Below are 54,605 nucleotides of genomic sequence, written 5' to 3'. Positions count from 1 at the left end.
TGCTCGTCACCGGGCGCACGGTGAGGAACCCGGCGCTGCTCACCCGCATCGAGGCGCTGCTCATGCAGGCGCGGCCCTGACTGGCGCGGCCGCCTGCGCGATGCTCAGGTCGGCCGCTTCGGGATGTTGAGGCCGCGGCTGACCGCCGGGCGCGCGACGAAGGCCTTGACCGCGCGCTGCACATGCGGGAAGTCGTTGATGCCCACCAGGTCGCCGGCTTCATAAAAACCCACCAGGTTGTTCACCCACGGCCAGGTGGCAATGTCGGCGATGGTGTATTCGTCGCCCATCAGCCATTCGCGCCCGGCCAGGCGCTGGTTGAGCACGCCCAGCAGGCGCTTGCTTTCGGCCACGTAGCGGTCGCGCGGGCGCTTGTCCTCGTACTCCCGGCCGGCAAACTTGTGGAAGAAACCCAGCTGGCCGAACATCGGCCCGATGCCGCCCATCTGGAACATCAGCCACTGGATCGTCTCGTAGCGGGCCGAAGCCTTCTTCGGAATGAACTGCCCCGCCTTGTCGGCCAGGTAGATCAGGATGGCGCCTGACTCGAACAGCGTGAGCGGCTCACCGTCCGGCCCGTTGGGGTCGATGATGGCCGGGATCTTGTTGTTCGGGTTGAGCGACAGGAACTCCGGCGAGAGCTGGTCGTTGGTGTCGAAGCGCACCAGGTGCGGCTCATAGGGCAGCCCGGTCTCCTCCAGCAGGATGGACACCTTCACGCCGTTGGGCGTGGGCAGGGAATACAGCTGGATGCGGTCCGGGTGCTGGGCGGGCCACTTGCGGGTGATGGCGAAGTGCGAAAGGTCGGCCATGGGTTCTCCGTGCGTCGTTGCTGCGCGGCATTGTTGTGGCGCGCCCGCACTCATGCGGCCGCGCGACCATGAAGCCTTGAACGCTGTGGGGCAATGGGCCGCACCCGGCTCAACCGCCCGCGCGCTTGACGACCCGGCCGTCCTTCACAAGCAGCGCCATCACCGTGTCCACATGGTCGCCTTGCACCTCGATCACGCCGTCCTTCACCGTGCCGCCCGAGCCGCAGGCGGCCTTCAGGCGCTTGGCCAGCGCGGCCAGGCCCGCATCGTCGGCATCAACGCCACGCACCAAGGTCACCGCCTTGCCGCCGCGGCCCTTGGTCTCGCGGCTGACACGCACCACGCCGTCACCGGCAGGCCGCATGCGCTGCTGGCACACGCACTGCGCCAGCGGCCGCCGGCAGCTGGGGCACATGCGGCCGCCTTCGGTGGAATACACCAGGCCGCCTGACGTTGGTTTCGGCATGCAGCAAGCTCCTATCGTCGGGGTGTATCCAGCGGCGCCAGCAGGCCCTGCAGATCCTCCGCGCTGAACTTCACCGCGGCTTCCGCATCATGGCCCAGCACACCTTCGGCCAGCGCCGCCTTGCGCGCCTGCAAGGCCAGGATGCGCTCCTCGATGCTGCCCTCGACCACCAGCTTGTAGACGAACACCGGCTGGTCCTGGCCGATGCGGTGCGCGCGGTCGGTGGCCTGGCGTTCGACCGCCGGGTTCCACCACGGGTCGAGGTGGATCACGGTGTCGGCCGCGGTGAGGTTCAGGCCCACGCCGCCGGCCTTCAGGCTGAGCAGCAGCACCGGCACCTCCTGGGCCTGGAAGCGCTCGACGACGCGGCCGCGTTCGCCCACCGCCGTTTCGCCGGTGAGCACCAGGTGGGGCAGTTCGAGCGCAGTGAGCTCCTGCTGCACCAGGCCCAGCATCTCGGTGAACTGGCTGAACACCAGCACCCGGCGGCCTTCAGCCACCAGCTCGGGCAGCATGTCGTGCAGCCATTCCATCTTGGCGCGCTCGGTGCCCGGTGCGGTGGCCGGGCCTTTCACCAGGCGCGGGTCGCAGCACACCTGGCGCAGCTTGAGCAGGGCGTCCAGGATGGCGATCTGCGCGCCGGCAAAACTCTTGCGCTCCAGCACGCGCCGCACCTGCTCGTCCGCCGCCAGGCGCACGCTTTCGTACAGCGCACGCTGCTGCCCTTGCAGCTGCACCCGGCGCACCACCTCGGTCTTGGCGGGCAGCTCGGTGGCCACGTCTTCCTTGCGCCGGCGCAGGATGAAGGGCCGCACCCGCTGCGCGAGCAGCTGGGCCCTGAGCGTTTCGCCGTTGGTCTCGATCGGCTTGCGCCACTGGCGCGTGAAGCTGCGCGCATCACCGAGGAAACCGGGCATCAGCAGGTCGAAGTGGGCCCACAGCTCGCCGAGGTGGTTCTCCAGCGGCGTGCCGGTCACGCACAAGCGGTGCCGGGCCTGCAGCCGGCGCAGCGCACCGGCCGCGCGGCTGCCGGCGTTCTTGACCATCTGCGCTTCATCCAGGATCAACAGGTGCCAGGGCTGCTGCTGCAGCGCGTCGATGTCACGCCACAGCAGCGGGTAGGTGGTGAACACCACGTCGTGCTGCGCGATGCGATCGAACTGCTGCTGGCGCTTGCTGCCCTGCAGGGTGAGCACCCGCAGGCCCGGCGCGATGCGGGCAGCCTCGGCCTGCCAGTTGGCGATCAGCGAGCTGGGCAGCACCACCAGCGCCGGCTGGTCGAGCCGGCCGGCCTGCTGCTCCACCAGCAGATGGGCCAGCACCTGCGCCGTCTTGCCCAGGCCCATGTCGTCGGCCAGGATGCCGGCGAGGCGGTGCTCACGCAGGTACTGCAGCCAGGCCAGGCCTTGCAGCTGGTAGGGGCGAAGGCTCAGGCCCAGCCCCGTGGGCGGCGCCACCGGCGGCGGGCTGCCCGCTTCGCGCAGCCGGTGCGCCAGCGCTGCCAGGCCGGCCTCGCCTTGCAGCTGCCAGGCGCCATGTTCACCGGCGCGTTCGGCCTGGCTGTGGGCCAGCAGGCGCGCGCGCAGGCCGTCGATGCGCTCGGCCTCCCAGGTGGACAGCGGCAGCGGCCCGTCCTGGCGCTGCGGATCGGTGAGGAGGTCCACCATCGCGCCCACGATCGCCTTCAGCGGCGCGGCGCGCGCCTCGATCCGCCGCCCTCCCGGCGCACGCAGGCCGATGATGGCGTGGTCGGGGATCAGCGCGATCTCGCGGGCATTGAGCCAGCGTGCATCGCGCTTGAGCAGGTCGGCCAGCAGCGGCACCAGGTCCAGGGTTTCGCCTTCCACCTCCACCCCCAGGCTCAGCATCCAGGAGCCTTCGCGCGGCGGCTGGCGCAAGGCCGCGAGCGCCTGCACCTTGGCACCCAGCGGTTCGGCCGGTTCGCGGCCCCGCTCCTCGCCGGTCGCGGGGTCGATCACCAGGCGCCAGCGCTCCACCGGGACGCTCTGGTGCGCAAAGCCGGCCCGCACCACGACGGCCCAGCCGGCCGCCTGCAGCCTGGGCACCTGCTCGGCCCAGAAGTCGCCGAAGTGGTTTTCCTCCGCCAGGCTCCACAAGGGCGCATGGCCGTCGGCGGCTTCCGGGCGACGCCATTGCAGCGCCTCCGCCGGCAACGGGCGCAGGCCGGTCGCCCACAGCAGGTCGCGCGCATCGGCCTCGGCCACGCGGTCGCGCTGCAGCAGCACACGTTCGTTCCAGGCCCCGCGCAACAGCTCGGTGGGTTTGGGCTTGGTGTTCAGCAGGCGCGTGGGGGCAGGTGTCTCCCAGCGCAGGCCGGCCGCGGTGGCGTAGGTCCAATGCACCTCGGCCACGGTGACCTTGGCGCCGCGCGGGCCGAAGCCCGGCACCGCGCGCAGGCCCAGCACACCGTCGCCGCGGGTCAGCGTCTGCAGCGTCAGGCGCGGGCGGAAGTGGCCGGGGACCGGGATGTCGGCAGCAGGCGCGGGCATCGTGGCGTTCGCCGCTTTCAAGCGGCCGGGGGCAGCGGGTGCTGCTGGAAGAAGCGCAGCATCTCGGCGCTGGCGTCCGGGCCGCCGGCGTCGGTGTACGAGCCGCCCGCATGGCCACCCGACCAGGCGTGGCCGGCACCATGCACCAGCCAGTGCTCGGCCACCACCTGGCCATCGGCCCCACGGTAGACACGGCGGGTGTAGTGGCGCCCGTTGCGGCTGCGCGCACGTTCGCGTTCAAACGCCGCAGCCCCCGCGCTGGCGGCCACGGCCTGCTCGCCATTGATGCTGTGCACCGTGTGGTCCTGGTCGCCATGGAACACGATGGTGGGCGGGGCCCGGCCCGCGGCGGTGGACGCGGCGCCGCTTTTCATCGCCGCCAGCGCGGAGGGCAGGTCCTGCGCCGCACCGGCGGGCAGGCCCGAGTGCACCCCCACCGCGGCAAAGAGCTCGGGGTAGGTCTGGCCAAGGATGGCCGCCATCGCGCCGCCCGCCGACAGGCCGGCCACATAGACACGCCGGGGGTCGATGGCGTACTGCGCCATCACCGCGCGCGTCATGCCGGCCAGCAGCGCCGGCTCGCCGCGGCCACGACGCTGGTGGCTGTGTTTGAACCAGCTCCAGCAGCGCTGCGGATTGGCCTTCTGCGACTGGGCGGGGTAGAGCACGAAGCACTCCTGCGCCATCGCCAGGCGGTTCATGCCGGTGCCAGCCGCAAAGTCGTCCGGATGCTGGGTGCAGCCGTGCAGCATCACCACCAGCGGCAGCGGCTGGCCGCGATAGCCAGGCGGGATGAAGAGCTTGTAGTCGCGCGTGGCGGCGGCGTCGGTGTGCCGGCCGGTGATGAAGCGGCCTTCGGGCTGCAACGCCGGCGGGCTGGGTTCGCTCGGCTGGGTGGACGGGATCGGCGCGACGGGCTCCGCCACGGTGTCACCGGCCGGTGCGACGCCCGGGCTGTGGGCGCCCGCGAGGGGCGGCAGCGCAGGCAGCGGTTGAATTTCCCGCGCCTGCACGTCGAACACCTCCCCCGGGTCGTTGGCCGGCTCACCGTGCTGGCCGAGCGCGGCCTGGATGGCGGCGGTGGCCGCCTGCAGGTCACCCGACTGGGTGAGCCGGGTGGCTTCGGCCATCAGGCGTTGGAACGATGCATTCATGGAATTCCTTTGTGGGGGCCGTCAGCGAATGCGGCTGGCGAGCGCGGCCTTGACGGCGGGGCTGGCGTGCAAGGCACCCAGCACCACCACCGAGTCGATGGCGGACAAGGCGAGCTCGGGCGTGACCTCGTTGGCGATGGAGGCCAGGCCCAGCACGCGGATCTGCAGGGTCTGGCCGGCCGCCTTCACCGCGCGCAGGTCGTCGGCGCTGAAGTGCTGGATGCCCAGCACCAGGGTCTTGCGGGCCACCGATTGCTTCACCACCTCGGCATGGGTGGTGAGCTGGTTGCGGATGGCCGTGCGGATCAGGTCGGAACGGTTGGCATAGAAGCCCTCCTGCACCAGCAGGTCGATCTGGCCCAGGTCGACGTAACCGACATTGATGGTGATCTTTTCGTCCTGCGGTTTCGTAGCGACGGACGTGGTGCTTCGGGCTGGCATAGGCCATCCTAGCACCATCCAAGTGGATGGCGAGTAGGCTCCCGTGTATCGCAGCCGGGAGCAGGGATATTGCAGTGCACAATGCCCGTTTCCGGCGGCGACAAGGGCCAAGCGATGCGACACGTGGTGTTCAACCAGAAGGGCGGCGTGGGCAAGTCCACCATCACCTGCAACCTCGCGGCCATCAGCGCGCAGCAGGGCCAGCGCACGCTAGTGGTGGACCTGGACCCGCAAGGCAACTCCACCCGTTACCTGATGGGCGAAGCGGCCGACATCGAGCTCGACGGGGCGGCCGGCTTCTTCGAGCAAACGCTCAAGTTCATGGTGCGGCCCAAGGCCACCACCGACTTCATCAGCGACACCCCCTGGGACGGCCTGCACCTGATGCGCTCCAGCCCCGCGCTGGAGGAGCTGCACGGCAAGCTGGAGCAGCGCTACAAGATATACAAGCTGCGCGACGCGCTGGCCGAGCTGGACGGCACCTACGACCGCATCTTCATCGACACGCCGCCCGCGCTGAACTTCTACACCCGCTCCGCGCTGATCGCCGCGCAGCGCTGCCTGATCCCGTTCGACTGCGACGACTTCTCGCGCCGCGCGCTCTATGCGCTGCTGGAGAACGTGCAGGAGATCCAGGCCGACCACAACCCGGACCTGCAGGTCGAAGGCATCGTGGTGAACCAGTTCCAGCCCCGGGCCAACCTGCCGCAGCGGCTGGTGCAGGAGCTGATCGATGAAGGGCTGCCGGTGCTGCAGCCCTACCTCAGCGCGTCGGTGAAGGTGAAGGAATCACACGAGCTGTCGCGCCCGATGATCCACCTGGACGCGCGCCACAAGCTCACGCAGGAGTTCGTGGCGCTGCACGCGGCGCTGCAGGGCTGAAGCAAGGGCCACTGGCGTCAAGGCCGCGGGTCGTCGCGCCGGCGCGCGAAGCGGCGGCGTTCCTGCGTGCTGGCGCCGGCACCGTTGGCGATGCTGCCTTCGCCGGCCGGCTGGTGCGACAGCGTGCCGCCATGGTCTCTGTCGGTGGTGCCGCTGCCGCCGGCCTGGCCGCCTTGCTGCAGATGGTCTTCCTCGGCTCGGCGCTGGTTGGTGCTGCGCTGGGTGGGGCTGGTCATGGTCGACTCCTGTGCGGCGCGCCTCGGGGGTGGTGCGCGTGCAGAAGACCGGCAACCGAGGTGCCTGCGAGTGGCGGTCAGAACACCGTGCCGTCGCTCTGGATGCGCACCGGCGGGCTGCCGTCGCCACGCCGTTCCTGCGCAATCTGGCGGCCGGCAGCCCAGGTGCCGCCTTCGAGGATGCGCGCCAGCGGCATGCCATCGGCGCCGGCCTGAAGGCGCTCACGCACCAGAGGCGCCAGTTCGTCGAGCAGGGCCACGGTGAGCGCACGCCATTCGATCACCCATTCATCGCCCGGCTGGCGCGGCGCGGCGGCGAACCCGGCATCACGCGGCACGATCACGCCCGCATCGAGCAGCAGCCCGCCGTTGCGGTATTCCGGCAGGCCCGTCAGCGCATCGAGACCGCCCACCTGCACCCCCGCCCATTCGTAGGGCTCGATCAGCGAATAGGTGAGCCACTGGCTGAGCTTGTGGAAGGGCACCCACCCCGCGCTGGCGCCCTCGCCGCCGCCGGCCGGATGGCGCCACACGTCGCCCAGCGGCGTGCCGTCGGGCAGCTGCTGGCCGCTGGGCCAGATGGCGCTGAAGGCCTCCAGCAGCGTCTGCAGGATGCGGGCCGCGCTCACATGGTGCCGATAGGCCGTCGGGCGCGGATGGTGCAGGTTGGCATGTGGCAGGTGGTGCACATGCGAATGGTGGGTGAGCGCGTCGAACAGGTGGCCCGGCAGCCCTTCGGCGGTGAAGAGATCGGGCCGCGCGCGAAGGGCCTCGCCCAGGCGGCGCAACAGCGCGGCGCGACCGTCCAGGCCGACGATGGGGTTGTGCTCGCCCGCCTGGAAGATGTCGGCGAGCCAGCGGCCATCCACGCGCAGCAGCGCCTTGGCGTCGACCCGGCACCGGTCCCCCGGCTCCGACGAGAAGCGGCCTGCCAGGAAGGCATGGAAGCTGGCGACGCCCAGGCCTTCGGAGCGGCCCAGCTGCAGGCCGGTGCCCGGCTCGGTGTAGCGCCAGTCGGGCCCGGCACCCGCATCGAGCAGCACGCTGACGAGTGCGAGGTCGATGCGCGCCCGTGCCACGCCGACCGGGCTGCGCTCACGCACGCAGGCATCGAGTTGCGCCTTGCGATCCACGCCGCCGGCCTCGAAGTGGCGCCAGCGGCTGTGCAACGGGATGCGGCCATCGGGAAAGCGCTGCCTCGTGAGCGCCGCCACGCGCTCGGCCACGGCCGGCAGCTGCGACCGGGCCAACGTGAAGTGCGGCGATTCGCCGGCCGCCACGAAGGCAAGGATGTTGCCGCAGCGCTCCCGGATGGTGGCCGGCGTGCGCAGGACGGCTGCCGTCATCGAAGCACCCAGCTCAGCCAAGGCCGCGCCCCTTCACCTCCGCCAGGCGCTGCTCATCGGGCACGCTGCCATCGGTGAAATAGCCCGCGGCGATCTTGGCCTCGATCTCCACCCGCGCATCGGCGGGCACCAGCGCATCGGGGATCTTGATGCGCTCAAGCACCTCGATGCCGCTGCCGGTGATGGCGTCGTACTTCACGTTGCTCATGCTCACCAGGCGATGGATCTTGCGGATGCCCAGCCAGTGCAGCACGTCGGGCATCAGCTCCTGGAAGCGCATGTCCTGTACGCCGGCCACGCATTCGGTGCGCAGGAAGTACTTGTCGGCGCGGTCGCCGCCCTCCTGGCGCTTGCGCGCGTTGTAGACCAGGAACTTGGTGACCTCGCCGAGCGCGCGGCCTTCCTTGCGGCTGTAGGCCACGAGTCCCACACCGCCCTGCTGCGCGCCCTGGATGCACTCCTCGATCGCATGCGTGAGGTAGGGCCGGCAGGTGCAGATGTCGGAGCCGAACACGTCGGAGCCATTGCACTCGTCGTGCACCCGCGCGGTGAGCGTGACACTGGGGTCGCTCAGGTGGCGCGGGTTGCCGAAGATGTAGAGCGTCTGCCCGCCGATCGGCGGCAGGAACACTTCGAGGTCGCTGCGGGTCACCAGCTCGGGGTACATGCCGCCGGTCTCTTCAAAGAGCACCCGGCGCAATTCACCTTCGCTCACGCCGAAACGCCGCGCCACGCCGGGCAGCCACCACACCGGCTCGATCGCCACCTTGGTGACCACGGCCGAGCCGTTTTCCAGCAGCGCCCGGCCGTCGGGCAGCAGGCGCTGGAAGGCCATCGCATGGCGGATCTCCGGCAGGTCGATGTGGGCCTGGGTCACTGCGATCGTGGGCCGGATGTCGTAGCCGCGCTCGATGAAGCCGCGGAACACGTCGGCCACCGACGCGCCCCACGGGTCGATGGAGACGATGCGCTCGGCATCCGCCCATTGCGGATGCGGGCCGATCAGGTCGGTGGGCGCGGTGTTGGTCAGGTCCGCCTTGTGGCCCTTGGTCAGCGCGCCGGCCGCGATGGCGAGCGCACGGTAGACACCATAACTGCCGGAGTGGGTGCCGATCACATTGCGCTGCGCCCGGCTGGTGGTGGTGCCGACCACCGGCCCGCGCTCCAGCGGATCGGCCGCGCCCCAATGCAGGGGTGGCGCGCCGCTGCTGCCCTGGCCGGGGTGGCTGGTCAGGCGGATGTGGCGCGGCGCGGAGGACGGATCGGCGGTCATCGATGGACGCGTGATGCCTGTCGTCGGGGCAGCATATCGCGCAGCGCCGGGAAGTAAAGCCGCTTCGTGTGCTGCACCGCAGCGCCGAGCACCTACCATGCGCGGCCATGACCACCACGAGCTGCCCCGCCCTGTTGATCAGCGCGCCGGCATCAGGCCAAGGCAAGACCACCGCCACAGCCGCATTGGCGCGCTGGCACCGCCACCAGGGCCGGCGGGTGCGCGTCTTCAAAACCGGGCCCGATTTCATCGACCCGATGGTGCTGGAGCGCGCCTCTGGCGGGCCGGTGCACCAGCTGGACCTGTGGATGGGCGGCGAGCTGCATTGCCGCGAGCTGCTGTACCGCGCGGCCTGCGAGGCGGACCTGATCCTCGTCGAAGGGGTGATGGGCCTGCACGACGGCACACCCTCCAGCGCCGACTTGGCGCAGCGTTTCGGCCTGCCGGTGCTGGCCGTGATCGACGGCTCGGCGATGGCGCAGACCTTTGGCGCGCTGGCGCTGGGCCTGGCCACCTACCGTCCGGGGCTGCGCTTCGCCGGTGTGCTGGCCAACCAGGTGGGCAGCGAAGGCCATGCGCAGATGCTGCGCGAGAGCCTGCCCGAAGGCATGGCCTGGTTCGGCGCGTTACCGCGTGACGAAGCGTTCAGCCTGCCTTCACGCCACCTCGGCCTGGTGCAGGCGCAGGAGATCGCGGACATGGACGAGCGCATCAACCGCGCGGCCGATGCGCTGGGGCGCAGTGCTTCCGCGTTGCCACCTGCCGTCGAATTCGCCGCGGTGGAGGCGCGCCCGCTGCCACCCTTGCTCGCCGGCGTGCGCATCGCCGTCGCCCGCGACGCCGCCTTTTCCTTCCTCTACCGCGCCAACCTCGACACCTTGGCCGCACTGGGCGCGCAGCTGCTGTTCTTTTCGCCGCTGGCGCACGAGCCGCTGCCGCAGGCCGAGGCCTTGTACCTGCCCGGTGGGTATCCCGAGCTGCACGGTGATCGGCTGGCCAGCCACCCCAGCCTGCGCGAGGCGGTGCACGCGCACCATGCGCAAGGCCGCCCGATCGTGGCGGAATGCGGCGGGCTGCTCGCCCTGCTGGAATCGCTCACCGGCATCGACGGCCACAGCCTGCCCATGCTGGGCCTGCTGCCCGGGCAGGCGCGGATGCAGGAGCGCCTGGTGAACATCGGCCTGCACAGCGCCCACCTGCCCGAAGGCACGCTGCGCGGCCACAGCTTCCACCATGCGCGGGTGGAGACGCCGCTGCAGCCGGCGGGGCTTACCGAAGGCCAGCGCCACCACGGCCATGGCGAAGCGGTGTACCGCGTGGGCCGGCTGCATGCGTCCTTCCTGCACCTGTACTTCCCGTCCAACCCGCAGGCGGTGGCTGAGCTCTTCAAGCCCTGAGCTGCAACCCGCTCAAGGCTTCCACTGGCGCAAAAAGGCCATCACCACCTTGGCCGAGTTGTCGGCCGCGATCTGGAAGAAGGTGCCAATCTCGTTCTCGCCCTCGCCGCCACCGGCCAGGTCCGACAGGCTGCGGAAGGCGATGTAGGGCACACGGTTGGCATAGGCCACCTGGGCCACGGCCGAGGTTTCCATGTCCAGCACGTTGGCGCGGAAGGTGGCAAAGGTGTACTCGCGGAACTTCGCGTTGTCCACGAAGGCCTGGCCCGACACGCCGGTGCCGCCGAACACCAGCTGGGGCGCATGCGACAGGCACTGCTGCGGCTTGCCGCATTGCTGCAGCTGCACGCCGCCCAGCTGGCGGGCGGCCGCCAGCATCTGCGGATCCGCCTCGAACCAGAAGCGGGTCTCCAGCGTGTCGCTGCGCGCGCTGCGCACGCCCACCGGGCGCGGATGGACCATGCCGAAGTTGGGCAGCGTCGCGTCCTTCATCCAGCCGGGCGGCTGGAACTGGCCGGGTTTCACCTCGCGGGCGAACACCGCCTCCAGGTAGGAGCCCCAACGCTCGGGCACGGTCACGTCGCCGATGTGCAGCCCCGGGTTCACGCCACCGGCGATGCCGCTGAAGACGATGTGGCTCACCTTGAAGCGGTCCAGCGCTAGCTGGGTGTTCATGGCGGCGTTGGTCATGCTGATGCCGGACAGGAACAGCACCACCGGCCGGCCCTCGAGTTCGCCGGTGATGAACTCCACCCCGTTGATGCGCTGCACCGCCGGCTGGCGAACCTGCGCGCGCAGCAGTGCCAGCTCGGGATCGAAGGCCGAGATCACCGCAATGCGCGGCGTGGCATCGGCGGCCGGCGCGGGCGCGCTGGCGCAGCCGGCCAGGCCGACGGCCAGCAGGCCGGCAGCGCACCAGGACACGAGGCGTGAGGACATGGACACACTCCTTGATGACGTTGTTGGAAGCTGCCGATGATGCCGCCGCGCCGCCGGCCGGCCCACAACAGGCCTGCAGGGTCGCACGCTTGGCCCCGCGGGCGCAGGCGCACTTTTACAATGCGGGGCTCCCCCAGGGCGCCGCCATGCAGAGCGCCCGCCCCTCCCTCTTGCACCTCCGCCGTATGAACCTCTCCGCCCTCACTGCCTTGTCGCCGCTGGACGGCCGTTATGCCGCCAAGGTGGCGCCGCTGCGCCCGCTGCTGTCGGAGTTCGGCCTGATGCACCGCCGCGTGCAGGTGGAAGTGGAATGGTTCATCGCCTTGTCCGATGCGGGCTTCGCGGAGTTCAAGCCGCTGACGGAAGCCTCGCGCGGGCTGCTGCGTTCGCTGGTGGTGCGCTTCGGTGAAGCCGATGCGCAGGCGATCAAGGAGATCGAGAAAACCACCAACCACGACGTGAAGGCGGTGGAGTACTGGCTCAAGTCCCGCTTCGACAGCAACCCGGAGCTCAAGGCGGCCGGCGAGTTCGTGCACTTCGCCTGCACCAGCGAGGACATCAACAACACCAGCCATGCGCTGATGCTGCAGCGTGCGCGGACCGACTTGCTGCTGCCCACGGTGGACCGCATCCTGGACACGCTCACCAAGATGGCGATCCAGTTCGCCGACGTGCCCATGCTCAGCCGCACCCATGGCCAGACCGCCAGCCCCACCACCGTGGGCAAGGAGGTGGCCAACGTGGTGGCGCGCCTGCAGGCCGCACGCGAGCGCATCGCCAGCGTGCAGCTGCTGGCCAAGATGAACGGCGCGGTGGGCAACTACAACGCCCACCTGGCCGCCTACCCTGATTTCGACTGGGAGGCCTTCAGCCGCCGCGTGGTGGAGGGCCAGCTGGGCCTGACCTTCAACCCCTACACGATCCAGATCGAACCGCACGACTACATGGCCGAGCTGTTCGACGCGGTCACGCGCACCAACACCATCCTGATCGACTGGTCGCGCGATGTGTGGGGCTACATCAGCCTGGGCTACTTCAAGCAGCGCACCAAGGCGAGCGAGATCGGCTCGTCCACCATGCCGCACAAGGTGAACCCGATCGACTTCGAAAACGCCGAGGGCAACTTCGGCCTGGCCAATGCGGTGCTCACCCACCTGAGCCAGAAGCTGCCGATCAGCCGCTGGCAGCGCGACCTGACCGACAGCACGGTGCTGCGCAACATGGGCGTGGCGCTGGGTTATGCGGTGCTGGGCTACGAGTCGCTGCTGCGCGGGTTGGACAAGCTGGAGTTGAACGAAGCCGTGCTGGCCGCCGACCTGGACAGCGCCTGGGAAGTGCTGGCCGAGCCCATCCAGACGGTGATGCGCCGCTACGGCCTGCCCAACCCCTACGAGCGCCTGAAGGAGCTCACCCGCGGCAAGGCGATCACCCGCGAGGCGATCGCCGCCTTCATCGACACGCTGGAGCTGCCCGACGCCGAGCGCGCCCGCCTGAAGGCGATGACGCCGGGCAACTACACCGGCCAGGCGGCCAGCCTGGCCAGGCGCATCGGCTGATCTTTCAGAAGAAACCGAGCGCGTTGGGCGAGTAGCTCACCAGCAGGTTCTTGGTCTGCTGGTAGTGGTCCAGCATGGCCTTGTGGTTCTCGCGCCCGATACCCGATTCCTTGTAGCCGCCGAAGGCCGCATGCGCCGGATAGGCGTGGTAGCAGTTGGTCCACACGCGGCCGGCCTGGATGGCGCGGCCCATGCGGTAGGCGCGGCTGCCGTCGCGGCTCCACACACCGGCGCCCAGGCCATAGGGCGTGTCGTTCGCGATCTGCAGCGCCTCGGCTTCGTCCTTGAAGGTGGCCACCGCCAACACCGGGCCGAAGATCTCCTCGCGGAACACGCGCATGCCGTTGTGGCCCTTGAAGAGCGTGGGCTGGATGTAGTAACCACCCGCCAGCTCGCCACCCAGCTGCGCGCGGTCGCCACCGATCAGCACCTTGGCGCCTTCCTGCTTGCCCACTTCCAGGTACGACAGGATCTTGTCCATCTGCATCGCCGAGGCCTGCGCGCCCATCATGGTGCCGCTGTCCAGCGGGCTGCCCTGCTTGATGGCGGCCACCCGCTTGAGCGCACGCTCGATGAACCGGTCGTAGATCGACTCCTGGATCAGCGCGCGTGACGGGCAGGTGCAGACCTCGCCCTGGTTGAAGGCAAACAGCACCAGGCCCTCGATCGCCTTGTCGAGGAAGGCATCGTCGGCTGCCATCACGTCGTCGAAGAAGATGTTGGGGCTCTTGCCGCCCAGCTCCAGCGTGGCCGGGATCAGGTTGGCGGCGGCCGCGGCAGCGATCACGCGGCCGGTGGCGGTGGAGCCGGTGAAGGCGACCTTGCCGATGCGCTTGCTGGTGGCCAGCGGCATGCCGGCTTCGCGGCCGTAACCGTTCACGATGTTGAGCACGCCCGGCGGCAGCAGGTCGGCGATCAGCTCGGTCAGCACCAGGATGCTCACCGGCGTGGACTCCGCGGGCTTGAGCACCACGCAGTTGCCCGCGCCCAGTGCCGGCGCCAGCTTCCAGGCCGCCATCAGGATGGGGAAGTTCCACGGGATGATCTGGCCCACCACGCCCAGCGGCTCATGGAAGTGATAGGCGATGGTGTGGGCGTCGATCTCGCTCAAGGCACCTTCCTGGGCGCGCACGCAGCCGGCGAAATAGCGGAAGTGGTCCACCGCCAGCGGGATGTCGGCATTCAGCGTCTCGCGGATCGGCTTGCCGTTGTCCACCGTGTCCGCATAGGCCAGCAGCTCCAGGTTCTGCTCGATGCGGTCGGCGATCTTCAGCAGCAGGTTGGCGCGCTCGGCCGCCGGCGTGGCGGCCCATTTGGCGGCGGCGGCATGGGCGGCGTCCAGCGCCAGCTCGATGTCCTCGGCGGTGGAGCGGGCGGCGCGGGTGTACACCTTGCCGCTGATCGGCGTGACCACGTCGAAGTACTCGCCCTTCACCGGCGCCATGAAGCGGCCGTTGATGAAGTTGTCGTACTGGCGCTTGAACTCGACCTTGGCGCCGGGGGTGTGCGGGCTGGCGTAAAGCATGGTGTGTCTCCGTCGATGGTGGTGGGGTGACCGCCGTTGAACCGGAGCCCGGTGGCAGCCGGGTGGGCGCCATCGCATGCGCCGTGCCAGGCGCGGCTTGCACCGGCCCGGGCTGATTTCGCGCAAGAAAGCGGTCAGCCGGCGCCCGCACACTGTGGCGTCGCGCCGAAGCAGCACAGCCCTGTGCCAAAACGGAACAGGACCCCTGCCGCAGGGCGCTCAACCGCTTGCCGCGGCAGCGCCACCTGCTAGCGTGGCGCGCACAAGACAAGGAGACGCGCATGACGGCCCTGGCCCTGGCCCCCCGCACGCCCCCGCAGCGCCTGCGCGAGGCGCGCCGCGAGTTGCTGGAGACCGGCGCATTGCGCCCCGGCCTGCTGGACCGGACGCTGCACGACAGTTGGCAGCGCTGCCGCGGGTTCGGCCTGGTGCCCGACGGCCGCACGCCCGGCGCGCCGCATGCGTCTGCCGCCCAGCTGGCGCGGGCACTGGAGCAGCGGCGCGGCCTGGTGTCGCAGGCGCGGCCGGTGATGGAATTCCTGTGGGACCAGATCCGCGACACCGAGAGCATCGTGGTGCTGGCCGACCCGCAGGGCATGGTGCTGCACGCCCTGGGCGACGGCGGCTTTTCCGACAAGGCGGCGCGCGTTGCGCTGCGGCCCGGCGCCAACTGGCATGAACAATGGCGCGGCACCAATGCGGTGGGCACGGCCCTCGTCACCGGCAGCGCGGTGGTGGTGCATGGCAGCGAGCACTACCTGGAGCGCAACGCCTTCCTCACCTGTGCGGCCGCGCCCATCCTCGATGCCACCGGCCAGCTGCTGGGCGTGCTGGACATCTCGGGCGACCGGCGCGGCTATCACCGCCACACCCTGGGGCTGGTGCGCTCGGCCGTGCGCATGATCGAGCACCAGGCCTTCGAAGCCCGCCATGGCGGCGGGCTGCTGCTGCGCCTGCATGCGCAGCCGGAGGGCCTCGGCACGGTGGCCGAAGGCCTGCTGGCGGTGGCGGAGGACGGCTGGATCGTGGGCGCGAACGACACCGCACTCGTCCTGCTCGGCCTGGGGCGCAGCGCGATCGGCGCGGTGACGGTGGAAAGCGCCCTGGCGCTGGACATGGCCACGCTGTGCAGCGCACCGGGCAAGTCGGGCCGCGTGCTGCGGCCCTTGCAGCGCGAGGGCGGCGGCGTGCTGTGGCTGCAGGTGGACCGAGGCCGCAACGGCGTCCACGGCCCCCGCGCGGCACCACCGCCTGCGCCCGCCGATGCCCTGGCGGCGCTGGACACCGGCGACGGCGCCATGCAGGCCGTGATCGCGCGCGCCCGGCGGGTGATCGACAAACCGATCGCCCTGCTGCTGCAAGGCGAATCCGGCGTCGGCAAGGAGCTGTTCGCACGCGCCTGCCACCGCAGCGGCAGCCGGCGCGACGCCGCGTTCGTGGCATTGAACTGCGCCGCACTGCCGGAGACTCTGATCGAGGCCGAGCTGTTCGGCTACCGCCCCGGTGCCTTCACCGGCGCCGGACGTGACGGCGCGCCCGGGCGCTTTCGCGAAGCGCATGGCGGCACGCTGTTCCTTGACGAGATCGGCGACATGCCGTTGGCCTTGCAGGCGCGGCTGCTGCGTGTGCTGCAGGAACGCGAGGTGGTGCCGCTGGGCGGCGGCAAGCCGGTGGCGGTGGACTTCCAGCTGATCTGCGCCACGCACCGGCGGCTGGCCGATGAAGTGCAGGCCGGCCGTTTCCGCGAGGACCTGTTCTACCGCATCAACGGCCTGGCCCTGCAGCTGCCGCCGCTGCGCGAACGCAGCGACCTGGGTGCGCTGGCCGCCGCCATGCTGCGCGAGCTGGCGCCCGAACGGCCGCTGCAGCTGGCACCCGGCGTGGCCGCCGCCTTTGCGCGCTACCGCTGGCCGGGCAACCTCCGCCAGCTGAGCACGGTGCTGCGCACCGCCTGCGCGCTGGCACTGGACGACGACACCCTGATCGACTGGGTGCACCTGCCCGACGACATCGCCGAGGCGCTGAGCGGGCCGCCCGCGCCCCGCGCCGCCATGCCGGGCGACCATGGCCTGCGGGAGCAGGCGCAGCGCTGCGTGCGGGAGACGGTCAGCGCCTGCCACGGCAACCTCTCCGAAGCCGCACGCCGGCTGGGCATCAGCCGCAATACGCTCTACCGCAAGCTGCGCGGCTGAGCGCCCCCCGGCTCCTAGGGCGCCAGCTCGAAGCGGTTGCGCCCGTTGTGTTTGGCCGCGTACAGCGCGGCATCGGCGCGGGCCAGCAGCTCCTCGATGCTTTCGTCGGAGCGGAAGGTGGCCACGCCAGCGGACAGCGTGACCGCGTGCCCGGGCAGGATGGCGCTCCAGTCCTTGCCCTCGGCGGCGGCGCGGATGCGCTCAACCGCAACCGCGGCCGCCTCCGCCGGCGTGGTGGAGGGCATCAGCATCACGAACTCCTCGCCGCCATAACGCGCAAAGCGGTCGGTGCTGCGCAGGCTGGCCTGCACCAGGGCGCAAAAGGCCTTGAGCACCGCGTCGCCGGCTGCATGGCCGAAGCGGTCGTTCACAGTCTTGAAGTGGTCCAGGTCGAAGATGGCCACCGAAAACACCTGCCGCGTGCGATGCGCTCGCTCGCGCTCTTCCACCAGCATCTGCATGAAGCGGCGCCGGTTGAAGGCGCCGGTGAGTTCGTCGTGCGTGGCCAGCTCGTTGATGCGCTCCAGCGACTGGGTGAGCTGCAGGTTCTTCTCCGACAGCTGCGCCCGCAGCTTGCTGAACTGGCTGCCGATGGTGGCCAGGCGGCGCACGGCCAGCACGAAGAACAGCCACAGCACGGCCATGTTGAAGTCGCTGGGCGCCACGCTCGCAAAACGCGCACGGCCCAGCCACAGCGCCACGGCAGTGCACACACCGAAGGCCACCCAGCTCCAGAAGAACTGGCGCGGCGTGAAGGACATCATCGCGAAGTTGAAGGTGACCAGCAGGGACGCGAGGAACACCACGGCCAGCTGCGGCGCGATCGACAGGAAGGCCAGGCTGATGAGCACGTTGGCGCCCAGCTGCGCATAGAGCAGCCACGCGTCCGGGACCCGGAGGTTCCAGTGCAGCGCGACCGCCAGCGTGAAGATCAGCGAGCTGCCCAGGCTCACCGCGGAAAACGCCACCATCACCGGCCACGACACCGCGCCCGACCAGGCGTAGAGGCCGAGGATCAGGGCCTGCAGCAGGGTGTTGACCACCGTCAGGGAGGTCATGCGCAGTCGATGACGCTGGAGCTTGGCGGTTCTCTCGTCCATGGGCCCGCAGAAGTGGCAGTGGATGCACGCCCGCAACGCATGGGGGCTAGGCACCGCCATGCCGGTGGCAAACCGGGTGCCATCACCGGCCTTCCTACAATTGCCCCATGCCCTTCCTCGACCAGCTCCGCGCTGCCCAGCGCCTGCACGACTCGATGCTGTGCGTCGGGCTCGATCCGGAACCCAGCCGCTTTCCGGGCGCATGGAAGGGCGACCCGGCCCGCATCTACGACTTCTGTGCCGCCATCGTGGAGGCCACCAAGGACCTGGTGTGCGCCTTCAAGCCGCAGATCGCGTACTTCGCCGCCCACCGGGCCGAAGACCAGCTGGAGCGCCTGATGGCGCTGATGAAGCGGGTGGCGCCCCACGTGCCGGTGATCCTGGACGCCAAGCGAGGCGACATCGGCAGCACCGCCGAGCAGTACGCCCGGGAGGCTTTCGAGCGCTACCAGGCCGATGCGGTGACCCTGTCACCCTTCATGGGTTTCGATTCGATCGAGCCCTACCTGCAATACGCGGGCAAGGGCGTGATCCTGCTGTGCCGCACCTCCAACCCCGGCGGCAGCGACCTGCAGGGGCAGGCGCTGGCCGATGGCAGCCTGCTGTACGAACACCTGGCGCGGCTGGCCGCCGGCCCATGGAACCGCAACGGCCAGATCGGCCTGGTGGTGGGTGCCACCTTCCCGCAGGAGATTGCGCGTGTGCGCGCGCTGGCGCCCACCTTGCCGCTGCTGATCCCCGGCGTGGGGGCACAAGGTGGCGACGCGCAGGCCACCGTGCAGGCGGGCTGGCGCCCGGACGGGCCGATCATCGTGAACTCCTCGCGCGCCGTGCTGTATGCATCCGGGCGTGAAGATTTCGCGGTGGCCGCGCGCCGGGTGGCACAAACCACGCGCCAGGCCTTGAATCAGGCCCGCCCGGCCTCCTGATGCGGCACGGGCAGCCGATATGAAAGATCAGCCCGACCCCGCGGTGCACACGGCGTTCTGACCGGAACGGCCGCCGCACCACGGAACCTCCTACCGCACCGTGGCCGCCCGACCTTCCGCCGCATCACCTGCCGCTTCGCAGGACCCGCACCAGCAGGTGCGCGACCTGGTGGCGCGTTATTTCTTCGGCACCGTGGCCGTGGTGTCCATCGGTGCCGCGGTCGTGTTCGGCGTGCTGACACCCGGCTTGAGCGCGCTGCAGCGCGCTGCCCTGTTGCTCGCCGACCTGCTGCTGCTCGGCGCCAGCCTCGCCGCGATGCGTGTGCCGGCGCAGCACCTGAACCGCGCGCTGATCGGTGTGGCCCTGCTCGCGCTGGCCATGCTGGTGTTGGCCAGCAGCATCCTGCAGTGGGGCATCAACAGCCCGTCGATGGGCTTTTTCGCGCTCATCACCTGCCTGGTGGGCGCACTGGCCGGGCGCCGCGCCGCCGCCGGCGTGGCGGGAGCCTGCGCCGCCGCGCTGGTGGGCCTGGCGCTGGCCGAACACGCCGGCTGGCTGGCCGGCGCCAGCGCGACGCTGCGCATGCCCGTCGGCGTGCGGCTGGTCGGCCAAGGTTTCGTGCTCGCGGCCGGCCTGGCCGTGGGCGTGCTGCTGTCGCGGGTGATGGCGCGCCATACGGCAGCGGGCGCCGAGCGCGAACAGCGTTTCCTCGGCCTGCTGTGGGTGGCCGCGGACAGCTACTGGGAGATGGACGCTCACTTCAACATCGTGGCCATGTGGGAGCAGCGCCCGGGCTCGCGCGGCTTCGTGCCGGTGCGCGGTGCCCTGGGGGTGCCGCCATGGGAGCTGCCGCACGTGCAGTTCGACGAGGAGGCGCTGGACGCGCACCGCGCCGACCTGGAGGCACGCCGGCCGTTCCGTGACCTGCATGTGCGCTGGATCAGCCGCGACGGCGAGCTGCGCCACATGCTGGTGAGCGGGGAGCCGCGCTTCGACGCACGCGGCCTGTTCAGCGGCTACTGGGGCGTGTCGCGCGACGCCACCCAGGAAGTGCGGGCCCATGACGCGCTGGCGGCCACCGAGCGGCGCTACCGCGAGCTGGTCAGCCGCATACCCACCCCGCTGGTGCTGCACCGCGAGGGCCGGGTGATCGACGCCAACCCCGCCGCCGCCGAGCTCTTCGGCTACGTCGACGTGGCGGCCATGCACGGCGTGGACATCCTGCGGCTGTACGAGGCCGGCGACGACCGGGACCACGCGCGCGAGCGCCTGCACCGCCTGGAAGCGATGCCGGTGGGCAGCGGCCTGCCCGCCAAGGAGTCGCGCCTGCTGACACCCGACGGCCGGCGCCTGGTGGTGCGCGCCACCGGCGTGCGCGTGCAGGCCGAGGGCGGCCCGGCGTGCCTGTCGATGTTCCTCGACGACACCGAGCGCAAGACCGCCGAGGAGGCGGTGCGGCGCTCCGAGGCCCTGCTGTCGCACCTGGTGGCCACCAGCCCCGACGTGATCACGCTGACCGACCTGCAAAGCGGGCGTTATGCGATGGTCAACGACACCTTCTGCCGCCTGACCGGTTATGCCGCAGCCGAGGTGATCGGCCGCACGTCCAGCGAGCTCAACGTGTGGACCCATCCGGAGGAGCGCACGCGCCTGGTGGCCTTGCTGCGCGACAGCGGCACGGCGCAGAACATGCCGGCCACCTTCAACCGCAAGGACGGCAGCAGCCTGTCGCTGCTGGTGTCGGCAGCGCGCTTCGACATGGACGGGCGCGACTACCTGGTGATCAACGCCCGCGACGTGACCGAATCGGAGCGCACGCGCAAGGAGCACGAGGCCATCCTGCAGAACGCCTCCATCGGCATCGCGTTCACGCGCGACCGCCGCTTCGTGCAGGCCAACGCGGCCTGCGAGCAGATGTTCGGCTGGCCGCGCGGCGGGCTCATCGGCCAGCCCGGCAGCGTGGTGTGGCCCAGCCTGACGGACTACGAAGCGCTGGGGCGGGAACTCGGCCCGGTGCTGGCAGCGGGGCAACAAGCGGAGGCCGAGCGCCTGATGTGCCGGCGCGATGGCAGCACCTTCCTGTGCCGCATCCTGGCCAAGGCGGTGGACCCGGCGCAGCCGCGCGTGGGCGGCACCATCTGGATCCTGGACGACGTGACCGAGCAGCGCCTGACCGACCAGGCGCTGGCCAAGGCGCGCGACGATGCCGAGGCCGCCAGCCGCGCCAAGAGCGCATTCCTCGCCAACACCAGCCATGAACTGCGCACGCCGCTCAATGGCCTGGTGGGCCTGACCCGGCTGGCGCGCCAGCCCGACATCGACGAGGCCCAGCGCCGCCATTACCTGGAGCAGATCAGCGACAGCGCCGAAACGCTGTCGGCCATCATCAACGACATCCTGGACCTGTCCAAGATCGAGGCCGGCAAGCTGCATGTGGAGACGCTGGCCTTCGACCTGCACGGCCTGGTGCAGACGCTGCAGCGTGGCTATGCGATGCTGGCCGACGCGCGTGGCCTGCAGTTCTCCGCCGAGATCGGCCGCGACGTGCCGCGCCATGTGATGGGCGACCCGGTGCGGGTGCGCCAGATCGTGGGCAACTACCTGAGCAATGCGCTGAAGTTCACCGCCCAGGGGTCGGTGCGGCTGGTGCTGCGCCCGGTGGCCAATGGCCGGGTGCGCTTCGAGGTCTACGACACCGGCCCGGGCATCGAGCCGGCCGTGCAGGAGCGCCTGTTCCAGCCTTTCACGCAGGCCGACCAGTCCACCACCCGCCGCTTCGGCGGCACCGGCCTGGGCCTGTCGATCTGCCAGGAGCTGGCCTCGCTGATGGGTGGCGAGGTGGGCGTGCACAGCGCGCTGGGCAGCGGCAGCTGCTTCTGGGCCGAGCTGCCCCTGCCCGCCACCGACGCCCACGAGGTGCGCTCGGGTTTCGGGCTGCTGGACACCACCGGCCCGCTGGCCGGGGCGCGGGTGCTGCTGGTGGAGGACAACCCGGTCAACATGATGATCGGCGTGGCACTGCTCGAACAATGGGGCGTGAAGGTGACGCAGGCCACGCAGGGCCGCGACGCGATCGCCGCGGTGGAGGCGGCGGTGGCCAATCGCCAGCCTTTCGAAGCGGTGCTGATGGACGTGCAGATGCCCGAGATGAGCGGGCATGAAGCCACTCGTCTGCTGCGCAAGCGGCATGACGCCCGCGAGCTGCCGATCATCGCCCTGACCGCGGCCGCGCTGGTGTCGGAACGCGATGAAGCGCTGGCCGCGGGGATGAACGACTTCCTCACCAAGCCGATCGATGCGCAGCGCCTGCGCAGGACCCTGCTCAGCGTGTTGGCGCGCAAGGGTGTCTCGATGTGAGCTGAGCAGGGCTCAGCACTACGCGCGACGGATGGGCGCGCGCCACGGGCGGCGGGTGGCCCACTGCGCTCATGTCCCCCGGCGCGGGCTGCGCCCGCACCTCCTCCTTTACTTCGCTACGTGGGCCACCCACCACCCGCAGCGATTCACCGCTCATGGTCCTCAACCGTCGAACAGCCACAGTGGTGGAGGAGCGGGACGGCGGGGCGTTCTGCGGAGCGAAGTAAAGGAGGAGGGCCGAAGGCCCGGGGGACATGAGCGCAGCAGAGCGCCCAGGCGGCCCGATCAGCGCTCAACTCAAAGCACGAACGGCAGCTCCCGCAACCGCTTGCCCGTCAGCACGAACAACGCGTTCCCTACCGCCGGGGCGATCGGCGGCGTGCCCGGCTCGCCCATCCCGCTCGGATGGCGCGTGCTTGGCACGATGTGGGTCTCGATGGCTGGGGCGTCCTTCAGGGTGACCAGCGGGTAGTCGGGGAAGTTCTTCTGCTTCACCACGCCGTCCACGATGTCGATGCGCTGATGCAGCGCCGCGCTCAGGCCGAAGATGACGCCGCTTTCCATTTGCTGCGCCACGATGTCGGGGTTGACCACCACGCCGCAGTCCACCGCGCACACCACGCGATGAACTCGCGGCTTGCCGCCTTCGAGCGACACCTCCGCCACCTGGGCCACGATGGTGTCGAAGCTTTCGTGCAGGGCGATGCCGCGGGCGCGGCCCGGGGGCAGCGGCGTGCGCCAGCCGGCCTGGTCCGCGGCCAGCTTGAGCACCGCCGCATGGCGCGGCATGTCCTTCAGCAGGCCGAGGCGGAAGGCATACGGGTCCTGGCCCGCGGCGGCGGCCAGCTCGTCGATGAAACTTTCGCCGAAGAAGGCGTTGTGGGAGTGCCCCACCGAACGCCAGAAGCCCACCGGCACGCCGTGCGTGGTGGCCACGTGGCCGATGCGCTGGTTGGGCACGCCATAGGGCTGGTCGAACAGGCCTTCGCTGGTGGTCTTGTCGGGCGCGTCCATCGGGCCGGACAAGGCGGGCAGGCCCCGTTCCAGCCAGCGCGGCGTGATGGCGTCGCCGGCACTGGTGATCGCCAGCGCCACCGGGTTGCCCTGGGCGTCCAGGCCGGCCTGCATCACCGCCACGCCGGCGGGGCGGTAGAAGTCGTGCGTCATGTCCTCTTCGCGCGACCACAGCAGCTGCACCGGGCGGCCGTTGGTGTCCATCGCGATGCGCACCGCCTGGCCGACGAAGTCCACGTCCAGCCGCCGGCCGAAGCCGCCGCCCAGGTAGGTGACGTGCACGGTCACGTCGTCCACCGGCACGCCCGCCACGCTGGCGGCCAGGTTGCGCGCCATGCCGGGCACCTGCGTGGGCGCCCACAGCTCCACCTTGCCGTCGGCCACCCGTGCCGTGCAGTTGATCGGCTCCATCGCCGCGTGGGCCAGGTAGGGCGCGCGGTACACCACCTCCAGCTTTTTTGCCGCGCCGGCGAGCGCCTGTGCGGCGTCGCCACGGCCATGGAAGCCAAAACCGCCGCCGTGCGCCGCCGCCTCGCGCGCGGACTTCTCCAGCGAAACGAGGATGGCCTGGCTGTCCAGCGCACCAGCGGGGCGCGCGGTACCCTCGGCCTGCATGGCCTGGGCCGCGCGGCGGGCATGCCAGCTGGTGCGTGCCACCACCGCCACCGCGGCGGTGGAGCCGGCATACGGCCCCAGCCGCACCACGCGTTCCACGCCCGGCTGCTGCAGCACGGCGTTGACGTCCACGGCGCCGATGCCGCCGCCGATGGCCGGGCTGTGGCGGATGGCCGCGAACAGCATCCCCGGCAGGCGCACGTCGATGCCGAAGCCGGCGCGGCCGCTGCTCTTGGCCACCACGTCGATGCGCGGCGCCGGCCGGCCGATCAGCTTCCAGGCCTTGGGGTCCTTGGGCTGCATGTTGCCCGGCGGCGTGGAGGCGGCCACCTTGGCGAGCTCGCCGTAGTGCGCCTTGGGGCCGGAGGGGTGGCTCACCACGCCCTCGGTGACCACCAGTTCATCGACCGGCAGGCGCCATTGCAAGGACGCCGCGCCCAGCAGCTGGCCGCGCGCGGTGGCCGCCGCCTGGCGCAGCGGCTCCCAGCCGTCGGCGATGCTGGAGGAGCCGCCGGTGGCGTTGATGCCGAGCTCGCGCGCCACCTTGCTGACGATCCAGCGGCCCGAGCGCACGGTGCTGCTTTCCTGGCCGGGCTGGCTGTCCACCGGATGGAAGGGCAGGCTGCCGACGAACATGGCCACGTTGCCGTAGATGGCGTCGTGGCCGGGCTCGACCAGCGTCACGCGGCCCAACGGCACGTCCAGCTCCTCGGCCACCAGCATGGCCAGCGCGGTGTGCACGCCCTGGCCCATCTCGCTGCGGTTCATGGCGAGCAGCACGCCACCATCGGGCGCAATCTTGATCCAGCCGTTCAGCGGCACGTCGCCGTCGACCGACGGCAGCAGCGCACCTTGCCCCAGGCGGCTGCGTGCCGGCATCACACCCCAGCCCACCAGCAACGCACCGCCGATGGCAGCGGCGCTCAGCAGAAAGCGCCGCCGGCTCACTTGCGCACCTCCGCCGGCATTGGCCTGCGTTCGGGGATCTGCTTCCTGCCATCCGCGCCGCGCAGTTCGGCCGCCGCCGTCTTGATGGCGGCACGCACGCGCGGATAGGTGCCGCAGCGGCACAGGTTGGTGATGGCCGCGTCGATGTCCGCATCGCTCGGATTGCGGTTCTTTTCCAGCAGCGCGGTCGCGGCCATCAGCATGCCGCTCTGGCAGTAGCCGCATTGCGGCACCTGGTGCACCACCCAGGCCTTCTGCAGCGCATGCGGCTGCTGCGGCGTGCCCAGGCTCTCGATGGTGCGCACCGCGCGGCCCTGCACCGCCGACAGCGGCGTGACGCAGGAGCGCACGGCCTGGCCATCGACCACCACCGTGCAGGCGCCACAGGCCGCCACGCCGCAGCCGAACTTGGTGCCGGTGAGGTGGAGCACATCGCGCAGCGCCCACAGCAGCGGCATGTCGGGCGCCACCGCCTCGTCAGGCAGCGCCTGGTCCTGTCCGTTGATCGTGAGCTTCATCGTGGTTCGCCTCGGTTGGGCGGGATTGCAACACACCGGCCCGGCGTGTCGTGGGCGGGCCTGCCTAGTGAACAAGAGCCGGCGTGACGTGGATCACCCGGCCAGGGATTGCAGGCCCTGCAGGTAGGCCTGGCCGCGCCGTTCGGCCACGAGGTCGAGCGCCAGCATCAGGCCCGCCTGCAGCAGCAGGCCGGCGCCGGCACCTTGCCAGCCGCCCGCGGCCCAGCCGCTCCGCCTCGAAGGAGGCCGTGATGCCGTTCATGCGCCGCTCCCGCTGGCGAGGAAGCGCATCAGGAAGCCGCACTCCGGGTCGTCCAGCACCGACATGTCGCCGGCCGCGACCGCGGCCACGTAGCCGCGCACGAACTGCAGCCGCTGCAGCCGGGCGTCGATGGCCTGCAGCTGCGCCTGCGCCATCTGCTGCAGGCGCGCCTCGTCCATGCGGCCGGCGTCCCCTTCCGCGAGCAGCAGCGCAATCTCCGCCAGCGTGAACCCCAGCTCCTTCAGCTGGCGGATGGCTTGCAGCCGGGCCGAGGTGTCGGGCGGATAGTCGCGGTAGCCGGCCGGCGTGCGCCGCGGTGGCTCGATCAGGCCTTCGCGTTCGTACACCCGCAGCTGGCCGCGGGTGACCTGGGCGTGGCGGCACAGCGCGGTGGTGGTCAGGGGCTTGGTGGAGGGTGGGTCCCGCAGCGTCATGGCGGCCGAGCATAGACCCGGCACCACGGTGCCGGGTCAAGCGGTTTCCACCCGTGACAGCACCGCGCCAGGCTGGCGCATCATGGGCGCATGGACCCACGCACTGCCATCGACTACCTGCCCGCCAGCGGCAGCCCCGAACTGCTGTTCCTGCTGTTCCACGGCGTGGGCGGCCAGCCCTACGACATGTCACCGCTGATGGACCGGCTGGCCGCGGAGTACCCGCGTGCCGCGCTGGTGGCCCTGCCGGCGCCCGATGCGTTCGACGGCGTGCCCGGCGGCGGCACGGGCGGACAGTGGTTCTCCATCCGCGAGATCCATGAACACAACCGGCCGCTGCGCGTGGCGGCGGCCATGCCAGGCTTTGTGCAGGTGGTGCGCGCGCAGCAGCAGCGCTTCGGCATCGACTGGCCGCACACCGCGCTGGTGGGGTTTTCGCAGGGCGCCATCATGGCGCTGGAAGCGGTGCAGCAGGAGCCGCAGCTGGCCGGGCGCGTGCTGGGCTTCAGCGGCCGCTTCGCGCGGCTGCCCGAGCATGCGCCGGTGGACACCACCGTGCACCTGCTGCACGGCCTGAAGGACACGGTGGTGCCGCCCGGCCCGGTGGTGGACGCCGCGCGCCGCCTGGTGGCGCTGGGCGGCGATGTCACCGCCGACGTGCTGCCCGACATCGGCCATGAACTGCACCCGTTGCTGGTGGAACGTGCGATCGACCAGCTGCGCAGCTTCCTGCCCAAGCGGGCATGGCGCGAGGCGCTGGGTGAAGCGCCGGTGCAGAACAGGGTGGCGTCCAGCCGGGAGCTGGGCCGGGGAGGCACGCCGGAGTGAGCGGCCGCGGCGACGGAAGCGCAACCTCGTGGTTGCAAATCGTTGACACACCCGCTATAAATGTGCAACCAGGAGGTTGCACATGGCACACGGTTCCGATCGCATCGAAAAGCAGATCCTGTTGAAGGCGCCGCGCTCGCGGGTGTGGCGGGCGCTGACCGACGCAAGGCAGTTCGGCGAGTGGTTCAAAGTCAAGCTGGACCAGGATTTCGCCGCTGGCCAACGGGTCACCGGCAAGATGACCTATCCGGGCTACGAAGGTTTTCCCTTCGAAGCCACGGTGGACCGCGTCGAGCCGGAGGTGGTGTTCTCGTTCCGCTGGGAACCCGGGGCCGAGCCGGGCACCACCGGCGGCGTGGCCACGCTCGTGGAATTCCGCCTCGAGGACGCACCGGGCGGCACGCTGCTCACCCTGGTGGAATCCGGCTTCGACCGCCTGCCGGCTCACCTGCGCGACAAGGCGTTCCGCGGCAACGACGAGGGCTGGAGCTTGCAGACACAGAACATCAAGGCCTATGTCGAGGCCTAGCGGGGCGGCCCTCGCCCAGGCGCGCTCGGCCGCGCCGCTGTTCGCCGCACTGGGCGACCAGACACGCCTGCAGCTGCTGCTGCAGCTGTCGCGCCTGGGGCCGGGCTCCATCGCGTCGCTGAGCGCGGATGCGGTGGTGTCGCGCCAGGCCGTCACCAAGCACCTGCGCATCCTCGCCGACGCCGGCTACGTGCAGGGCGAGCGCGTGGGGCGCGAGCACCTCTGGCGCCTCAAGCCCGAGCGGCTGCAGGACGCCCAGGCCTGGCTGGAGCGCATCTCCGCGGAGTGGGACGAGGCCCTGGGCCGGCTCAAGCACTTCGTCGAGGGCTGATCCGGGCGCGGCGGTAGCAACTCTTACGCGATGCACGCGGCCGCCCCCCGGGGTCACGGGGGACGCAGACGGGGCGCGTGCCACGAGAATCGCCACGCGCACGGCGGGAGCTGCTGCGCTGCAACACAACAATTCCAAAGGGAATACATGCAGATCAAATCTCTCGTGGCCGCGGTGGCACTTGCCGTTTCCGCCAGCGCCGGCTTTGCCGCTGACCAGACCGTGTCGTTCGACAACGGCCTGGCCCAGTTCAAGAGCACCGACGTGGCGGGCCCGGTGCTCGCCGGTGGCGACGACGTCATCACCTTCGACAACCTCGTCCCTGGCAACTACGACTTCCTGCTCACGCTCGAAGGCCAGTACATCAACCTCGGCTCGCTCACGCTCAACGGCGTGGAAGGCACCATCTACCGCAACGGCCGCGTGCTGTTCGCCGACGTGGAAGGCAACAGCAGCTGGCCCTTCACGCTGACGCTGACCGGCTCCACCAAGGCTGGCGGCCTGGCGGGCTACAGCGGCACCCTGCAGGTCACCGCGGTGCCGGAACCGGAAACCTATGCGCTGCTGCTGGCCGGCCTGCTGGGCATCGGCTTCGTGGCACGCCGCCGCTCGGTCTGAACCGCAGCGCTGCTTGCAGCAAAAGGCGACGCTTCACGGCGTCGCCTTTTTTCATGGCCGGCCCCGAACAGTCCACTGTGGCGTGATCGCCAGGCCCACGCCGGCGTTCACCGTGCTGTCGCCGACAGCGCCTTGAGCAGCGCGACCAGGTCCTGCTGCTCCGACGGCGTCAGCTGGATGGGCGTGCGTTGGTCAGCGCCGTGCGCTGGGGCCGGCTCGCCGGCACGGCGCAGTTCGGAGTGGCCCACCGCGGCGCGGGGTGCACTCACGTAGTGCTGCACCACCTCCTCCAGCGTGGCGATCTGCCCCGCATGCATGTAGGGCGGCCGCAGCGCCACATTGCGCAGGCCCGGCGTCTTGAACGCGCCTTCCATGTGGGCGTCCTGCGTCGCCACGAACCGCAGTTCGCCGCATTGATCGGGCCTGGCGTCGCTGAAGGCACCGAGGCAGTTGAACTCGTCCGACAGCAGCTTGGCCAGCGCCGCCGCCCGGCCCCGGTCCGGCCGGGCCGCATCGCGGGGCGGCACTCCCGTGTTGTGGAAGTGCTGGTCGCTCAGCAGCGGGCCGTTGTGGCAGCCGATGCATTGCGCCTTGCCGATGAACAGGCGCAGGCCCCGGATCTCGTGCGCGTCCAGCGCCTGCGGGGCGCCACCGGGTTGCCCGAGCACGCCGGCGATGTACCGGTCCAGCCGCGACTCCCCGTGCTGCAGGCGCTTTTCGTAGGCGGCGATGGCCTTGCCCATGTTCGCGAACACCCGGGACACCGCCTGCTGCGATGCCGCGTCGAGTGCCGCCCAGGCGGCGCGCTCCGCCGGCGTGCCGAGGGGGCTGGCATCCATCGGCAGGCGGCTGAGGTCGGGCATGTCCTTGAACGCGGCCAGGTAGTCGCTGCGGTAGTGCATCTGCATCAGCTGCGCATACCGCAGCCGGTTGCCGCCATGCTCGGCCGCATCCTCCAGGGGCCCGAGCGCCTGCGACCAGAGGCTGTCCTTGCGGCCGTCCCAGAACAGCCAGGGGCTGTGGCCCGCGCCCATGATCGGCATGGCGCGGCGGGTGCCGGTGGCCAGGCCATGGCTCAACGGGCGCCCATCCTGGAACTGGCGTGCGGGGTCATGGCAGCTCGCGCACGACACGGCCCCATTGCGGCTCAGCCGCACATCGAAAAAAAGGCGCTGGCCCAGGGCCGCGGCGGCCGGCGACGATTCGTGTGCGTTGGACGGGTCCGGCGCGGCCGGCGGCAGCTGGCTCAACCGCAGCGACGACAGCGTGGCCAGCTGGTCCTGCGTCCAGCCGTCGCCGGCCGCGCGCGAGAACAGGCCCGCCCCTTGCGCCTGGCCAGCCAGCGCGAGCGTGAACAGCAGGGCCGCGAGCAGCGACACGGCGACACAGGCGCGAGACAGCATGGCGCAGCTCGACTTCACGACCGCGCCGCCTTGGGCAGCTCGAGCACCTTGTTGAAGGTGACACCATCTACCGGGCCCTCGGCCGGGCGCACCTGCAGCTTCAGCTCCCACCAGCCCGGCATGCTGAACTTCATGCCCTCGACCAGGTAGCGCCCGTCGCCCAGCTCGCGCGTGACCTTGGGCTGCGTCGGCAGGCCGTGGCCATGCTGCGGCATGCCGCCATCCACCTCGATCTGCGCATGCTGCACCGGTGTGCCGGCGGGGGTGGACACCTTCACCTCCCACGAGTGCATCTGGTTGATGGCGATCGGCTCGATCAACGGACGGATCGCCACCACATAGTGGCGCTGCGCCGTCGCACGGGTCATCGACTGGTCGAGTTCCTGCGGCGGTGTCATGCAGCCGGCGAGCGGCACGATCAGCAGGGCAACGAGGTGGCGGCGCAACATGGGGGCTCCTTGGGGTGGTGTGCAGGCCGCTTCAGGCGGCGGGACCGGTCGGTCCGTGCTGGGGGCTTGCCGAAGCACGGGTGGGGGAAACGGGGGCGAAGCCGGCGCACCGGCGCGCCGCTTCGAGGATGCGTTGCTCGGTGAGCTGGATGCGGTCGCCTTGCAGCGCCACCAGCCGGGCCACCAGCGCGGGGCCGGCCTTGTCCGGCGTGCCGGCCTCGAAGGGCGGCTGGGGGTCGTATTCGAAGGCCAGCTGCAGCAGGCGCGCGGTGTCGTCGTCGCTCAGCTCCGCGGCCAGGGCCAGGCCGAAGTCGATGCCGGCCGACACGCCGCCACCGGAGATGCGGTTGCGGTCGCGCACCACGCGTGCGTCCACCGGCTGGGCACCGAACAGCGGCAGGTACTTGCGCCACATCCAGTGGCACGCGGAGCGATAGCCTTTCAGCAACCCGGCGGCGCCCAGCACCAGCGATCCGTTGCACACCGACGTGACGTAGCGCGCCTGCTGCCCCTGCGATTGCAGGAAGGCCAGGGTCTGTGCATCCACCATCTGGTCGCCGATGCCGAAGCCGCCTGGCACGCACAGCACGTCCAGCGGCGGGCAGTCGTGGAAGTCGGTGGTCGGGACGATGCAGAAGCCGGCGTCGGTGCGCACCGGCGAGGTGTTCTGCCAGGCCAGGTGCACCACCGCGCCGGGCAGGCGGCTGAGCATCTGCACCGGCCCGGTGAGGTCGAGCTGGGTGACACCCGGGAAGAGCAGGAAACCGATGTGCAGCGATGGGTTCACGGGACAGTCCGGCTGGAAGCTGATTGACGCCGCAAGGATGCGCGCCTATCGTCATGGCATCAATGCCGCCGTTCCGACAATTACTGCCATGACCCACCGGGTGGTCCTGCTTGCGTTTCCGGGGTTCCAGTCACTCGATGTCGCCGGGCCGATGGCCGCCTTCGAGGCGGCCGGCCGCTACACGGTGCAGGTGGTGGCCACCACGCCCGGGCCGGTGCGCAGCTCCTCGGGTGTGAGCTGGCTCGCCGATCGCGTGCCCGCGGCGGACCGGGTGGGCACCTTCATCGTCTCAGGCGGCGAAGGCGTGGACGCGGCGCTGCAGGACGCCGCGGTGATGCGGCTGCTCCAGCGCATGAGCCGCCATGCGCGCATCCGCATCGCGAGCGTCTGCTCCGGCAGCCTGCTGCTGGCCGGCGCTGGCCTGCTCGACGGCAAGCCCGCCACCACGCACTGGTCGCGCACCCGGCAGTTCCAGCAGCGTTTTCCGCAGGTGCAGCTGGACGCGGATCGCATCTTCACGCGCGCGCACAACGTGTGGACCAGCGCCGGCATCACCGCCGGCATCGACCTGGCGCTGGCGATGATCGCGGAGGACTTCGGGCAGGAGCTGGCCCAGGCGGTGGCGCGCGAGCTCGTCGTGTACTACCGCCGGCCGGGTGGCCAGTCGCAGTTTTCCGCGCTGCTCTCGCTGCAGACCAAGGAGCACCGCTTCGACGGGCTGCTGGACGACGTGCGCGGCCAGTTGATGGAGCGCCACAGCGTGGAGGACCTGGCCTCGCGGGCGCACATGAGCCCGCGCCACTTTGCACGCGCCTTCCGCGACGAGACCGGCGTCACCCCCGCCAAGGCGGTCGAGCGCCTGCGGGTGGAAGCGGCCCGCAGCGCGCTCGACGCGGGGGCCGCGTCGGTGCAGAAGGTGGCGCGCGACTGCGGCTTCGGCGACCCGGACCGCATGCGACGCAGCTTCATCCGCATCCTGGGCGTGCCACCATCGGCGCTCAGGCGTTCACGCGCAGCAGCGCCAGCCGACGCACGAAGCTGACGCCAGTCCCAGGAGCACAGGCCCCATGGACCCCTTCGCACTCACGGCCGACGCGCTGTCGCGCGCCGTCCATGCCCGCGAGCTGTCGTGCCGCGAGCTGATGCGCGCGACGCTCGATCGCATCGATGCCTTGAACCCCCGCTTCAATGCCATCGTCAGCCGCGTGGCGCCCGAGCGCCTGCTGCAGGAGGCGCAGCAGTGCGACGACGAGCTGGCCGCCGGCCGCTCGCGCGGCTGGCTGCACGGCCTGCCGCAGGCGATCAAGGACATCGCGCCCACCGCCGGCATCCGCACCACCCTGGGCTCCCCGCTGCTGAAGGACAACGTGCCGCGCGAGGACGGCCTGATGGTCCAGCGCCTCAAGGCGGCCGGCGCCATCGTGATCGGCAAGACCAACACTCCGGAGTTCGGCCTGGGCTCGCACACTTTCAACGAGGTGTTCGGCCTGACGCGCAATGCCTGGGACCCGGCGCGTTCGGCGGGTGGCAGCAGCGGCGGTGCGGCGGTGGCGCTGGCGCTGCGCCTGGTGCCGGTGGCCGACGGCAGCGACACCATGGGCAGCCTGCGCAACCCCGCCGCCTGGAACAACGTGTTCGGCCTGCGGCCATCGCAGGGGCGGGTGCCGTTCTGGCCGGCCGCCGACGTGTGGGTGACCCAGCTGGGCACCGAGGGCCCGATGGGGCGCTCGGTGCGCGACGTGGCCCGGCTGCTGCAGGTGCAGTCGGGTTTCGATCCGCGCGTGCCGCTGTCCATCGCGGGGCCGGTGCCCGATTTTGCGGGCGCACTCGACACCTTCGAGGCGCGCGGCGCCCGCGTCGGCTGGCTGGGCGACCTGCAGGGACACCTGGCGACAGAGCCGGGTGTGCTGGGCGTGTGTGAAGAGGCCCTGCGCCAGCTGGAAAGCCTGGGGTGCGCGGTGGAGCCGGTGGCGCCCAACTTCTCGCCCGCGGCCGTGTGGGACGCATGGCTGGTCTGGCGCCGCTGGCTGGTGGCCGGCCGCATCGCGCCCTTCCTGGTGAACCCCGCCAACCGGGCGCAGATCAAGCCCGAGGCGCTGTGGGAGCACGACGAGGCGCAGGGCTTGACAGGCCCCCAGGTGCTGGCGGCCAGCGCGCAGCGCACGGCGTTCCTGCAACGGCTGCTGTCCCTGTTCGACCGTTTCGACGTGCTGGCATTGCCCTCGGCACAAACATGGCCCTTCGACGCCTCGCTGCGTTGGCCGGCGCACATCGGCGATCGGCAGATGGACACCTACCACCGCTGGATGGAGGTGACGCTGTACGCCACCTTCGCCGGCCTGCCCGCGATCAGCGTGCCGGCCGGCTTCAGCCCCGAAGGCTGGCCGATGGGCCTGCAGCTGATCGGGCGACCGCAAGGCGAGGCGGATTTGCTCGGGCTGGCGGGGCGCTACGAGGCGGCGGCGCAGGCCGTGCTGGCGTGCGTGCCGCCGGCGCTGGCCGACCTGCCGCGCTGAGGGCCAGCCCGCTTCGCCCCACCCGCGCCCCGGCACGGGGCGCCTACCCTCAGGCGTCGACGATCACCTGGAAGCCTCCGAAGATCATGCGCTGGCCGTCGAAGATCATGTGGGCCGGATACTGTTTCATGCGCGGGTCTTCCATCGCCGCCTTCATGCCGACGTCGCGCACCTGGCGCGAGGGCCAGACGATCCACGAGAAGACCACCGATTCGTCGGGCTTGCGCTGCACGGCCATCGAGAAGGACGTCACCTTGCCCTCGGGCACGTCGTCGCCCCAGCACTCCACCACCTTGAGCGCCCCGTGGTCCTTGAACACCACCGAAACGTCCTGCGCCAGTTGGCGATAGGCCTCGCGCTGGGCGGTGGGCACGGCGATCACATATCCATCGACATAGTTCATTGCGGTTCTCCGGTTGCTGCTGGGTTCATCCAGAACGGGCCCCACAGGTGCCCATCGGGATCGGCAATGTCACGGCTGTACATGAAGCCGTGGTCCTCTGCCGGGTTGGCGTCCGCCTGCCCGCCATGGGCGGCGGCCGCCGCGTTCATCGCATCGACGGCCTCGCGGCTGTCCAGCGCCAGCGACAGCATCATCCCGACGGACCCGGGCGCGGGCAGTGGCCGGTCGGTGAGTGCGCGCCACTTGGCGTGCGTCATCAGCATCACGTGGACGGCATCGCCCCACATCAGGCAGGCGCCCGAGTCGCCGCTGAACTGCGGGTTCTCCTCGAAGCCCAGCGCCTTGTAGAAGGCGGCGGAGCGTTGCACATCGTTGACGGGGAAGCTGACGAAGATCGTCTTGGGCATGGGGTGTCCTTTGTTGGATCGGCAGTGGCGCCCAGCGGATGTGGACGCTCCCCTGCACGACGAACGACGATTGGCTGAATCGACAAGCCCCACGACCGCGCATGTCACAGGGGATGTTGCGCTGCAAAGCCCTCGGAGACCAGAGCACGAGCGGGCGACGTTGAGAAGGCCCGACGAGGCGACGCTCAGGGCGGGAACTCGACCACGGCGTTGGAGGCGGGGAATTCGCCCTTGCGCTCTGCCGCGAGTCGCCCATCGAGGGCGTCCCAGGGCTGCGAGCCCAGAGCCTCGATGCGGCGGTAGTGTCCCAGCAGGCGGAACCCCTCCAGGCCATAGGAAAGGCCCTCGGAGCCCAGCACAGCCGGCCCATCGGCCAGATGGAAGTGAAGGTGCGGGCCGGTGGAATCCCCGGTGAACCCCAAGGCGCCGATCACCTGGCCCTTTTGCACACGGTCGCCGAGCTGCACGCGGATGCTGCCCGGCTGCAGATGCTCGTAGACGGCATGCCGGCCATCCGGCAGCCTGAGCACCACGTAGTTGCCGGCCGCCCGGTCCAGCGGGTTGGGCGGATTGCGCGACACGCTGGGGCTTTCCGCGATGCCATCCCGCAACGCCACCACCGAGGCATCGGCCACCGCAAGCACATCGGCGCCGTAACCCAGCGCATGGGCCGGGACATCGGCATCCCCGCGTGCGCTGCGACCGTCCGCGTCCACACGCACCCAGTCGATCGCAAGCCGACCCGGAAGGCGCGCACGCCCGTCCAAGGTGTAGAAGACCCGGCGATGGCCCCGCGGCCACTGTGGCGCATGCACCGCCACCCACGGGCCGCCACGCAGCGGAGGCCCCAGCATCGCGCCGGGCACCGTGCCCACCGCCACCCGCGCGCCTTCGGTGGTGGCCAACTGCGAACGTCCGGCCTGCCGGAAGTCCACCGCGTGCCGGAGCCTCTGAGGCAGCGGCCCGGGCCCGTCGAACTCCAGGTAGACGACCACCCGCGTCCCCGGCGCCATTGCAGAGGCCGCCGCCGCATTGCCAGCGAGGTGCACTCTGCCAGCCAACTCGTCTTGGGCAAAACGGGCCACGACCGCGGCGGTGTCGGCATCGATCACACGGACGCCGGCCAACACCAGCTCCACGGCGGCGAAGTTCGTCAGGTGCAGTTCATAGACCAGCCGTTGCCGGCCTTCGACGACCACCGGCACCGGGGCCTGGAGCACGGCCATGTCGAACGACTGGATCGGTGCTTGCGCCGCAGCCGGCAGCCAGGCAGGCACGAGCATCAGCGCACACAGCCACGCGGCCACGGCTTGGCGTCGAAGCATGGGCAGTTCCAGGAGGTGGTGGTTCGGTGATTCTTGCGTAGGAATGGAGAGAATCCGCCTTCCGCCTCACTGGCGCCTTGCCTCGGAGAACACACCATGTCAGCCGTCCTCGTCCGGCAAGCGGTTGTGCAGGACATCCCGGCACTCGCGGCCTTGGTGGACCAGTACCGGCAGTTCCAGGGCCAGCCCGCGGACCCGATGGCCGCGCAGGCCTTCCTCCGCGAACGGTTCGACCACGGCGAATCCGTCGTCTTCCTGGCGGCTGTCGGCGCAGAGCCGGCTGGCTTCGCCCAGCTCTATCCGCTGTTTTCCACGGTGGCGCTGCGGCGCGCCTTCATCCTCAACGATCTTTTCGTGGGCCCGGCGTGGCGCCGCCTCGGCGTGGCCACCCGCCTTCTGGAGGCGGTGGAGGCTCATGGCCACACCATGCAGGCGGTGCGGCTGAGCTTGAATGTGGCGCGCAACAACCCGGCGGCACAGCAGCTGTACCGCGAGCGCGGCTGGTGCGAGGACCAGCAGTTCCTGATGTTCAACCGGAGCCTGCCGTAGCGCGGGCCGGCCACCGCTCAGGCGCGCAGGTCAGCCCACAGCAGGCGCAGGGCCAAGGCAGTGAATACCGCGGCCAGGGCGCGCGACGCCCAAGCCGAGCGAGCCCGCCCGCCGGTGGCCCAGTGCCGGGCGCGGTCGCTCAGCACCCCGAGCAGGGCATGGAAGACGGCCGCCACCGCGGTGAGCACGCTGCCAAGCACGAGCAGCTGCAGCTGCAGCGCCAGCGCTCCTTGCCCGGGCTGCGTGAACGACGGCAGGAACACCATGAAGAACAGCAGCGCCTTCGGGTTCAGCAGGCTGTTCAGGGCGGCCTGCAGGCCGATCTGCCGGAGCGAGCCAGGCGCCGCCGCCTGCGGCACGGCAGCACGGCGCTGCGTCGCGGCCAGCCAGGCCAGCCGCAACAGGTAGAGCGCGCCCCCGTAGCGCAGCAGTTCCAGGGTGGGCGGCCAGGCCACCACGGCGGCCGTCAGCCCGGCGGCGGTGACCAGCGTGAGCACCACGTCCGCCAGCGCGATGCCTGCCGCCGCGGCCAGGCCGCCACGCCACCCCAGCGCGACGCCATGCGCGATCACGAAGGCCATGTTCGGCCCCGGCGACAGCAGCAACAGCAGCACGGCGGCCACAAAGACCCCCAGCGTGGCGCCGTCGATCACGGCGCACCCCCACGGGCCCGGGCCCATGCCAGGGCATCCTCCAGCCTGTCGTTGCCCCAGAACATCTCCTCTCCGACAAAGAACGTCGGCGCACCGAAGATCCGGCGGCGCGCGGCTTCTTCCGACTGCTCCCTGAGCCTGGCCTTGTGGTCCTGCGCCTCGGCCACCAGGCGCTCGCCGTCCAGGCCCAGTGCCTGCAACACTTCGGCGGCCACCTCGTTGGAATGGATGTCCCGGTCGTGCGCGAAGTTCAGCGCCATGACCCGCGTGCAGAACGCGCCGACCCACGGCTGCTCCTGGTAGGCCACGGCCACTCGCATCGGGTAGACGGCCGCGCGCGGGAAGGTGGTGGGCCTGCGCCATGGCACGCCGTACTTCAAGGCCAGCCTTTCCATGTCGCGCCACACGTACTCGCCCTTCTCCTTCTGTTCCACGAAGGGCGATGAGCTCCAGCCCAGCCGCTTGAAGATGGGCCCGAGCAGGAAGGGCCGCCAGCGCACCTGCACCTGCGCCGCCTGCGCAGCCGCCTCGATGCGCGACGCACTGAGGTAGCTGTAGTTGCTGCCGAAGTCGAACCAGAACTCGATCACGGGGTCGGACATGCGCGTCTCCTTCCTTGAAAGCCTGTGGCGCGCCGCTCAAGCGAACAGCGCCAGGCAGCGCACCTCGATGCTCTGCCGTGCCGGCGCTGTGGCCGGCGTGCCGGGGTGCACGAAGGCGCCGTGGGGCGTCAGGCGCGGCCGGCCGGCGTCGCCGTCGTACTGCTTGAACACCAAGGCCTCGTCCGCCTGCAGCTCGTTGAAGTAGGACCAGCGCTGCGCGGGGTTGTAGGCCAGCTGGTAGATCTCCCCGGTGCGCTTCGGATAGCGAAGCTCGGTGGCCACCAGGTCACGCCGGTCGAGCGAACGCACGTCGCACAGCGCAAGCGGCGCATCCAGGATGGGCCCGCATGCGGAACGCCAGATGTTCACGATGGCGAACCGCTGGTGGTAGTCGGCGTCGGGGTCCAGACCCAGCACGAGGCGCAGGCGTTTTTCTGCCGACGCCACGGTGTAGTCCACATGCACCCTGCCCGCGGGCCCGGCGTAGGCCGACGGCTGGCCGCGCCCCAGCGCGGTGAGCGTGCTGGCCGCCGGATGGCGCTTTCGCACCAGGTGGTCGAAGACGATGACCTCGGAAGCGCCCAGCATCGCCTGCACGAGCGCACGGCACTCGGCGTGGTAGTCGCGCACCACGGAGGCTTCGTCGTCGAAGTCCTTCACCCGGGACACCTGGCGCACGCACTCAAACCCTTCCACGCCCAGCCTTGGCGCACGGGCCGCGCACCGGGCATCGGCAATGAGCACGCGGCGCGGATCCGGTTGGCAGTTGTCTGCGGCCTGGCCGGGCGGCGGCTCGAACACGTACCGGAACGCCTTGCCGTGCGGCGGCACCACGAAGCCCAGTTCGGCTTCCACCGACGGGAGCAGATCTTCATGCATCGGCGGCTCCCGTCACGGCTGGAGCCGGGCGATCCTCAGCTCGCACTCGGGCATGCCGACGATGAAGACCCTCTTGAACGGCGCCAGCGTCTCCTTGCCGCCTGCGCCAAGGATGGTGTCCTTGGCCACGCGGTCCGTGGTCGACCAGGCGCAGCCCGCGAGGCACTCCAGGGCAAGCACCCCGTCCGGCACCAGGGACATCGTGGTCCCGGCTGGAAGGTGCACGCGCAGCTCCACACCCTCCCCACTCGATTGCAGCTCCGGGTGGCCCATGGCGAGCGCTTGCCACGCCCACCTCGACCACCGGCCCAGAACACCCTTGCGCCAAGCGATATCCATGATTCCCCCGAAGCTGACCCGCAACGCCCACGGTGGGCGCTGGAGAGATCATCCCGGCCGAGGCCGGTGCCGGGGTGAAATCACGCCCGGGCCGGATCAGGCGGGCTCAACTGAGCCCGCGGCGTCGGGCGATGCTGAATCGAGCTTCGTGGCACGAGGGCACTTTTCAGGTGGCGGCCGCAAACCTGCGCTAGGGTGCGCCCACCGTTCAAGGGGATGACACAGATGACGATCGGATTCGTGGGCCTGGGCATCATGGGCCTTCCCATGGCGATGAACCTCGCGCGCAGCGGCGCGCCGCTGATGGTGTGGAACCGGTCCCCCGAAAAGTGCCAGGAGGTGGCGGCGCTGGGGGCCCGCGTGGCGGCCACGCCCAGGGCCCTGTTCAGCGCCTGCGACGTGGTCATCCTGATGCTGGCGCATGACGATGCGATGGACGAGGTGCTGCAGCGCGGCACCCCGGGCTTCAGCGAGCTGGTGCGGGGAAGGACGTTGGTGAACATGGGCACCACCTCGGCGCAGTACGCCACCGCGCTCGCGCAGGAAGTGGCGGCGGTCGGCGGCACCTACCTGGAGGCGCCGGTGTCCGGCTCGCGCAAGCCGGCCGAAGCGGGCCAACTCGTCGGCATGATCGCCGGCGATGCGGCCGCCATCGAGCGCGTGCGCCCGCTGCTCGCACCGATGTGCAAGGAGGTGTTCGTGTGCGGCGCCGTGCCCGGCGCCCTGTTGATGAAGCTGTCGGTCAACCTGTTCCTCATCACCATGGTGACCGGCCTGTGCGAGGCGACGCACTTTGCCCGCGAGCACCGGCTGGACCTCGAGGTCTTCCGCGCCGTGCTGGACGCCGGGCCCATGGCGAGCAGCGTCTCGAAGGTCAAGCTCGCCAAGCTGGTGGACGGCGACGCGGCGCCGCAGGCCTCGATCACCGACGTGCTCAAGAACAGCCGGCTCGTCGCCGAGCAGGCGCGCCATGCCGGCGTGGCCTCGCCCTTGCTCGACATCTGCCATCGCCTGTTCGCCGAAACCGAGGCCCAGGGCCACGGGCGCGAGGACATGATCTCGGTGGTCCGTGCGATCGAAGCGCGCACCCGTGCCGCCAGCGGGGGATGACGCTTGCGTGCACACTCGCTGCATGCCGAACCGAGCGGGCCTGCGCAACATACCGCCGCTTCACTGCCTGCTGGCCTTTGAAGCGGTCGGCCGCACCCTCAGCCTGGCCAAGGCGGCGGGCGAACTCAGCGTCACCGCCTCGGCCGTCGGCCAGTCGATTGCCATGCTGGAAGACCGGGTGGGGCTGCAGCTGGTGCGCCGGCTGGCGCCCCAGGTCCAGCTGACGCCGGTCGGCTGGAGCTACCTCGCCACGGTGCAGGCTTTCACGCACCGCATGCGGGACGACCTGTGCACGCACTTCCCGGTGGGCCACGCGCAGCTGCGCATCAGCACGCCGCAGGCGCTGGGGCGGCGATGGCTGGCGCCGCGGCTGGGGCGCTTCATGCGCCGGGTGCCGCGGCTGGACCTCGTGGTAGACACCACCGAACATTTCCAGCCCCTGGGGGATGGCGGCGTCGACGTGGCGCTGAGGTATGGGGCCGTGGAAGACGATCGCCATCTCACCGTGCAGATGTGGTCCGACCAGCTGGTCGCCGTGGCCGCCCCCGCGCTGGCGCAGCGCTGCCAAGGGCTGGCACCGCACGAGCTGATGCGCGGCGTGCCGATCATCGACCATCCGAGCGCCTCGTGGCGGCTGTGGCTGGGTGGCGATGGCAGCGACGCCGGCGACTACCACGCCAGCCTGCGCTGCACCGACCTCGACCTCGGCATCCAGGCCGCAGCGCTCGGCATGGGCGTGGTGCTGTCGCCCGCCCGGCTGGTGGCCTCGGCCTTGGCGGCCGGGTCGCTGGTGCGCGTGACGCAGCACGCGCACCAGGCCAAGGCGTACTCCTTCGTCACGTCGCGCACCGCGGCCGCACGGGCGCCGGTGCGCGAGTTCCTGGCCTGGCTGCAGGCCGAGCTCGACGAGCAGTGAAGCCGTAGACCGGAGCAGGGTGCATGTCATTGCCAGGGGTTGATGGCCCGCCGCAGGAACCGGTGTGGACCGACCTTCCCACCCATGAACTGCTGGCGCTGGATGCGGTGGCCCGCCTGGGCTCGCTGCAGGAAGCCGCCGACGAGCTGAGCATCACCCCCTCGGCGATCAGCCACCGGCTCTCCAGCCTCGAGGGCCGCCTGGGACGGCCGCTGCTGCGCCGCCGTGGGCGTGGCGTGGTGCTCACCGAGCAGGCGGAACAATTCGTCGACAGCCTGGGCGCCGGCTTCTCCGAACTGGCGGCGGCCACGCAGGCGCTGCTCGAGCAGGAACACCGCGTGATCAGGATCGTGAGCGCGCCCGCCGTGGCTGCCTCCTGGCTGTTGCCGATGCTGCAACGGCATGCGCAGTTGGACGCCACCCTGCGCTACGAGCTGGTGTCCGTGGCCACGCTGGGCGAGGCGATGCCCTGCCAGTGGGACCTGCTTCTTCACTACGGCGATGAGCCTCGGCGGGGCAGCCGGCGGCACGCCCTGTTCTCGGATCGGCTGGTCTGGTTGTGCGCGCCTCCATGCCTGCAGGCCTTGGCGTCGGCGCAGGCGCACTCGCTGCCGCTGCTGCGCCTGGCGCAGCTGGAAACACCGCGACAGGAAGCCCGCGCGGCCTTCGGCTGCCAGACGCAGATCGTGTTCGACGACGCCATCGTGATGCTGGAGGCCGCCGCGGCCGGTGCCGGCGTGACCCTGGCCACCGAGACCGCCGCGGCACCCTTCCTGCGCTGCGGCCGCCTGGTCCAGGCCACGGCGCAAACCCACCCGGGCCAGGAGTACTTCCTGGACCTGTCCGAATCCGGGCAGCGCAAGCTGCGGGCGCGCTCGCTGTACGAGTGGCTGGTGCGCCAGGAGGGCCTGTTTGCAAGCCCTTGAGTCCGAACCCTTACCGAACGCTCACGCGCGCTGCAGCAGCCGCACCAGTTCGTCAAGGTCCGCCGGCTTCACCAGATAGTGGTGGAACCCGGCCTCGTCACCGCGCTGCCTGTCGTCGTTGCTGCCGTAGCCCGTGAGTGCGATGTACTTCGCGCCCATGCCGCCTGGCTGCACCCGCAGTTGCCGGGCCAGCGAATAGCCGTCCAGTACCGGCAGGCCGATGTCCAGCACAAAGACGTCGAACGTGCCTTCGCCCACCGCTGCCATCGCGCGCATCGGTTCGTGCTCCACCCGAACCAGGTGGCCCAGGTTGCCCAGGAACACGCCCAGGGCGTCGGCGGCGTCCTTGTTGTCGTCGACCACCATGATCCGCAGTGCGCGTGAGGCGACCGGCGTTGCGCCGGATGAAGGCAGCACCGATGCCGGCAATGCCTCGCCGTCCAGCAGTGGCAGCGTCACCGTGAACGCGCTGCCCAAGCCGGGGCCAGCGCTTTCGGCCGTCACGCTGCCACCATGCAGGTCCACGAGGCTCTTCACCAACGCCAGCCCGAGGCCCAGCCCTCCCTGGGAGCGGTCGGGCGTGCGCTCGCCCTGCGTGAAGAGCTCGAACACATGCGGCAACAGCTGCGCCTCGATGCCCGTTCCGGAGTCGGCGACACACAAGGCCACGCGCTCGCCTACCTCCACCACCACACGCAGCGCGCCATTCGGCGGCGTGTATTTCGCAGCGTTGTTCAGCAGGTTGGCGACCACCTGGACCAGCCGCGTCCGGTCGCCCAGCACGACCACATCTCCCGACGCCATGCGCGTCGTCAGCTGGTGGCCGCGGGCATCGATGAGCGGACGCACCTGCTCGATCGCGCTGGCCACGACGCCCTTGATGTCCACGGGGCGCCTTTCCAGCTCCACCAGCCCGCGCGTGACACGCGAGACATCCAGCAGGTCGTCGACCAGTTCCGTCATGTGCCGCACCTGCCGGTCGATGATGGCGGCCGAACGCTCCACCTTCGACGGGTCGGACGGTGCGGCCCTGAGCAGGTGGGCCGCCGTGCTGATGGGCGCCAGCGGGTTGCGCAGCTCGTGCGCCAGCATGGCAAGGAAGTCGTCCTTGCGGCGGTTGTTGGCCAGCAGCTCGTCGCGCACGCGCTTCTGCTCGTGGATGTCCGTGCACGTACCCATCCAGCGCACGATCTGGCCGTTGTCGTCGCGCACGGGCAGGGCCCGCCCCAGCACCCAGCGGTAGTCGCCCGACCGGTGCCGCAGGCGGTACTCGATCTCGTAGGGCTCGCCCGTCGCGAGGCTGTGCCGCCATACCTCCCAGGCGCGTGCCTGGTCGTCCGGGTGGAACATGCCGTTCCAGGCCTCGCCATCGGTCGATCCCGGTGGCACGCCGGTGAACTCGTACCACTGCCGGTTGTAGTAGTCGTGGAACCCGTCCGGACGCGTGGACCACACCATCTGCGGAATCGCATCGGCGATCGTCCTGAACTGCGCCTCGCTCGCACGCAAGGCCCTGTCCGCCAACAGGCGCTCGGTCACGTCCTCGTGGATCAGCATCACCTCCACGACGCTGCCATCCGGGCCCTTGATGGGCCGGGCCGTGGCCTCGACCCACCGCGCGGCGCCGGGTTTGCCCAGTTCTGCAGGGTCGTAGTAGATGGTGGGCAGCCGCACCGGCTCGCCCGCAAAAGCGCGCCTCAGATGGGCCGTCACCCCCTTGGCCTCGAGCTGGGGGTCGGCGAGCATGTTGTAGTCGGTGAGCACGAATTCGAGGAGCGGGTCCCCGTCGTGCGCGCCCCACAGGTCCTTCCAGGCCTGGTTCACCCGCAAGGTCCTGCCGTCCACGGAGAGCAGCTGCACGCTGAACGGCGCCTGCTCGAACAAGGTCTGGAATCGCTGCTCCGTATCGAGCTGGTCCGATCGAGAGGGAACGGGGGAAGCCACTGCGGCATTGTGCTCCCCCGTGGCGCGCCGCGGGGTTCAGGTCACGGGTGGCACGCAGCCACGGCGTGCCGCCGCATCAGCCTCCGGCGAACCCCGCGTGGCCACAGCAGGCACCGGGCTGACAAAAAACTCCGCGCGCAGCGGCGCTTCCGGCTCGCCCCTCGCCAGCGACGCCCGCCGCGGCAGCACATCGCACAGTTCGATCTCATGGCCTCGCCAGGCATGCACCTGTTTCGGCGCCGCCGGTGAGCCGAAGCTCACGCGCTCGGCGGGTGCATTGCCGGCACTCAGCTCGACATCGATCTGCACATGGCCCGCAACAGCGCACATCACGTCCCTCGGGCAGCGGTGATCGTCGATGGCCAGTACCCTGAGGGTGAACCCCGCGCGCTGCAGGTCCACCGCAGCACCCGCGGCCACGGCCACCCGCTGCGCGGGCGTGATGCGCAAGGTGGCCCGTTGTGGCCGGCCGCCTGGCCCGTCGGCCGGCAGCTCGCGGCCCTCCGGGGCCATGCCCACCAGCTCGACCAGCAGATCGCCGAGCTTGGCATGGGCGGGTGCGGACGGGCTGGGGCGGCCTCGCCGTCCGCGGAGGGCCAAGGTGGCCGCATAAGCTTGGCCATCGGCCATGCGCACGCTCACCCTGGCCACGGCAGCGCGCGCGGCGGCCTCCCCGGGGGAACAGCGTTCAGCCGCACGGCAGCGGCTGTCGCTCAGCTCCTCCAGCAGCAGGCTCGTGCCGCCGGGCCCGCTGGCACGCTCCTGCGGCCCCAGGGTCACGGTCTGCACATCGGCGCGCTGCGCAGCGGCTGTGCCCGCGCACACGGCCAAGCCAATGGCAGCCGCCACCAGGCCGCCCGCACGCGCTGCCGCACGATGCCGCTTCATGCCCCAGGCCTCATCCGCGCCGCGCCGCCTCGATCGCCGCGATGTCGATCTTGCCCATCTGCATCATGGCCTCGAAGGCGCGCTTGGCCGCGGCCGGGTCCGGGTCGCTGATCGCGTCGATCAGGGCGCGTGGCGTGATCTGCCACGACAGGCCCCACTTGTCCTTGCACCAGCCGCAGGCGCTTTCCTGGCCGCCGTTGCCCACGATCGCGTTCCACAAGCGGTCGGTTTCTTCCTGGTCGTCGGTGGCCACCTGGAACGAAAAGGCTTCGTTGTGCTTGAACATCGGGCCGCCGTTCAACCCGATGCAGGGGATGCCCATCACCGTGAACTCCACCGTCAGCACGTCGCCCTGCTGGCCCGAGGGGTAGTCACCCGGCGCCCGGTGCACCGCGCCCACCGAGCTGTCGGGGAAGGTCTCGGCGTAGAAGCGCGCGGCCTCCAGGGCGGTGCCGTCGTACCAGAGGCAGATGGTGTTCTTGCTGGTCACGTTCGTTCTCCTGTTCACAGCGCCAATCGCGCCCACTCCCACGACGAACGGGCGCGCCGGGTTTCGACATCGATGGTGTCAGCCCAGCGCCACCTCCGCGGCGACCCGCCCCGCCCGGTCGGCGCGTGCCTGCAGCTTCAGCACCGCGCCCTTGGGCGCCCGCACCACCCATTCCGCCACCGCGCGGTCGGCGGTGACGTCACGGTTGGGCAAAAAGGCCTGCAGCGAGCTCTTGGGCGCATGGCCTTCCAGCTGCGGGCCTTCCATGCGGGGCTTGCCGCTCACCAGGCTGGCGCCGGCCGGCAGCTCCAGCTCGAAGATCACACCACGCACCGTCTTGCGCTCCAGCGCACGCTTGCTCACATAGGCGGGCAGCCAGCCGCTGTTGGCCACCGCCAGGCGCACGCGCCAGGTGTCCGGGCCCAGCGGCTCGGCTTCGGCGCGCAGCAGCTCGAGCTTGGGCAGGCTCAAGGCGATCTGCGTCATCCAGCCCGGGAAGCGCGCCACCTCGCGCTCGCGCAGGTGCGGCGGCGGGTTGCGCCAGTAGTTCATGCGGTCCCAGCCGCCGATCTCCACCGGGCCGAGCTGCGGATGGTCAAAGGGCTTCCAGGCCACATAGGCCTGGCCATCGCACTGCTCGTCGCTCCACTTCAGCAGCTTGAGGTCGTCCTCCACCGGATGCTCGCGGTACCAGTCGATCCACTTGTAGCCGGTGATGCCGGCCTCCTTGTTGGGCGCCCACAGCTCCACCGTCCAGAACAGCGCGCCCAGGTGTTCGTACACCCAGTCCTGCGTGCCGGTGATGATCTCCTTCGGGTGGTACTTGAACTCGTGGAAGATGCTGATCGCCGGGTAGCCGGTGAGCTTTTCGCCCAGGGCGCTGAAGCGCTTGTAGGCCCACAGGTCCTCCGGGATCATGTCGTCGTCGCTCTGCGTGCCCATGGGCCGCAGGATCACGCCGCTGTGGGTGTGGTAGCTGATCGCCGCGCCGATGTTGGGGTGCTTGACGAAGAAGTCCACCATCGCGCGCACTTCGGGCTCGCTCGCCGGATACGGCCCCGCGCCCAGCTGTTCATGCTCCTGCCGCCACAGGCTGGGGAAGTTGCGGTTCAGGTCCAGGCCTTCCACATCGCGGTTGATGCGGAACTCGAAGCCGTTGTAGTTCTTCAGCGTGCCTTCGGGAATGATGCGGTAGTACTCGCCGCCGAATTCGCCGGGCTCGCGCGGCACCATCAGGCGCGGGTCTTCGGCGTGCTTCTTGTACGGGCCGTGCGGGTCGGGGATGCGCATGGTGAGCATGCGGCCGTCGCCGTCCACGTCCTCGATGGTCAGGCCCTCCACCGGTTCTTCGTCGAAGGGGTAGGGCCGGGTGGAGCTGCGGATGTGGCGCGGCTTGTCGGCCAGCGCCAGCTCGGCGCCGTCCGGGTTCAGGCGCGGGCAGATGTACACCGTGCGCGTGTCCAGCAGGTGGGTGACCTGCGCATCGTCGCCATGCCGGCTGGCCAGCTGGTGCAGGTAGTACAGGCAGGCGGTGCTGGCGGTGAGCTCGGCGGCGTGGATGTTGCCGTCGACCCAGAGCGCCGGCTTGTCGGCATGCGCGCCGGTGCGGGTGTTGGTGAGGATGGCCACGAGGATGCCGCGGCCTTCGTGGCTCTGGCCGATGGCCTGCACCTGCACCAGGTGCGGCAGGGCTTCGGCGTAGTGGTGGAGCAGTCGGGTGAGCTCGTCGTGGCGGTAGAAACGATCGAAGTCGGGTGGGGTGATCGCGGGCATCGGTGGTCGGGCTTGTGGCACGAGGAAGAACCATTGTGCAACCGCCCGCGGACGGTTGCCGCGGCCACGCACCACGACACCGGCCCGCCGCGCAGCGCCAGGCCGGCGGCGGGCCTCACCGCCCGCTGGCCGCGCCTACCGCTTGGCGCTGCGGCGCTTGCGGGCCGCCCAGCCGAGCGCGCCCAGGCCTGCCGCCATCAGCGCATAGGTGGAAGGCTCCGGCACCGCGGCCGCCACCGCCACGAACTGCCCGCGCACTTCGCCGCCGGGATAGGTGGGCGTGTGCACGTTCACATAGGCCAGGCCACCGTTGAGCATGTCGAAGAACGTCATCGCGGGGTAGCCGGGGTTCGTGGGTGAGACGGGCGTGTCCGGCACCAGGGGCACCGGCACGGCATCGCCGCCCACGAGCAGGGTGCTGCCGGTGTTGAACACCACGAAGGGTGCCATGCCCAGGTCGACGCGCGGCGGCGCGTTCTGGCCCGGGGCCGCTGCGCCGTGGATGTGCAGGGCCACCGCCGGCCCGGTGAGGTCGAACACCGACATCGAGAAGCTGAAGGTGTCGTCCAGGTTGCTGGCGGTGCCGTGGTTGTCGTAGAACAGCGTGGCCAGCCCGTGGGCGTTGGACGCCGTGGGCGGCACTTCCTGCGCCGCGGTGAGCTGCGCGTTGAACTGATAGACGTCCGCATGGGCTGCGGCAGCGCACAACGCCGCGGCGGCGGCGAGTGCAAGACGGGTCAGCTTCTTCATTTGTCTGTCTCCATGTAGGCCGCTGACGCGGCGACGGCACCGTCCAACATGCCACGTCCGGGAGGGCGGTACACCCGGTAAAAAGGCCCACGGACTCCGTAAAGGCGACCGGGGCTTTCTGCATCCTGGGCCCTCATGCACCTGCCGTCAGGGCGGCGCACGCAACGACCGGACGATTTGCGGCAAGGCCTGTGCCTACGCGCAGCGCTCACTGCCCCTTGAACAGTCCCTGGAAGTGGCGCGACACCGGTAGCTTTTCCGGCCGGCCGCGCAAGGTGAGCTGCATGTTGTTTTCGTCGATGCGCAGGGCGCTGGCGATGTGCAGGTGGTTCACGATCACCGAGCGGTGCACCTGCCAGAACTGCGTCGCGTCCAGCTGCGTCAGCAGCTCCTTCAGCGGCGTGCGGATCAGTGCTTCGCCCTCGGCATGCACCACCCGGGTGTAGCGCGCGTCGCTCTCGAAATAGATCACGTCCTGCACGCGGATGAGCTTCACCTCCCGGCCCACCGCCGCCTGGATCACTTCCGCGGCCGGCGGGCGGCGCGCGCTCACGCCCAGCTGCTGCAGCAGCGCCTGCAGGTCCACGGGCGCGGTCGCCAGGCGGCTTTTCACACGCTGCACCGCCTGCTGCAGGCGCGGCGCGTCCACCGGCTTGAGCACATAGTCCACCGCGCCGGTGTCGAAGGCGGCCAGCGCATGGTCGCCATGGGCGGTGACAAACACCACGTGGGCGCGCCCGGCAATGCGCTGCGCGACCTCGATGCCGCTCAGGCCCGGCATGCGCACGTCCAGGAAGCACACCTGAGGCTCGTGTTCGAGGAAGGCGTCCCAGGCATCGGCGCCGTTCACCGCGGCCGCCACGATGCGCAGCCCGGGCCAGGCCTGCTGCAGCGCCAGCTGCAATTGCGCGCGGGGTGCTTCTTCGTCGTCGGCGATCAGGGCGGTGGCGGTCATGCGGTGTTGCTCGTTGGATGAAGAGGCCAGGTCACGCGGGCGGCGCAGCCGGGGCCATCGCGGCGGGTGTTCAGCTCGATGGCGGCCGGGCTGCCGAACGCCTGCTGCAGGCGCTGACGGCAATTGCGCAGGCCCACGCCGTCCACCTGCGGCAGTGCGAGGCCGGGGCCGGTGTCCAGCACCTCAAGCCCGATCATGGCGGCGTCGTGTGTGCAGCGCACCAGCACTTCGGCGCCGTGCAGGCTGGCTTGCACACCGTGTTCCACCGCGTTCTCCAGCAGCGTGAGCCCCAGGCCCGGCGGCAGCATGGCCGCCGCGGGCGCGGCACCTTCGAAGCGCCACCGCAGCTTCGGTCCCAGGCGCGCCTGCATCACTTCCAGGTAGCGCTGCATCGCGGCCAGCTCGTCGGCCAGCGGATGCAGGGGCTGCTCGAACATCGGCAGCAACGCACGCAGGTAGCCGGTCAGGGAGCGCAGGGTGCCGCCGGCGCGTGCGTCGCCGGTGTCCACCCAGTGCTGGATGGACGCGAGCGTGTTGAACAGGAAGTGCGGCTGCAGCTGGGCCGCGCTCAGCCGGTGCGCCAGCCGCACCGCCTCGTCACGCTCGGCCAGCTCCTTCAGGCGTGCTTCGATCTGGTGGGCGCGGTACAGCGACAGCATCCACAGCCCCACGGTGACCGCGGTCACCACCGCCGGTATGCCGTTGAACAACCAGACACTCTGCTCAGGGGAAAGAAGCTCCAAGCGTTTGACGCCAACCGCCAAAGCCAGGCCGACCGCCCCCCAGGCCAGCATGAACGCCATGAGACGCCGCCGCGATGGATGGCGCCACAGCGACTGCACCATCGCAGCCGCCACGGCGATGACGGCGACGAATGCCAGCGCGAGCGGGACGCGCCAGTCCGCTGGCGCCACGGCGAGCGGACCGACACACGTGGCCACCGCGTTGACCAGCGCCACCATCCAGAAGGTGGCGCTGGGTGCGTGGTCGCCGGCACGCTGCAGCTCTTCCTTGCTGAAGCGGCGCGATGGCCCGGGGTACCAGAGTTGGCTCCAGTCCACCGCCTGCAGCGTTGTCTTCATGCGCCGAGCTCCACACGCAAGCGCGCCACCGTGCCCGTGTCAGCCGGCAGCAGCTGCAGCGTGGCACGTTGGCCGAACTGGTGGCGCAGGCGCTCGCGGCTGTTCGCCAGGCCGACGCCCTCCCTCCAATCGGGTGCCAGGGCAGCGCCGGTGTTGTGCACGGTGAGCTCGAATGCGTCGTTGCGCCAGCAGGAGGCGATGCGCACGCAGCCGCCCTGCAGCGCGGGCGCCACGCCGTGCTCCACCGCGTTTTCGGCCAGCGTGATCAGCAGGCCGGAGGGCAGCGGCTGCGCCAGCGTGTCCGGGTCCAGGGCCAGCTCGAACTGCAGGCGGTCGGCCAGGCGGGCCTGCATGATGGCCAGGTAGTGGCGCACCAGCTCGGCCTCCTGCTTCAGGCTCACTTCGGGCTGGCTCAGCAGCTCGGTGGAGCCGCGCAAAAAGGCGGTGAGCTGGCGCAGCAGGTCGCTCGCACGGTCGTCGTGGATGTCCACCCAATGCTGCACCGCGGACAAGGTGTTGAAGATGAAGTGCGGCTGGATCTGCGCGCGCAGCAGGCGCAGCTGCGCCTCGCTGGCCTGGCGCGCGGCCGCGTCACGTTCCTGCACCAGCTGCATGCGGGCCAGGTCACGCTGGCCCTGCGCACGGCGGGCGCTGGCGGTGATCCACAAGGTGAGCAGCACGCCCAGGCCGACCACCAGCTGCAGCGGGGTGGCACGCCACACCAGCTGCAGCAGGCGCTCGGCGTCCCACGCGGCGCTGCGGTCGCGGTGCACGCCGATCAGCGAGGCCAGGGCGCCGGCATAACTGGCGGCCATCATCATCCAGGCCATGCGCCAGAGCCGGCGGCCATTGAAGAGCTCAGGCTCCAGCCAGGCGCGCCGGCCGGCTTTGGCCAGGCCGGCGAAGAACAGCAGCGTCACCAGCGCCGCCAGCCAGGGCGCAAAACCGGCCCAGTGCAGCGACGCTGCCACGCCGACCATCGCGCAGGCCAGCGCCACCCAGGCCAGCGCGCCCTGCCGGCTGACGAGGAAACGGTCGATCGCTTCGGCCTGCGCGCGGGCGTCGGGCGCCAGGCGGTCATACCCCGCCTGGGCCCGCGCCAGATACCAGCGTTGCAGGGGGTTGGAAACCGGGGCCGTCGGCATGGCGCGCAGTGTAGGAGCGGCCAGTGCACGCGCCGGCTTGCGCGGCACGAACGGCCGATCCGCGCGGCGAACGGCGGGGTTCAGGCGGCGAGCGGCCGGCCGTCGACAAACACCTTGAGCTCGCCGCCGGCGAACCCGGTCCAGGGCTCGTCCGCGGTGAGCGGCTCGGTGGCGATGATGGCCACCCGGTCGTCGGGCGTGGTGAGGCTGGCGAAGTCCACCCGCAGGTCCTCGTCCTGCAGCTTGGCGGGCCGGAACGGATGCTCGCGCACCAGGTACTGCAGGCGGGTGGAGCAGTGCGCCCACAGCGCCTGCCCGTTGGACAGCAGCATGTTGAAGGTGCCGTGGCGGGCCAGCTGCGGCATCAGCTCGCGCAAGGTGGCGGTGAGCTCCTCGATGCTGGGCACGCTGGCGTGCGCCTTGTTCAGCTCCTGCATCAGCCAGCAGAAGGCGCGTTCGCTGTCGGTGTCGCCCACCGGCCTGAACGCCGCATGCAGGCGCGGATGGAAGCCCTTCAGGTCGCCGTTGTGCGCAAACACCCAGTAGCGGCCCCACAGCTCGCGCACGAAGGGATGGCAGTTCTCCAGCGAGGTGCGGCCCTGGGTGGCCTTGCGGATGTGGGCGATGACGTTGTCGCTCTTGATCGGGTAGCGCTTCACCAGCTCGGCCACCGGCGACTCGCGGGCGCTGGCGTTGTCCACGAACAGGCGCAGGCCCTTGCCCTCGAAAAAGGCGATGCCGAAGCCGTCCTTGTGTTCGTCGGCACGCGTGGCCAGGCCCGTGAAGCTGAACATCACGTCGGTGGGCGTGTTGGCATTCATGCCAAGCAGTTGGCACATGGCTTGCGCTGTAGGACTGGCGACCGATTCAGTCTAGGGCAAACACCGCCCCACCCACACACCCATGGCCACCCGATTCCACAGCGTGACCGACCGCCTGCGCTCGGCCTGGAAGCCGAACAAGCGGCCGACCACGCCACGCGCCTACCGCTGCCAGTGCGGCAGGCCGGTGTTCTTCCGCAACAGCCAGTGCCTGGCGTGCGGCACCGCGCTGGGGTATGAGCCGGAGCGCGGGCAGGTGATCCCGCTGGCCCCGGCGGGGCCCGAGGGCCAGTGGAAGCTGTATGGCAGCGGCATGCGCACGCCGCGCTACCGCCGTTGCGGCAACTTTGACTCGGCCGCCGGCTGCAACTGGCTGATCCCGGTGGCCCCGCGCGGCAGGGCGGCGCCGCCCCTGTGCGTGGCCTGCCGCCTGAACCGCACCATCCCGGACCTGAGCTTGCCGGACAACCAGCTGCTGTGGAACCGCATCGAAGGCGCCAAGCGGCGCATGGTGTCGCAGTTGATCGCGCTGCACCTGCCGGTGCAATCCAAGGTGACCGAGGACCCGCAGCGCGGCCTGTGTTTCGACTTCCTGCGGGCCCCGGCGGAGGGCCCGGCGGTGATGACCGGCCATGCCGATGGCGTGATCACGCTCAACATCGAAGAGGCCGACGACGCTAAGCGCGAGCAGATCCGGGCCCAGCTGCACGAGCCCTATCGCACCCTGCTGGGCCACTTCCGCCACGAGGTGGGCCACTATTACTGGGACCGGCTGGTGCGCGACAGCGCCTGGCTGCCGCACTTCCGCGCGCTGTTCGGCGACGAACAACAGGACTATGCGGCCGGCCTGAAAGCCAACTACGAACAGGGCCCCCCGCCCGACTGGCCGCAGCGTTTCGTGAGCTCGTATGCCAGCAGCCACCCGTGGGAGGACTGGGCCGAAACCTGGGCCCACTACCTGCACATGGTGGACACGGTGGACACCGCGCTCAGCTTCGGCATCGACGCCGACGAGGTGGAAATGGAGGCCGAACCGTGGTCGCTGGACGCGCTGTGGCGGCCCGACGACCCGCAGGCCGAATCCTTCCTCGGTTTCCTCAACGCCTGGGTGGAGCTCACTGCGGTGCTGAACGAGATGTCGCGCAGCATGGGCCAGCACGACTTCTATCCTTTCGTGCTGCCACGTCCGGCGGTGGCCAAGCTGCAGTTCATCCATGCGATCGTGCATGGTGAGCAGCCGCCGCCGGCGCCCGCAGGCGCGGACGCAGCGGCCCTCCCCGCTAAACCCGCTACTCCAGAAACAGCCGGGTGATGCCCTTCACGCTCACCAGGTGGCCGGGGTTGCTGGTTTCGTTGAGCACGCCGCTCATGCGGCGCAGCAGGCGCTCGCTCTTCTTCGCGCGCCAGATCAGCAGGTCGGCCAACCAGGGATGGGCGTTGACCTTGTTGGCCTTTTCATAGAGTTCGAAACGCGGCTTCAGGGCCAGCAGGCGCTGTTCGTACTCGGCCCGCACGGCCGCTTCGTCCAGTGGCTGCTCATGGCCGCGCAGCAAGGCTTCGGCGGCCAGCATGCCGGTTTCCAGCGCCTTGCCGATGCCCTCGCCGGAGAACGAATAGGTGCTGCCCACCGCCTCGCCGGTGGCGATGAGGCCGGGGCGTGAATAACGTGCGCCTTCCAGGGTGCAGCGCAGCGGCGCACCCTTGAGCTCACCCTGCATCGTGCCGCCGGCCATCAGCTCGCGCGCCGGCTCGTAGAAGTCGCAAAAGGCCTTGAACACGTCGCGCAGGTTGGTGTCCTGCATGGCGCCGCGGCCGTTCTCGATCTTGTGGCTTTGCACGATGCCCACGCCGATGTTGAACACGCCGTCGCGGCAGGGAAAGATCCAGCCGTAGCCGGGGCGCAGCTTCTTGTGCCAGACGATCTCGAGCGCCTGGATGCGGCCCACCATCGCGTCGTTCTTCACATAACCGCGCAAGGCCACGCCGCTGGGGGTGCGGCGTTCGCACAGGCCCGCGGCCAGCATCGCCTGCGGCACCGCGCCGGTGGCCAACACCACCCAGCGCGCACGGATCTCCTGGCTGGCGTCGCCCACCTTCAGGCGCGCGCCCACCACGCGGCCGCCTTCCTCGATCGGCGCCTCGAAGCGCGCCGGCATCAGCGGCTTGGCACCCGCACGCTGCGCGGAGCGGCAAAGGATGTCGTCCAGCACGCGCCGCGGCAGCACCGCCAGCGCGCCCGGCACGTCGATGCGCCCGCCGCGCGGGCCGATGCAGCCCACATGCCGGGCCGGCTGCGCGTGCTGCATCACCTCATCGAACACCCCCAGGCGCTTGAGCGCCGCATGCGAATCGGGGATCAGGCCGTCGCCGCAGGTCTTGTCGCGCGGAAAGGTGTGCTGGTCGGCCAGCACCACGTGCAGGCCACGCTGGGCCAGCAGCTGCGCACAGGCGCTGCCGGCGGGGCCGGCGCCCACCACCAGCACGTCGCACTGGGCCGGAACGGACACGGAAGACTCGGAACTCATGGTGGGTGGGGGATGAAAAGCGTCGCGCATTATCCGGGCAGGGCGGCGGGCAGGCCGGCGGACAGGGCGCCGCAACGCTGCAGCAGGTCGTCGCGCAGCCGCCGCACGGCCAGGCTCAGCTGGCGCCGGCTGGCGCACACCAGCACCAGCGGCGCGGGCTCGGTCTGCCAACCGGGGCACAGCGCCACCAGGCGGCCGGCGCGCAGGTCGTCGGCCACGTCGAGCGCGGACTTGTAGGCGATGCCGCGGTGCGCCAGCGCCCAGCGCCGCACCGCCTCGCCGTCGTCGCTGCTGCGGTCGCCCTGCACGGTTACCGCGAGTTCGCGGCCGTCCTGCCAGAAGCGCCAGCGGTCGTAGAGCTCGTCGGCCAGCAGGAAGGTGAGGCAGTTGTGCTGCGCCAGCTCGCCGGGATGCCGGGGCGTGCCGGCGTGCGCCAGGTAGGTGGGTGAGGCGCACAGCACGCGCCGGTTGTCGGGCGCCAGCGGCAAGGCGACCAGGGACGAATCCGGCGGCTCGCCATACCGCAGCGCCACGTCCACCGGCTCGCGGTGCAGGCGCGCCAGCCGATCGGACAGCTGCAGGCGCAGTTGCAGCTGCGGATGCTCGGCCTGGAAAGCGTCCAGCCAGCCCAGCAGGTGCTGCCGGCCCAGGTCGGACGGTGCGGAGATCTGCAGCGGCCCGCGCACCGTGCCCTGCCCTTGGGTGATGGCCTCGCGGCCCTCCTCCAGCAGCTGCAGCGCCTGGCGGCAGTGCGA

Annotated in this window: 53 protein-coding genes (2 of these 53 running past the window's edge); 18 read left to right on the top strand and 35 right to left on the bottom strand. The window is 70.5% G+C overall.

What is annotated here, in order from left to right:
• Nucleotides 1–80 carry the end of a hypothetical protein gene (locus VPH43_RS19550; RefSeq protein ID WP_328579427.1) on the top strand. The gene continues 937 nt to the left of window position 1, outside the view, so only the last 80 of its 1,017 coding nucleotides appear in the window; its start codon lies beyond the left edge, outside the window; the stop codon is at nt 78–80.
• A 24-nt stretch (nt 81–104) separates the two neighbouring features.
• Here the strand turns inward: VPH43_RS19550 and VPH43_RS19545 are convergent, their stop codons facing one another.
• The 5 genes from VPH43_RS19545 to VPH43_RS19525 form a co-directional block, all read right to left on the bottom strand.
• Nucleotides 105–812, bottom strand: a complete 708-nt coding sequence (locus VPH43_RS19545; RefSeq protein WP_328579426.1) for a glutathione S-transferase N-terminal domain-containing protein — start codon at nt 810–812, stop codon at nt 105–107.
• 109 nt (nt 813–921) lie between these two features.
• Nucleotides 922–1,278, bottom strand: coding sequence for a translation initiation factor Sui1 (locus VPH43_RS19540; RefSeq protein WP_328579425.1), 357 nt, complete (start codon nt 1,276–1,278; stop codon nt 922–924).
• An 11-nt stretch (nt 1,279–1,289) separates the two neighbouring features.
• The gene (locus VPH43_RS19535; protein ID WP_328579424.1) at nt 1,290–3,788 is read right to left on the bottom strand and encodes a DEAD/DEAH box helicase; all 2,499 of its coding nucleotides are present in this window, start codon (nt 3,786–3,788) and stop codon (nt 1,290–1,292) included.
• A gap of 17 nt (nt 3,789–3,805) precedes the next feature.
• Nucleotides 3,806–4,942 carry an extracellular catalytic domain type 1 short-chain-length polyhydroxyalkanoate depolymerase gene (locus VPH43_RS19530; protein WP_328579423.1) on the bottom strand — a complete coding sequence of 379 codons (1,137 nt, stop codon included), beginning with the start codon at nt 4,940–4,942 and terminating at the stop codon, nt 3,806–3,808.
• Between the two features lie 21 nt (nt 4,943–4,963).
• Nucleotides 4,964–5,383, bottom strand: a complete 420-nt coding sequence (locus VPH43_RS19525; protein WP_328579422.1) for a CopG family transcriptional regulator — start codon at nt 5,381–5,383, stop codon at nt 4,964–4,966.
• A 114-nt stretch (nt 5,384–5,497) separates the two neighbouring features.
• Here VPH43_RS19525 and VPH43_RS19520 point away from each other — a divergent pair, with 114 nt between their 5' ends.
• Complete coding sequence (locus VPH43_RS19520; protein WP_328579421.1) at nt 5,498–6,265, top strand: ParA family protein; 768 nt, start codon at nt 5,498–5,500, stop codon at nt 6,263–6,265.
• 17 nt (nt 6,266–6,282) lie between these two features.
• Here the strand turns inward: VPH43_RS19520 and VPH43_RS19515 are convergent, their stop codons facing one another.
• The 3 genes from VPH43_RS19515 to VPH43_RS19505 all read right to left on the bottom strand — a co-directional run bounded on the left by VPH43_RS19515 (nt 6,283) and on the right by VPH43_RS19505 (nt 9,120).
• A complete protein-coding gene (locus VPH43_RS19515) occupies nt 6,283–6,501 on the bottom strand; it encodes a hypothetical protein (protein ID WP_328579420.1) in 219 nt (72 codons plus the stop codon).
• Nucleotides 6,502–6,578: 77 nt separating this feature from the next.
• Nucleotides 6,579–7,847 carry a URC4/urg3 family protein gene (locus VPH43_RS19510; RefSeq protein ID WP_328579419.1) on the bottom strand — a complete coding sequence of 423 codons (1,269 nt, stop codon included), beginning with the start codon at nt 7,845–7,847 and terminating at the stop codon, nt 6,579–6,581.
• Nucleotides 7,848–7,860: 13 nt separating this feature from the next.
• Nucleotides 7,861–9,120, bottom strand: a complete 1,260-nt coding sequence (locus VPH43_RS19505) for a GTP cyclohydrolase II (protein WP_328579418.1) — start codon at nt 9,118–9,120, stop codon at nt 7,861–7,863.
• 107 nt (nt 9,121–9,227) lie between these two features.
• Here VPH43_RS19505 and VPH43_RS19500 point away from each other — a divergent pair, with 107 nt between their 5' ends.
• Nucleotides 9,228–10,517 (top strand): cobyrinate a,c-diamide synthase, encoded by a 1,290-nt coding sequence (locus tag VPH43_RS19500; RefSeq protein ID WP_328579417.1) that lies wholly within the window; start codon nt 9,228–9,230, stop codon nt 10,515–10,517.
• Nucleotides 10,518–10,529: 12 nt separating this feature from the next.
• On the opposite strand, the gene VPH43_RS19495 is transcribed toward VPH43_RS19500, so the two are convergent.
• A complete protein-coding gene (locus VPH43_RS19495) occupies nt 10,530–11,456 on the bottom strand; it encodes a 5'-methylthioadenosine/S-adenosylhomocysteine nucleosidase (protein WP_328579416.1) in 927 nt (308 codons plus the stop codon).
• Between the two features lie 185 nt (nt 11,457–11,641).
• Between VPH43_RS19495 and purB the strand changes: the two genes are divergently transcribed.
• Nucleotides 11,642–13,012: an adenylosuccinate lyase gene (gene purB / locus VPH43_RS19490; RefSeq protein ID WP_328579415.1), complete on the top strand. Its 1,371-nt coding sequence runs from the start codon at nt 11,642–11,644 to the stop codon at nt 13,010–13,012.
• A 4-nt stretch (nt 13,013–13,016) separates the two neighbouring features.
• On the opposite strand, the gene exaC is transcribed toward purB, so the two are convergent.
• Nucleotides 13,017–14,537, bottom strand: coding sequence for an acetaldehyde dehydrogenase ExaC (exaC, locus tag VPH43_RS19485; RefSeq protein WP_328579414.1), 1,521 nt, complete (start codon nt 14,535–14,537; stop codon nt 13,017–13,019).
• Between the two features lie 281 nt (nt 14,538–14,818).
• On the opposite strand from exaC, the gene VPH43_RS19480 reads away from it, so the two are divergent.
• Complete coding sequence (locus VPH43_RS19480) at nt 14,819–16,729, top strand: sigma-54-dependent Fis family transcriptional regulator (protein ID WP_328579413.1); 1,911 nt, start codon at nt 14,819–14,821, stop codon at nt 16,727–16,729.
• Nucleotides 16,730–16,743: 14 nt separating this feature from the next.
• Here the strand turns inward: VPH43_RS19480 and VPH43_RS19475 are convergent, their stop codons facing one another.
• The gene (locus tag VPH43_RS19475) at nt 16,744–17,787 is read right to left on the bottom strand and encodes a GGDEF domain-containing protein (RefSeq protein WP_328579412.1); all 1,044 of its coding nucleotides are present in this window, start codon (nt 17,785–17,787) and stop codon (nt 16,744–16,746) included.
• 149 nt (nt 17,788–17,936) lie between these two features.
• Between VPH43_RS19475 and pyrF the strand changes: the two genes are divergently transcribed.
• Together pyrF and VPH43_RS19465 are read left to right on the top strand one after the other, a co-directional pair.
• A complete protein-coding gene (pyrF, locus tag VPH43_RS19470; RefSeq protein ID WP_328579411.1) occupies nt 17,937–18,758 on the top strand; it encodes an orotidine-5'-phosphate decarboxylase in 822 nt (273 codons plus the stop codon).
• 100 nt (nt 18,759–18,858) lie between these two features.
• Nucleotides 18,859–22,116: a PAS domain S-box protein gene (locus tag VPH43_RS19465; RefSeq protein ID WP_328579410.1), complete on the top strand. Its 3,258-nt coding sequence runs from the start codon at nt 18,859–18,861 to the stop codon at nt 22,114–22,116.
• 297 nt (nt 22,117–22,413) lie between these two features.
• Here VPH43_RS19465 and VPH43_RS19460 read toward each other — a convergent pair whose 3' ends face one another.
• From VPH43_RS19460 to VPH43_RS19450, 3 genes are all read right to left on the bottom strand, one after another.
• Nucleotides 22,414–24,693, bottom strand: a complete 2,280-nt coding sequence (locus tag VPH43_RS19460) for a xanthine dehydrogenase family protein molybdopterin-binding subunit (RefSeq protein WP_328579409.1) — start codon at nt 24,691–24,693, stop codon at nt 22,414–22,416.
• The gene (locus VPH43_RS19455) at nt 24,690–25,211 is read right to left on the bottom strand and encodes a (2Fe-2S)-binding protein (RefSeq protein WP_328579408.1); all 522 of its coding nucleotides are present in this window, start codon (nt 25,209–25,211) and stop codon (nt 24,690–24,692) included. Before VPH43_RS19455 ends, VPH43_RS19460 begins: the two co-directional genes overlap by 4 nt.
• Nucleotides 25,212–25,469: 258 nt before the next feature.
• Nucleotides 25,470–25,907, bottom strand: a complete 438-nt coding sequence (locus VPH43_RS19450) for a MerR family transcriptional regulator (protein ID WP_328579407.1) — start codon at nt 25,905–25,907, stop codon at nt 25,470–25,472.
• Between the two features lie 90 nt (nt 25,908–25,997).
• Between VPH43_RS19450 and ypfH the strand changes: the two genes are divergently transcribed.
• The 4 genes from ypfH (at nt 25,998) to VPH43_RS19430 (ending at nt 28,213) form a co-directional block, all read left to right on the top strand.
• Nucleotides 25,998–26,735, top strand: coding sequence for an esterase (ypfH, locus tag VPH43_RS19445; RefSeq protein ID WP_328579406.1), 738 nt, complete (start codon nt 25,998–26,000; stop codon nt 26,733–26,735).
• 82 nt (nt 26,736–26,817) lie between these two features.
• On the top strand, nt 26,818–27,264 hold the full coding sequence (locus tag VPH43_RS19440; protein WP_328579405.1) for an SRPBCC family protein: 447 nt from the start codon (nt 26,818–26,820) through the stop codon (nt 27,262–27,264).
• A complete protein-coding gene (locus tag VPH43_RS19435; RefSeq protein ID WP_328579404.1) occupies nt 27,251–27,595 on the top strand; it encodes an ArsR/SmtB family transcription factor in 345 nt (114 codons plus the stop codon). The genes VPH43_RS19440 and VPH43_RS19435 overlap by 14 nt, the downstream gene beginning before the upstream one ends.
• A 147-nt stretch (nt 27,596–27,742) precedes the next feature.
• Nucleotides 27,743–28,213 carry an FxDxF family PEP-CTERM protein gene (locus VPH43_RS19430; protein WP_328579403.1) on the top strand — a complete coding sequence of 157 codons (471 nt, stop codon included), beginning with the start codon at nt 27,743–27,745 and terminating at the stop codon, nt 28,211–28,213.
• A 107-nt stretch (nt 28,214–28,320) separates the two neighbouring features.
• Here the strand turns inward: VPH43_RS19430 and VPH43_RS19425 are convergent, their stop codons facing one another.
• From VPH43_RS19425 to VPH43_RS19415, 3 genes are read right to left on the bottom strand one after another with little or no spacing between them, the layout of a single operon-like run.
• A complete protein-coding gene (locus VPH43_RS19425; protein ID WP_328579402.1) occupies nt 28,321–29,616 on the bottom strand; it encodes a cytochrome-c peroxidase in 1,296 nt (431 codons plus the stop codon).
• Nucleotides 29,617–29,630: 14 nt separating this feature from the next.
• Complete coding sequence (locus tag VPH43_RS19420) at nt 29,631–30,065, bottom strand: FixH family protein (protein ID WP_328579401.1); 435 nt, start codon at nt 30,063–30,065, stop codon at nt 29,631–29,633.
• 31 nt (nt 30,066–30,096) lie between these two features.
• Nucleotides 30,097–30,852, bottom strand: a complete 756-nt coding sequence (locus tag VPH43_RS19415; RefSeq protein WP_328579400.1) for a DJ-1/PfpI family protein — start codon at nt 30,850–30,852, stop codon at nt 30,097–30,099.
• Between the two features lie 88 nt (nt 30,853–30,940).
• Between VPH43_RS19415 and VPH43_RS19410 the strand changes: the two genes are divergently transcribed.
• Both VPH43_RS19410 and VPH43_RS19405 read left to right on the top strand, forming a co-directional pair.
• On the top strand, nt 30,941–31,894 hold the full coding sequence (locus VPH43_RS19410; RefSeq protein ID WP_328579399.1) for a GlxA family transcriptional regulator: 954 nt from the start codon (nt 30,941–30,943) through the stop codon (nt 31,892–31,894).
• Between the two features lie 25 nt (nt 31,895–31,919).
• Nucleotides 31,920–33,368 (top strand): amidase, encoded by a 1,449-nt coding sequence (locus VPH43_RS19405; RefSeq protein WP_328579398.1) that lies wholly within the window; start codon nt 31,920–31,922, stop codon nt 33,366–33,368.
• A gap of 49 nt (nt 33,369–33,417) precedes the next feature.
• Here the strand turns inward: VPH43_RS19405 and VPH43_RS19400 are convergent, their stop codons facing one another.
• From VPH43_RS19400 to VPH43_RS19390, 3 genes are all read right to left on the bottom strand, one after another.
• A complete protein-coding gene (locus tag VPH43_RS19400) occupies nt 33,418–33,771 on the bottom strand; it encodes a DUF1428 domain-containing protein (RefSeq protein WP_328579397.1) in 354 nt (117 codons plus the stop codon).
• Entirely contained in the window at nt 33,768–34,178 is a 411-nt protein-coding gene (locus VPH43_RS19395) for a VOC family protein (RefSeq protein ID WP_328579396.1), read from the bottom strand. The genes VPH43_RS19400 and VPH43_RS19395 overlap by 4 nt, the downstream gene beginning before the upstream one ends.
• Nucleotides 34,179–34,363: 185 nt before the next feature.
• The gene (locus tag VPH43_RS19390; protein WP_328579395.1) at nt 34,364–35,503 is read right to left on the bottom strand and encodes a M23 family metallopeptidase; all 1,140 of its coding nucleotides are present in this window, start codon (nt 35,501–35,503) and stop codon (nt 34,364–34,366) included.
• Nucleotides 35,504–35,599: 96 nt separating this feature from the next.
• On the opposite strand from VPH43_RS19390, the gene VPH43_RS19385 reads away from it, so the two are divergent.
• Nucleotides 35,600–36,052 carry a GNAT family N-acetyltransferase gene (locus VPH43_RS19385; protein WP_328579394.1) on the top strand — a complete coding sequence of 151 codons (453 nt, stop codon included), beginning with the start codon at nt 35,600–35,602 and terminating at the stop codon, nt 36,050–36,052.
• 17 nt (nt 36,053–36,069) lie between these two features.
• Here VPH43_RS19385 and VPH43_RS19380 read toward each other — a convergent pair whose 3' ends face one another.
• From VPH43_RS19380 to VPH43_RS19365, 4 genes are read right to left on the bottom strand one after another with little or no spacing between them, the layout of a single operon-like run.
• Nucleotides 36,070–36,732, bottom strand: coding sequence for a LysE family translocator (locus tag VPH43_RS19380; RefSeq protein WP_328579393.1), 663 nt, complete (start codon nt 36,730–36,732; stop codon nt 36,070–36,072).
• Nucleotides 36,702–37,307: a 2-hydroxychromene-2-carboxylate isomerase gene (locus tag VPH43_RS19375; protein WP_328579392.1), complete on the bottom strand. Its 606-nt coding sequence runs from the start codon at nt 37,305–37,307 to the stop codon at nt 36,702–36,704. The genes VPH43_RS19380 and VPH43_RS19375 overlap by 31 nt, the downstream gene beginning before the upstream one ends.
• 36 nt (nt 37,308–37,343) lie before the next feature.
• The gene (locus tag VPH43_RS19370; RefSeq protein WP_328579391.1) at nt 37,344–38,186 is read right to left on the bottom strand and encodes a CmcJ/NvfI family oxidoreductase; all 843 of its coding nucleotides are present in this window, start codon (nt 38,184–38,186) and stop codon (nt 37,344–37,346) included.
• Nucleotides 38,187–38,198: 12 nt separating this feature from the next.
• On the bottom strand, nt 38,199–38,525 hold the full coding sequence (locus VPH43_RS19365; RefSeq protein ID WP_328579390.1) for a DUF2917 domain-containing protein: 327 nt from the start codon (nt 38,523–38,525) through the stop codon (nt 38,199–38,201).
• A gap of 195 nt (nt 38,526–38,720) precedes the next feature.
• Between VPH43_RS19365 and VPH43_RS19360 the strand changes: the two genes are divergently transcribed.
• From VPH43_RS19360 to VPH43_RS19350, 3 genes are read left to right on the top strand one after another with little or no spacing between them, the layout of a single operon-like run.
• Nucleotides 38,721–39,635, top strand: coding sequence for an NAD(P)-dependent oxidoreductase (locus VPH43_RS19360; RefSeq protein WP_328579389.1), 915 nt, complete (start codon nt 38,721–38,723; stop codon nt 39,633–39,635).
• Between the two features lie 22 nt (nt 39,636–39,657).
• A complete protein-coding gene (locus tag VPH43_RS19355; protein ID WP_328579388.1) occupies nt 39,658–40,551 on the top strand; it encodes a LysR substrate-binding domain-containing protein in 894 nt (297 codons plus the stop codon).
• Between the two features lie 23 nt (nt 40,552–40,574).
• On the top strand, nt 40,575–41,477 hold the full coding sequence (locus tag VPH43_RS19350) for a LysR family transcriptional regulator (RefSeq protein ID WP_328579387.1): 903 nt from the start codon (nt 40,575–40,577) through the stop codon (nt 41,475–41,477).
• 21 nt (nt 41,478–41,498) lie between these two features.
• Here the strand turns inward: VPH43_RS19350 and VPH43_RS19345 are convergent, their stop codons facing one another.
• The 9 genes from VPH43_RS19345 to VPH43_RS19305 form a co-directional block, all read right to left on the bottom strand.
• Nucleotides 41,499–43,421 carry a PAS domain-containing hybrid sensor histidine kinase/response regulator gene (locus VPH43_RS19345; protein ID WP_328579386.1) on the bottom strand — a complete coding sequence of 641 codons (1,923 nt, stop codon included), beginning with the start codon at nt 43,419–43,421 and terminating at the stop codon, nt 41,499–41,501.
• Between the two features lie 36 nt (nt 43,422–43,457).
• The gene (locus VPH43_RS19340; RefSeq protein WP_328579385.1) at nt 43,458–44,309 is read right to left on the bottom strand and encodes a hypothetical protein; all 852 of its coding nucleotides are present in this window, start codon (nt 44,307–44,309) and stop codon (nt 43,458–43,460) included.
• Nucleotides 44,310–44,319: 10 nt separating this feature from the next.
• Nucleotides 44,320–44,799: a VOC family protein gene (locus tag VPH43_RS19335; RefSeq protein ID WP_328579384.1), complete on the bottom strand. Its 480-nt coding sequence runs from the start codon at nt 44,797–44,799 to the stop codon at nt 44,320–44,322.
• 78 nt (nt 44,800–44,877) lie between these two features.
• Nucleotides 44,878–46,572: a M14 family metallopeptidase gene (locus VPH43_RS19330; protein WP_328579383.1), complete on the bottom strand. Its 1,695-nt coding sequence runs from the start codon at nt 46,570–46,572 to the stop codon at nt 44,878–44,880.
• A 135-nt stretch (nt 46,573–46,707) separates the two neighbouring features.
• The gene (locus VPH43_RS19325; RefSeq protein WP_328579382.1) at nt 46,708–47,322 is read right to left on the bottom strand and encodes a CHRD domain-containing protein; all 615 of its coding nucleotides are present in this window, start codon (nt 47,320–47,322) and stop codon (nt 46,708–46,710) included.
• A gap of 208 nt (nt 47,323–47,530) precedes the next feature.
• Nucleotides 47,531–48,277, bottom strand: a complete 747-nt coding sequence (locus VPH43_RS19320) for a LytR/AlgR family response regulator transcription factor (RefSeq protein WP_328579381.1) — start codon at nt 48,275–48,277, stop codon at nt 47,531–47,533.
• Nucleotides 48,274–49,359 (bottom strand): sensor histidine kinase, encoded by a 1,086-nt coding sequence (locus tag VPH43_RS19315; protein ID WP_328579380.1) that lies wholly within the window; start codon nt 49,357–49,359, stop codon nt 48,274–48,276. The genes VPH43_RS19320 and VPH43_RS19315 overlap by 4 nt, the downstream gene beginning before the upstream one ends.
• Nucleotides 49,356–50,504: a sensor histidine kinase gene (locus tag VPH43_RS19310; RefSeq protein WP_328579379.1), complete on the bottom strand. Its 1,149-nt coding sequence runs from the start codon at nt 50,502–50,504 to the stop codon at nt 49,356–49,358. Before VPH43_RS19310 ends, VPH43_RS19315 begins: the two co-directional genes overlap by 4 nt.
• Nucleotides 50,505–50,584: 80 nt before the next feature.
• A complete protein-coding gene (locus VPH43_RS19305; RefSeq protein WP_328579378.1) occupies nt 50,585–51,343 on the bottom strand; it encodes a class II glutamine amidotransferase in 759 nt (252 codons plus the stop codon).
• Between the two features lie 64 nt (nt 51,344–51,407).
• On the opposite strand from VPH43_RS19305, the gene VPH43_RS19300 reads away from it, so the two are divergent.
• The gene (locus VPH43_RS19300) at nt 51,408–52,637 is read left to right on the top strand and encodes a zinc-binding metallopeptidase family protein (RefSeq protein ID WP_328579377.1); all 1,230 of its coding nucleotides are present in this window, start codon (nt 51,408–51,410) and stop codon (nt 52,635–52,637) included.
• Here VPH43_RS19300 and VPH43_RS19295 read toward each other — a convergent pair.
• Complete coding sequence (locus VPH43_RS19295; RefSeq protein WP_328579376.1) at nt 52,615–53,850, bottom strand: NAD(P)/FAD-dependent oxidoreductase; 1,236 nt, start codon at nt 53,848–53,850, stop codon at nt 52,615–52,617. The two genes, VPH43_RS19300 and VPH43_RS19295, sit on opposite strands and share 23 nt — an antisense overlap.
• A gap of 29 nt (nt 53,851–53,879) precedes the next feature.
• Nucleotides 53,880–54,605: the 3' portion of a LysR family transcriptional regulator gene (locus VPH43_RS19290; protein WP_328579375.1), read on the bottom strand. Its footprint extends 198 nt past the window's final position; 726 of the gene's 924 nt are visible here — the last part of the coding sequence; its start codon lies off the right edge, out of view — the gene reads right to left on this strand; the stop codon is at nt 53,880–53,882.

Origin of the sequence: Ideonella sp. BN130291, from assembly GCF_036231905.1 — a bacterium.
In the GTDB taxonomy this organism is placed as follows: Bacteria; Pseudomonadota; Gammaproteobacteria; order Burkholderiales; family Burkholderiaceae_C; genus CAMLIZ01.
This window is presented reverse-complemented; position numbering and strand designations above follow the sequence as displayed.

What these genes read in the sequence shown, in the direction of transcription:
- VPH43_RS19480 (WP_328579413.1), top strand. Translation starts at nt 14,819, where the DNA reads ATGACGGCCCTGGCCCTGGCCCCCCGCACGCCCCCGCAGCGCCTGCGC.
- VPH43_RS19395 (WP_328579396.1), bottom strand. Translation starts at nt 34,178, where the DNA reads ATGCCCAAGACGATCTTCGTCAGCTTCCCCGTCAACGATGTGCAACGC.
- VPH43_RS19370 (WP_328579391.1), bottom strand. Translation starts at nt 38,186, where the DNA reads ATGCATGAAGATCTGCTCCCGTCGGTGGAAGCCGAACTGGGCTTCGTG.
- purB (WP_328579415.1), top strand. Translation starts at nt 11,642, where the DNA reads ATGAACCTCTCCGCCCTCACTGCCTTGTCGCCGCTGGACGGCCGTTAT.
- VPH43_RS19375 (WP_328579392.1), bottom strand. Translation starts at nt 37,307, where the DNA reads ATGTCCGACCCCGTGATCGAGTTCTGGTTCGACTTCGGCAGCAACTAC.
- VPH43_RS19390 (WP_328579395.1), bottom strand. Translation starts at nt 35,503, where the DNA reads ATGCTTCGACGCCAAGCCGTGGCCGCGTGGCTGTGTGCGCTGATGCTC.
- VPH43_RS19365 (WP_328579390.1), bottom strand. Translation starts at nt 38,525, where the DNA reads ATGGATATCGCTTGGCGCAAGGGTGTTCTGGGCCGGTGGTCGAGGTGG.
- VPH43_RS19510 (WP_328579419.1), bottom strand. Translation starts at nt 7,847, where the DNA reads ATGACGGCAGCCGTCCTGCGCACGCCGGCCACCATCCGGGAGCGCTGC.
- VPH43_RS19400 (WP_328579397.1), bottom strand. Translation starts at nt 33,771, where the DNA reads ATGAACTATGTCGATGGATATGTGATCGCCGTGCCCACCGCCCAGCGC.
- ypfH (WP_328579406.1), top strand. Translation starts at nt 25,998, where the DNA reads ATGGACCCACGCACTGCCATCGACTACCTGCCCGCCAGCGGCAGCCCC.
- pyrF (WP_328579411.1), top strand. Translation starts at nt 17,937, where the DNA reads ATGCCCTTCCTCGACCAGCTCCGCGCTGCCCAGCGCCTGCACGACTCG.
- VPH43_RS19455 (WP_328579408.1), bottom strand. Translation starts at nt 25,211, where the DNA reads ATGAAGCTCACGATCAACGGACAGGACCAGGCGCTGCCTGACGAGGCG.
- VPH43_RS19355 (WP_328579388.1), top strand. Translation starts at nt 39,658, where the DNA reads ATGCCGAACCGAGCGGGCCTGCGCAACATACCGCCGCTTCACTGCCTG.
- VPH43_RS19505 (WP_328579418.1), bottom strand. Translation starts at nt 9,120, where the DNA reads ATGACCGCCGATCCGTCCTCCGCGCCGCGCCACATCCGCCTGACCAGC.
- VPH43_RS19340 (WP_328579385.1), bottom strand. Translation starts at nt 44,309, where the DNA reads ATGAAGCGGCATCGTGCGGCAGCGCGTGCGGGCGGCCTGGTGGCGGCT.
- VPH43_RS19310 (WP_328579379.1), bottom strand. Translation starts at nt 50,504, where the DNA reads ATGCCGACGGCCCCGGTTTCCAACCCCCTGCAACGCTGGTATCTGGCG.
- VPH43_RS19320 (WP_328579381.1), bottom strand. Translation starts at nt 48,277, where the DNA reads ATGACCGCCACCGCCCTGATCGCCGACGACGAAGAAGCACCCCGCGCG.
- VPH43_RS19495 (WP_328579416.1), bottom strand. Translation starts at nt 11,456, where the DNA reads ATGTCCTCACGCCTCGTGTCCTGGTGCGCTGCCGGCCTGCTGGCCGTC.
- VPH43_RS19315 (WP_328579380.1), bottom strand. Translation starts at nt 49,359, where the DNA reads ATGAAGACAACGCTGCAGGCGGTGGACTGGAGCCAACTCTGGTACCCC.
- VPH43_RS19300 (WP_328579377.1), top strand. Translation starts at nt 51,408, where the DNA reads ATGGCCACCCGATTCCACAGCGTGACCGACCGCCTGCGCTCGGCCTGG.
- VPH43_RS19535 (WP_328579424.1), bottom strand. Translation starts at nt 3,788, where the DNA reads ATGCCCGCGCCTGCTGCCGACATCCCGGTCCCCGGCCACTTCCGCCCG.
- VPH43_RS19515 (WP_328579420.1), bottom strand. Translation starts at nt 6,501, where the DNA reads ATGACCAGCCCCACCCAGCGCAGCACCAACCAGCGCCGAGCCGAGGAA.
- VPH43_RS19325 (WP_328579382.1), bottom strand. Translation starts at nt 47,322, where the DNA reads ATGAAGAAGCTGACCCGTCTTGCACTCGCCGCCGCCGCGGCGTTGTGC.
- VPH43_RS19350 (WP_328579387.1), top strand. Translation starts at nt 40,575, where the DNA reads ATGTCATTGCCAGGGGTTGATGGCCCGCCGCAGGAACCGGTGTGGACC.
- VPH43_RS19410 (WP_328579399.1), top strand. Translation starts at nt 30,941, where the DNA reads ATGACCCACCGGGTGGTCCTGCTTGCGTTTCCGGGGTTCCAGTCACTC.
- VPH43_RS19430 (WP_328579403.1), top strand. Translation starts at nt 27,743, where the DNA reads ATGCAGATCAAATCTCTCGTGGCCGCGGTGGCACTTGCCGTTTCCGCC.
- VPH43_RS19440 (WP_328579405.1), top strand. Translation starts at nt 26,818, where the DNA reads ATGGCACACGGTTCCGATCGCATCGAAAAGCAGATCCTGTTGAAGGCG.
- VPH43_RS19305 (WP_328579378.1), bottom strand. Translation starts at nt 51,343, where the DNA reads ATGTGCCAACTGCTTGGCATGAATGCCAACACGCCCACCGACGTGATG.
- VPH43_RS19545 (WP_328579426.1), bottom strand. Translation starts at nt 812, where the DNA reads ATGGCCGACCTTTCGCACTTCGCCATCACCCGCAAGTGGCCCGCCCAG.
- VPH43_RS19530 (WP_328579423.1), bottom strand. Translation starts at nt 4,942, where the DNA reads ATGAATGCATCGTTCCAACGCCTGATGGCCGAAGCCACCCGGCTCACC.
- VPH43_RS19500 (WP_328579417.1), top strand. Translation starts at nt 9,228, where the DNA reads ATGACCACCACGAGCTGCCCCGCCCTGTTGATCAGCGCGCCGGCATCA.
- VPH43_RS19435 (WP_328579404.1), top strand. Translation starts at nt 27,251, where the DNA reads ATGTCGAGGCCTAGCGGGGCGGCCCTCGCCCAGGCGCGCTCGGCCGCG.
- VPH43_RS19380 (WP_328579393.1), bottom strand. Translation starts at nt 36,732, where the DNA reads ATGGGCCCGGGCCCGTGGGGGTGCGCCGTGATCGACGGCGCCACGCTG.
- VPH43_RS19420 (WP_328579401.1), bottom strand. Translation starts at nt 30,065, where the DNA reads ATGTTGCGCCGCCACCTCGTTGCCCTGCTGATCGTGCCGCTCGCCGGC.
- VPH43_RS19540 (WP_328579425.1), bottom strand. Translation starts at nt 1,278, where the DNA reads ATGCCGAAACCAACGTCAGGCGGCCTGGTGTATTCCACCGAAGGCGGC.
- VPH43_RS19525 (WP_328579422.1), bottom strand. Translation starts at nt 5,383, where the DNA reads ATGCCAGCCCGAAGCACCACGTCCGTCGCTACGAAACCGCAGGACGAA.
- VPH43_RS19405 (WP_328579398.1), top strand. Translation starts at nt 31,920, where the DNA reads ATGGACCCCTTCGCACTCACGGCCGACGCGCTGTCGCGCGCCGTCCAT.
- VPH43_RS19475 (WP_328579412.1), bottom strand. Translation starts at nt 17,787, where the DNA reads ATGACCTCCCTGACGGTGGTCAACACCCTGCTGCAGGCCCTGATCCTC.
- VPH43_RS19520 (WP_328579421.1), top strand. Translation starts at nt 5,498, where the DNA reads ATGCGACACGTGGTGTTCAACCAGAAGGGCGGCGTGGGCAAGTCCACC.
- VPH43_RS19295 (WP_328579376.1), bottom strand. Translation starts at nt 53,850, where the DNA reads ATGAGTTCCGAGTCTTCCGTGTCCGTTCCGGCCCAGTGCGACGTGCTG.
- exaC (WP_328579414.1), bottom strand. Translation starts at nt 14,537, where the DNA reads ATGCTTTACGCCAGCCCGCACACCCCCGGCGCCAAGGTCGAGTTCAAG.
- VPH43_RS19425 (WP_328579402.1), bottom strand. Translation starts at nt 29,616, where the DNA reads ATGCTGTCTCGCGCCTGTGTCGCCGTGTCGCTGCTCGCGGCCCTGCTG.
- VPH43_RS19330 (WP_328579383.1), bottom strand. Translation starts at nt 46,572, where the DNA reads ATGCCCGCGATCACCCCACCCGACTTCGATCGTTTCTACCGCCACGAC.
- VPH43_RS19450 (WP_328579407.1), bottom strand. Translation starts at nt 25,907, where the DNA reads ATGACGCTGCGGGACCCACCCTCCACCAAGCCCCTGACCACCACCGCG.
- VPH43_RS19385 (WP_328579394.1), top strand. Translation starts at nt 35,600, where the DNA reads ATGTCAGCCGTCCTCGTCCGGCAAGCGGTTGTGCAGGACATCCCGGCA.